The 57,671-nt window shown below is 58.0% G+C and carries 46 protein-coding genes, 1 pseudogene and 1 riboswitch (1 of these 48 only partly in view); of the genes and pseudogenes, 23 read left to right on the top strand and 24 right to left on the bottom strand.

Features of this window, described 5'->3' with window-relative positions:
* The 5 genes and pseudogenes from DMP05_RS03945 to tet(W) form a co-directional block, all read right to left on the bottom strand.
* A protein-coding gene (locus tag DMP05_RS03945) for a ParB/RepB/Spo0J family partition protein (protein WP_123219258.1) crosses the window boundary here: on the bottom strand, nucleotides 1-210 show its beginning. 747 nt of this gene lie to the left of the window's left edge; only the first 210 of its 957 coding nucleotides appear in the window; its start codon is at nucleotides 208-210; its stop codon lies beyond the left edge, outside the window.
* Nucleotides 197-961, bottom strand: coding sequence for a ParA family protein (locus DMP05_RS03940; RefSeq protein ID WP_123219257.1), 765 nt, complete (start codon nucleotides 959-961; stop codon nucleotides 197-199). The genes DMP05_RS03945 and DMP05_RS03940 overlap by 14 nt, the downstream gene beginning before the upstream one ends.
* A 204-nt stretch (nucleotides 962-1,165) precedes the next feature.
* The gene (locus DMP05_RS03935; protein WP_123219256.1) at nucleotides 1,166-1,537 is read right to left on the bottom strand and encodes a YraN family protein; all 372 of its coding nucleotides are present in this window, start codon (nucleotides 1,535-1,537) and stop codon (nucleotides 1,166-1,168) included.
* Nucleotides 1,538-2,152: 615 nt separating this feature from the next.
* Nucleotides 2,153-2,302 (bottom strand): annotated as a pseudogene (locus tag DMP05_RS03930) (DUF4368 domain-containing protein); the annotation flags it as partial.
* Between the two features lie 10 nt (nucleotides 2,303-2,312).
* Nucleotides 2,313-4,232 (bottom strand): tetracycline resistance ribosomal protection protein Tet(W), encoded by a 1,920-nt coding sequence (tet(W), locus tag DMP05_RS03925; RefSeq protein ID WP_123219255.1) that lies wholly within the window; start codon nucleotides 4,230-4,232, stop codon nucleotides 2,313-2,315.
* A gap of 670 nt (nucleotides 4,233-4,902) precedes the next feature.
* Here tet(W) and DMP05_RS03915 point away from each other — a divergent pair.
* The 8 genes from DMP05_RS03915 to DMP05_RS03880 all read left to right on the top strand — a co-directional run bounded on the left by DMP05_RS03915 (nucleotide 4,903) and on the right by DMP05_RS03880 (nucleotide 16,656).
* Complete coding sequence (locus DMP05_RS03915) at nucleotides 4,903-5,178, top strand: hypothetical protein (RefSeq protein WP_123219254.1); 276 nt, start codon at nucleotides 4,903-4,905, stop codon at nucleotides 5,176-5,178.
* Nucleotides 5,179-5,346: 168 nt separating this feature from the next.
* Nucleotides 5,347-5,559, top strand: coding sequence for a YlcI/YnfO family protein (locus DMP05_RS03910; RefSeq protein ID WP_227561562.1), 213 nt, complete (start codon nucleotides 5,347-5,349; stop codon nucleotides 5,557-5,559).
* Nucleotides 5,560-5,563: 4 nt separating this feature from the next.
* The gene (locus tag DMP05_RS03905) at nucleotides 5,564-8,797 is read left to right on the top strand and encodes a helicase-related protein (protein ID WP_123219253.1); all 3,234 of its coding nucleotides are present in this window, start codon (nucleotides 5,564-5,566) and stop codon (nucleotides 8,795-8,797) included.
* On the top strand, nucleotides 8,791-9,411 hold the full coding sequence (locus DMP05_RS03900; protein WP_123219252.1) for a DUF4391 domain-containing protein: 621 nt from the start codon (nucleotides 8,791-8,793) through the stop codon (nucleotides 9,409-9,411). Before DMP05_RS03905 ends, DMP05_RS03900 begins: the two co-directional genes overlap by 7 nt.
* Nucleotides 9,412-11,331 carry a site-specific DNA-methyltransferase gene (locus DMP05_RS03895; protein WP_123219251.1) on the top strand — a complete coding sequence of 640 codons (1,920 nt, stop codon included), beginning with the start codon at nucleotides 9,412-9,414 and terminating at the stop codon, nucleotides 11,329-11,331.
* Between the two features lie 9 nt (nucleotides 11,332-11,340).
* Complete coding sequence (locus tag DMP05_RS03890) at nucleotides 11,341-14,523, top strand: type III restriction-modification system endonuclease (protein WP_123219250.1); 3,183 nt, start codon at nucleotides 11,341-11,343, stop codon at nucleotides 14,521-14,523.
* 9 nt (nucleotides 14,524-14,532) lie between these two features.
* On the top strand, nucleotides 14,533-15,666 hold the full coding sequence (locus DMP05_RS03885) for a hypothetical protein (protein ID WP_123219249.1): 1,134 nt from the start codon (nucleotides 14,533-14,535) through the stop codon (nucleotides 15,664-15,666).
* A gap of 60 nt (nucleotides 15,667-15,726) precedes the next feature.
* Complete coding sequence (locus tag DMP05_RS03880; RefSeq protein WP_123219248.1) at nucleotides 15,727-16,656, top strand: DUF4268 domain-containing protein; 930 nt, start codon at nucleotides 15,727-15,729, stop codon at nucleotides 16,654-16,656.
* A gap of 3 nt (nucleotides 16,657-16,659) precedes the next feature.
* Here the strand turns inward: DMP05_RS03880 and DMP05_RS03875 are convergent, their stop codons facing one another.
* Genes DMP05_RS03875 through DMP05_RS03865 form a run of 3 tightly spaced genes read right to left on the bottom strand, consistent with a single transcriptional unit; the run spans nucleotide 16,660 to nucleotide 18,369 of the window.
* A complete protein-coding gene (locus DMP05_RS03875; protein ID WP_123219247.1) occupies nucleotides 16,660-17,088 on the bottom strand; it encodes a plasmid mobilization protein in 429 nt (142 codons plus the stop codon).
* A 5-nt stretch (nucleotides 17,089-17,093) separates the two neighbouring features.
* Nucleotides 17,094-18,164, bottom strand: coding sequence for a site-specific integrase (locus DMP05_RS03870; RefSeq protein WP_123219246.1), 1,071 nt, complete (start codon nucleotides 18,162-18,164; stop codon nucleotides 17,094-17,096).
* 1 nt (nucleotide 18,165) lies between these two features.
* Nucleotides 18,166-18,369, bottom strand: a complete 204-nt coding sequence (locus DMP05_RS03865) for a hypothetical protein (RefSeq protein WP_042433219.1) — start codon at nucleotides 18,367-18,369, stop codon at nucleotides 18,166-18,168.
* A gap of 107 nt (nucleotides 18,370-18,476) precedes the next feature.
* Between DMP05_RS03865 and DMP05_RS03860 the strand changes: the two genes are divergently transcribed.
* Nucleotides 18,477-18,923, top strand: a complete 447-nt coding sequence (locus DMP05_RS03860; protein WP_342210434.1) for a helix-turn-helix domain-containing protein — start codon at nucleotides 18,477-18,479, stop codon at nucleotides 18,921-18,923.
* A 617-nt stretch (nucleotides 18,924-19,540) separates the two neighbouring features.
* Here DMP05_RS03860 and guaA read toward each other — a convergent pair.
* The 8 genes from guaA to DMP05_RS03820 form a co-directional block, all read right to left on the bottom strand.
* A complete protein-coding gene (gene guaA / locus DMP05_RS03855; protein WP_123219244.1) occupies nucleotides 19,541-21,142 on the bottom strand; it encodes a glutamine-hydrolyzing GMP synthase in 1,602 nt (533 codons plus the stop codon).
* Nucleotides 21,143-21,304: 162 nt separating this feature from the next.
* Nucleotides 21,305-22,600 carry a chloride channel protein gene (locus DMP05_RS03850; protein ID WP_123219243.1) on the bottom strand — a complete coding sequence of 432 codons (1,296 nt, stop codon included), beginning with the start codon at nucleotides 22,598-22,600 and terminating at the stop codon, nucleotides 21,305-21,307.
* Between the two features lie 242 nt (nucleotides 22,601-22,842).
* On the bottom strand, nucleotides 22,843-23,685 hold the full coding sequence (locus tag DMP05_RS03845; protein ID WP_161957462.1) for a uracil-DNA glycosylase: 843 nt from the start codon (nucleotides 23,683-23,685) through the stop codon (nucleotides 22,843-22,845).
* Nucleotides 23,686-23,795: 110 nt separating this feature from the next.
* On the bottom strand, nucleotides 23,796-24,557 hold the full coding sequence (locus DMP05_RS03840; RefSeq protein ID WP_123219241.1) for a hypothetical protein: 762 nt from the start codon (nucleotides 24,555-24,557) through the stop codon (nucleotides 23,796-23,798).
* A 218-nt stretch (nucleotides 24,558-24,775) separates the two neighbouring features.
* Entirely contained in the window at nucleotides 24,776-26,188 is a 1,413-nt protein-coding gene (locus DMP05_RS03835; RefSeq protein ID WP_123219240.1) for a Na+/H+ antiporter NhaC family protein, read from the bottom strand.
* Between the two features lie 49 nt (nucleotides 26,189-26,237).
* Nucleotides 26,238-27,200: a glycyl-radical enzyme activating protein gene (locus DMP05_RS03830; protein WP_244595031.1), complete on the bottom strand. Its 963-nt coding sequence runs from the start codon at nucleotides 27,198-27,200 to the stop codon at nucleotides 26,238-26,240.
* Nucleotides 27,201-27,215: 15 nt separating this feature from the next.
* Nucleotides 27,216-29,585 (bottom strand): glycyl radical protein, encoded by a 2,370-nt coding sequence (locus DMP05_RS03825; protein ID WP_123219313.1) that lies wholly within the window; start codon nucleotides 29,583-29,585, stop codon nucleotides 27,216-27,218.
* Between the two features lie 75 nt (nucleotides 29,586-29,660).
* Nucleotides 29,661-29,832: riboswitch (Lysine riboswitch) on the bottom strand.
* A 110-nt stretch (nucleotides 29,833-29,942) separates the two neighbouring features.
* On the bottom strand, nucleotides 29,943-30,992 hold the full coding sequence (locus tag DMP05_RS03820; protein ID WP_311718872.1) for an inorganic phosphate transporter: 1,050 nt from the start codon (nucleotides 30,990-30,992) through the stop codon (nucleotides 29,943-29,945).
* 302 nt (nucleotides 30,993-31,294) lie between these two features.
* Between DMP05_RS03820 and DMP05_RS03815 the strand changes: the two genes are divergently transcribed.
* The gene (locus tag DMP05_RS03815; RefSeq protein WP_123219239.1) at nucleotides 31,295-32,008 is read left to right on the top strand and encodes a 5'-methylthioadenosine/adenosylhomocysteine nucleosidase; all 714 of its coding nucleotides are present in this window, start codon (nucleotides 31,295-31,297) and stop codon (nucleotides 32,006-32,008) included.
* 126 nt (nucleotides 32,009-32,134) lie between these two features.
* On the opposite strand, the gene DMP05_RS03810 is transcribed toward DMP05_RS03815, so the two are convergent.
* Nucleotides 32,135-34,096, bottom strand: a complete 1,962-nt coding sequence (locus DMP05_RS03810; protein WP_123219238.1) for a fructose-1,6-bisphosphatase — start codon at nucleotides 34,094-34,096, stop codon at nucleotides 32,135-32,137.
* A 415-nt stretch (nucleotides 34,097-34,511) separates the two neighbouring features.
* Here DMP05_RS03810 and DMP05_RS03805 point away from each other — a divergent pair, with 415 nt between their 5' ends.
* Nucleotides 34,512-35,207 carry a class I SAM-dependent methyltransferase gene (locus DMP05_RS03805; RefSeq protein WP_123219237.1) on the top strand — a complete coding sequence of 232 codons (696 nt, stop codon included), beginning with the start codon at nucleotides 34,512-34,514 and terminating at the stop codon, nucleotides 35,205-35,207.
* Nucleotides 35,208-35,275: 68 nt separating this feature from the next.
* Here the strand turns inward: DMP05_RS03805 and DMP05_RS03800 are convergent, their stop codons facing one another.
* Nucleotides 35,276-35,578 (bottom strand): hypothetical protein, encoded by a 303-nt coding sequence (locus DMP05_RS03800; protein ID WP_123219311.1) that lies wholly within the window; start codon nucleotides 35,576-35,578, stop codon nucleotides 35,276-35,278.
* A gap of 159 nt (nucleotides 35,579-35,737) precedes the next feature.
* On the opposite strand from DMP05_RS03800, the gene DMP05_RS03795 reads away from it, so the two are divergent.
* The 3 genes from DMP05_RS03795 to DMP05_RS03785 all read left to right on the top strand — a co-directional run bounded on the left by DMP05_RS03795 (nucleotide 35,738) and on the right by DMP05_RS03785 (nucleotide 38,622).
* Nucleotides 35,738-36,583 (top strand): pyridoxamine kinase, encoded by an 846-nt coding sequence (locus DMP05_RS03795; RefSeq protein ID WP_211326851.1) that lies wholly within the window; start codon nucleotides 35,738-35,740, stop codon nucleotides 36,581-36,583.
* Between the two features lie 191 nt (nucleotides 36,584-36,774).
* A complete protein-coding gene (locus tag DMP05_RS03790; protein ID WP_123219236.1) occupies nucleotides 36,775-37,404 on the top strand; it encodes a TatD family nuclease-associated radical SAM protein in 630 nt (209 codons plus the stop codon).
* Between the two features lie 60 nt (nucleotides 37,405-37,464).
* The gene (locus DMP05_RS03785) at nucleotides 37,465-38,622 is read left to right on the top strand and encodes an MFS transporter (protein ID WP_244595030.1); all 1,158 of its coding nucleotides are present in this window, start codon (nucleotides 37,465-37,467) and stop codon (nucleotides 38,620-38,622) included.
* A gap of 131 nt (nucleotides 38,623-38,753) precedes the next feature.
* Here DMP05_RS03785 and DMP05_RS03780 read toward each other — a convergent pair whose 3' ends face one another.
* Nucleotides 38,754-40,241 carry an MDR family MFS transporter gene (locus DMP05_RS03780; RefSeq protein ID WP_211326850.1) on the bottom strand — a complete coding sequence of 496 codons (1,488 nt, stop codon included), beginning with the start codon at nucleotides 40,239-40,241 and terminating at the stop codon, nucleotides 38,754-38,756.
* Between the two features lie 528 nt (nucleotides 40,242-40,769).
* On the opposite strand from DMP05_RS03780, the gene bsh reads away from it, so the two are divergent.
* Both bsh and DMP05_RS03770 read left to right on the top strand, forming a co-directional pair.
* A complete protein-coding gene (gene bsh, locus DMP05_RS03775; protein ID WP_123219234.1) occupies nucleotides 40,770-41,738 on the top strand; it encodes a choloylglycine hydrolase in 969 nt (322 codons plus the stop codon).
* 108 nt (nucleotides 41,739-41,846) lie between these two features.
* A complete protein-coding gene (locus DMP05_RS03770; protein WP_123219233.1) occupies nucleotides 41,847-42,272 on the top strand; it encodes a peptide deformylase in 426 nt (141 codons plus the stop codon).
* Between the two features lie 148 nt (nucleotides 42,273-42,420).
* Here the strand turns inward: DMP05_RS03770 and DMP05_RS03765 are convergent, their stop codons facing one another.
* Genes DMP05_RS03765 through DMP05_RS03755 form a run of 3 tightly spaced genes read right to left on the bottom strand, consistent with a single transcriptional unit; the run spans nucleotide 42,421 to nucleotide 44,712 of the window.
* Complete coding sequence (locus DMP05_RS03765) at nucleotides 42,421-43,278, bottom strand: universal stress protein (RefSeq protein ID WP_123219232.1); 858 nt, start codon at nucleotides 43,276-43,278, stop codon at nucleotides 42,421-42,423.
* A gap of 33 nt (nucleotides 43,279-43,311) precedes the next feature.
* On the bottom strand, nucleotides 43,312-43,536 hold the full coding sequence (locus DMP05_RS03760; RefSeq protein ID WP_123219231.1) for a hypothetical protein: 225 nt from the start codon (nucleotides 43,534-43,536) through the stop codon (nucleotides 43,312-43,314).
* A gap of 15 nt (nucleotides 43,537-43,551) precedes the next feature.
* Nucleotides 43,552-44,712 carry an inorganic phosphate transporter gene (locus DMP05_RS03755; protein ID WP_123219230.1) on the bottom strand — a complete coding sequence of 387 codons (1,161 nt, stop codon included), beginning with the start codon at nucleotides 44,710-44,712 and terminating at the stop codon, nucleotides 43,552-43,554.
* Nucleotides 44,713-45,552: 840 nt separating this feature from the next.
* Here DMP05_RS03755 and DMP05_RS09740 point away from each other — a divergent pair.
* The gene (locus DMP05_RS09740) at nucleotides 45,553-46,551 is read left to right on the top strand and encodes a PDDEXK family nuclease (RefSeq protein ID WP_148039688.1); all 999 of its coding nucleotides are present in this window, start codon (nucleotides 45,553-45,555) and stop codon (nucleotides 46,549-46,551) included.
* Nucleotides 46,552-46,994: 443 nt separating this feature from the next.
* Here the strand turns inward: DMP05_RS09740 and yddG are convergent, their stop codons facing one another.
* Nucleotides 46,995-47,885 (bottom strand): aromatic amino acid DMT transporter YddG, encoded by an 891-nt coding sequence (gene yddG / locus DMP05_RS03740; protein ID WP_211326849.1) that lies wholly within the window; start codon nucleotides 47,883-47,885, stop codon nucleotides 46,995-46,997.
* Between the two features lie 291 nt (nucleotides 47,886-48,176).
* On the opposite strand from yddG, the gene DMP05_RS03735 reads away from it, so the two are divergent.
* The 5 genes from DMP05_RS03735 (at nucleotide 48,177) to DMP05_RS03715 (ending at nucleotide 54,641) form a co-directional block, all read left to right on the top strand.
* Nucleotides 48,177-48,560, top strand: coding sequence for a NifB/NifX family molybdenum-iron cluster-binding protein (locus DMP05_RS03735; RefSeq protein ID WP_123219226.1), 384 nt, complete (start codon nucleotides 48,177-48,179; stop codon nucleotides 48,558-48,560).
* 237 nt (nucleotides 48,561-48,797) lie between these two features.
* On the top strand, nucleotides 48,798-49,910 hold the full coding sequence (locus DMP05_RS03730; protein ID WP_211326848.1) for a tyrosine-type recombinase/integrase: 1,113 nt from the start codon (nucleotides 48,798-48,800) through the stop codon (nucleotides 49,908-49,910).
* The gene (locus DMP05_RS03725; RefSeq protein ID WP_123219224.1) at nucleotides 49,894-52,602 is read left to right on the top strand and encodes a tyrosine-type recombinase/integrase; all 2,709 of its coding nucleotides are present in this window, start codon (nucleotides 49,894-49,896) and stop codon (nucleotides 52,600-52,602) included. The genes DMP05_RS03730 and DMP05_RS03725 overlap by 17 nt, the downstream gene beginning before the upstream one ends.
* The gene (locus DMP05_RS03720) at nucleotides 52,595-54,178 is read left to right on the top strand and encodes a hypothetical protein (RefSeq protein ID WP_123219223.1); all 1,584 of its coding nucleotides are present in this window, start codon (nucleotides 52,595-52,597) and stop codon (nucleotides 54,176-54,178) included. Before DMP05_RS03725 ends, DMP05_RS03720 begins: the two co-directional genes overlap by 8 nt.
* Nucleotides 54,162-54,641 (top strand): DUF6262 family protein, encoded by a 480-nt coding sequence (locus DMP05_RS03715; protein WP_123219222.1) that lies wholly within the window; start codon nucleotides 54,162-54,164, stop codon nucleotides 54,639-54,641. Before DMP05_RS03720 ends, DMP05_RS03715 begins: the two co-directional genes overlap by 17 nt.
* Before the next feature lie 15 nt (nucleotides 54,642-54,656).
* Here the strand turns inward: DMP05_RS03715 and DMP05_RS03710 are convergent, their stop codons facing one another.
* Nucleotides 54,657-55,715, bottom strand: coding sequence for a tyrosine-type recombinase/integrase (locus DMP05_RS03710; protein ID WP_123219221.1), 1,059 nt, complete (start codon nucleotides 55,713-55,715; stop codon nucleotides 54,657-54,659).
* 411 nt (nucleotides 55,716-56,126) lie between these two features.
* On the opposite strand from DMP05_RS03710, the gene DMP05_RS03705 reads away from it, so the two are divergent.
* Nucleotides 56,127-57,614 carry an ATP-binding cassette domain-containing protein gene (locus tag DMP05_RS03705; protein WP_123219220.1) on the top strand — a complete coding sequence of 496 codons (1,488 nt, stop codon included), beginning with the start codon at nucleotides 56,127-56,129 and terminating at the stop codon, nucleotides 57,612-57,614.
* Nucleotides 57,615-57,671: the final 57 nt, after the last annotated feature.

The following is a 57,671-nucleotide window of genomic DNA, read 5'->3' as shown; positions in this document are numbered from 1 at the left end:
GAGCGGCAGGTCGGTGAGGCCGTCGGCGCGTATGGACTTGGCGAGCTCGGCTATGCCCGCCGGGTCCATGGAGTACGCGGCGTTCGCTGGGTGGTCGGCGATGTCGGCCACCGCTATCTCGGACACCGGGTAGCGCCCGCGGGTGCGCGACGCGCCGTCGCGGAGCCCCGTGATGGTGAAGCCCGCGGCCACCTGGCTAGGCGAGCTCACGGGACACCTCGTCGGCGAGAGCCTCGTAGTCGCGCGCAGGGCGGCTCCCCGGCTCGAAGGCCGCCACCGGCTTCCACTGCCAGCTGCCCTCGCAGACCTTGCTGCTCGCGTGGATGACCGTCTCGAACTGCTCGTCCGGGAAGAACCCGTCGAGCACGGCCGCGCCCGTGGCCTCGGCGTTGGTCATGCGGCCGGGCACGCAGGTGCGGAGAATCTTCCAGCGGGGCGTGGGCATGCGCAGCGCGTCCGCGATGGAGCGCGTTGCCTCCACGGTGAGCGCCGTGCCGCGCATCACGGTGGAGTCGAGCTTCACGGGGATGACGACCATGCCTCCCTCCGCTGCGGCGAGGTAGGCGTTGAAGGCGAGCCTGCGCATCACAGGGCTGCAGTCGATCAGGCAGGCGTCGTAGGAGCCCGAGGCGTCGTCGAGGGCGAACTTGAGGCGCTGCTCGCACAGGAGCATCTCGTTCTGGTCGACGAGGTCGATGGTCGAGGCCACCACGTCGAAGCCCTCCCCGGCGGCGTAGGCGACCTCCTCCACGGGCGCGCCGCCGTAGAGCAGCTCGACCGAGGTGCGCCGCTCGGAGGCGGCCCGGTCGTAGAGGCCGAAGAAGTCGGTGGCCGACGCCTGCGGGTCGAGGTCGACGAGCAGGGTCCGAAGGCCCCGGGCGGCGAAGATGGCCGCCAGGTTCACGGCGGTCGTCGTCTTGCCGACGCCGCCCTTGTAGTTGGAAATGGCTATCGTGCGCATGGGTCGCGTCCTCTCTAGCGTGGGGCGCGTCTCGCCGCGTTCGGTCCGGCGCGCCCCGAGTCTCGGAGCGTCGGGACAAAACCGTACGGATTTGTCCGACAAGCGGAGTGTACCACGAAAACGTACGGATATGTACGCTTTCGTGGTACAGGGGTCGGGTTTCGGGAAAGCCCGGCCCCGGGAGCCCGGGGCCGGGCGCGCCGCCTAGGAGAGCGGCTCCATCTCGCCGAAGCAGTTGACGTGGTGGCGCAGGAGCGCTCGGTTCTCCTTGACGACCATCATCGCCACCTCGTCGAAGCGGACCGGGGTGTCGGCGTAGTCGTCGCCGTTGCCGGCGAGCCACGCCGCCGCCAGCGCCTCGCGCAGCCCGCGCGCCCTGTGGGCCTCGGGGAAGCCGTCCGTCCCGATGCGGACCGTGGCGTCGACGAACACCAGGGTCCCGTCCTCGTCCACCGCCACGAGGTCGATCCCGCCGATGCCCTCGGGCCCCTGCCAGGCCTCGTCGACGATTTCGTAGCCCTTGCGCTCGAGGAAGGCCTTGACCGCGCCCATCGCCTTTTCCTTCATGTCGTTCATGTCTTGCTCCTTAGACTCTTAAGGCCCGCCCCTGTGGCGTGCCTTGCGTCGCGTGAGTCGCATGCAGCGCGGGCGCGCCGGCAAGGGAGGAAGCGAAGTCGGGCGTGGTTGTAGAGATCTCCCGACGTCAGTTTTTCGCGTTGTTCGCGCGCGCAGCGCATGGGGCGAAGAACCCGAAAAAGTGTCGCGGCCCTTGCGGGCCGCCCGCCGGCGTGCGACCCTGCGCGTCCAAGGAGCGCCGGGGCGGGTTTCAAGTCGGAGGGGCGCAGGCGTGCGGCATGGAATCGGGCATGGGCGCCGGGGCTTCCGGGCATGGGATGCAATCTGTCGGCGGCTGCTGGGGCGCTCGCGGGGTTTTATGTCGGAACGTCGCGGCGGGGACGGAGGCGCGTTTCCGAGTCGCGGTGCCGCGCCCCTAATAGGGACGGCCCCTCCAAAGCCGCTCACGATCGATATGAGCACGGGACCGCTGGCGGCGAGGCGGCTCTCCACATGGAACGGCTACGGTGCTGCGCGACACGTCCGTTTGCTAATGTGCGATAAAGAAGTAATAGAAGTGTAAAAAATTTTGCCGTTCCTATCCGGCACTTAGGGCTGTGTCGGATAGGTCAGGCGTTAGGCTTCCGGCAAGTCTATCTTGCCGACAAAGCTGTAATAAATCTCAATGTCCTGCCTGCGGGTGCCGTTCTCGTCATAGCTGCACTCATGCACGACGATTTTCTCAATCATTTCCCGCAAGAGGGTGGGGGTCAATTCTTCAAAAGCAAGGTGCTTTCTACATTATCTTCTGAAACATATAGCGCACCTTGTCCAGGCGGCTGTTTGGACGGCGGGGCTGGATGACTGGCTTGCCGACAGCGGCCTGATACCCTTTCAGTTCTGTAAGGCATACGCTCTGCCCGTTGGTGTAAAAGGCCAGATCAGTACGGTATGCCTGTATACAGCGGGCGGGAATCTCGCCAGTAAAGACAACTTCATCCTTTTTTACCTGGACCGTTTCGATGGTGGCACAGTATTTCGGTGCATCATGATAAGCCCTGGAAAGATATTCCCGGGGCGCATAGAGGGTGAAGGAGAGATAAGGTTCCAGCAGTTGCGTCCCTGATTCCTTCAATGCCTGTTCCAATACAATCGGGGCCAATGAGCGGAAGTCCGCCGGCGTGCTGACCGGACTGTAATAAAGCCCGTATTCAAAGCAAATCTTACAGTCCGTTACGTTCCAGCCGAACAAGCCCTGCTCCAGCCCGTAACGGATACCATCCCTGACAGCGTTTTGAAAACTCTGGTTCAAGTATCCCAGCGAAACCCGGCTCTCGTATTGTACACCGGAGCCAAGCGGGAGCGGCGTAACAGACAGTCCGATGGATGCCCAAAACGGGTTGGGCGGCACCTCGATATGGATGGTGTGGCTGGCTGCTTTGAGCGGCCGCTCCATATAAATGACGGTGGGTTCCTTTACCACTGTTTCAAGCTTGTATTTTTCCGACAGCAAAGCGGAAACAACCTCCAACTGCACCCGGCCCAAAAAAGAAAGAATGATCTCATGGGTGATGGAATCCACCTCGCAGCGCAAAAGCGGGTCAGTATCCGCAAGTTGCGTAAGAGCGTCCAGCAGCCGTTCTCTTTGCGCTGCCGTTTTCGGCGCAATCGACGTCCGCAGCATGGGGAGGGGGTCCTCACGCCACCTTTTACGAGGGAGCCGGGTTGGGTCCCCTAATACATCGTTTAACCTCACGCTGTCGCTGGGAAGGATAACAATTTCACCCGGATAAGCGGTGTCTGTCCGAACAATTTCCCCTTTGGATGGAATACGCATCTCTGTGATTTTCAGCTTTTCTCTCCCGGCCAGGGCCACCGTATCCCGCAGGCGCAGCGTTCCGCTGTATAGCCGCAGATAGATGAGCCGCTGGCCACAATCTGTATACTCCACCTTGAAAACGCTGCCGCATAGGGCGGCGCTCCCCTGTTCCCCAATCGGTTGGAACAGCCCTGTCACCGCATCCATCAACGGTTGAATGCCAAGGCCCTTTTTGGCGCTGCCATGATAGACCGGGAACAGGGAGGCGTCTTGAACCCGCCGCTGTTCCTCCCGCGCAAGTTCTTCCCGGCTGATTGGTTCTCCTGCGATATACTTTTCCAATAATTTATCGTTATTTTCGATGACCGCATCCCATGCTTCTATGCCGGTATTTTCCTCCAGGACTATTTCCGGGGACAGCGACACCGTCTGCTTGATGATAATATCGGCGGAGAGCTTATCCCGAACAGACTGATACACGCCCTGCAAATCAACGCCAGCCTGGTCGATCTTGTTGATAAAGATAACGGTGGGAATGTTCATTTTCCGCAGGGCATGGAACAGAATACGGGTCTGGGCCTGCACGCCATCTTTAGCGGAGATCACCAAGATGGCCCCATCTAAAACAGCCAAAGAGCGGTACACCTCCGCCAAAAAATCCATGTGGCCGGGCGTATCCACAATGTTGACTTTACATCTGTGCCACTGGAAGGAAGTGACTGCCGCTTGAATGGTAATCCCACGCTGCCGCTCCAAAAGCATGGTGTCCGTCCTCGTTGTCCCTTTTTCGACGCTCCCCGGTTCTGAAATGGCTCCGCTGGCATATAGCAGGCTCTCCGTCAAGGTTGTCTTTCCAGCGTCTACATGGGCAAGAATCCCAATATTGATAATGTTCATGTCTATCCTCCGTACAAGGCCCAAATGGGCGCAAAAATCCCCAGCGGCTAATACTTTTACCGCTGGGGATCATGACTTCGGACACACAGAAGTATACACGGCTTACATAAGCCGCTGTCCGTCACGATATTTACTAAAAAGGCAAAAGTATTCTTAAATTGGGTGCAAAAACCAAGCCCCTACAAAAGGGACTATCATAATCCTTTGTTCCCACTATTTGATTATAGTTTTATTTAAGAATACCTTGCCGCATATTTTTTACTCCTTTTCTGAACTTGAATTATTATATCACATCAGTTTTAGGAAAACAAGTATCTAAAAGAAATTTTTCTTCCCCTTATATGTAACAATCATACCGGCTTCCTAACGTTCAGAATGGTTTCTACTGTCTGCTGCGGTGTTTGGTTGGAATTGTCCAGCCAAAAGCCGATCCGTGGTGTTGTCTGCATTTTACTAAATACAAATTCAATGTATACAGAAAGAAATATATAAGGAGTGGGAGGGATTCCGCCGTAGTCGGCATTGTAGGAAAATCCAAAAGTTTAGATTTTCTCAAAATGCTTATCTTTTGGTCTTTGGTTCGGAATAGTGTAGTGCTGGCGGTCTATCTATTGTTTTCGGTTGCTTGCTTCTTTACCGTACATGAGCATTGAGAGAAGGAGACAAGCAGATGTTGGGCTACGAAGAGAAGGTGGAGCGCCTCGAGTTGCTCGACGCGGTGGCGGATGCCGGGAGGCTGGCGAGGGGCTTGGACCAGTTGCTCGAGTCCCTGGCGCATGCCGACCAGCTGGACCCGCTTGACGTCGAGGGGATCCTGGCCCTGAGGTCGATAAGCGAGAGGTGCGCCGAGCGCATCGGCGACGCCGCGCGAATCTTGGAGGCTCAGAACGAGGTTCTCTACGCCGAGGAGCGGGCAAACGCCAAACCTCGCGAAAACGAGAGATGAGGACCCAAACGAAATCGGCCATCCAAGCCCAATCAGGGCGTCCTTCGCCGTCGGCGCTCATATAAAGCCTGGGCATCGGCTGTCCTCGCATTCCCAATGCCGCCGCGTGCCGCCGCGTTATAATGCTGCAAACGCATTTGTATTGCATTTCGAGCGATGGGAGCGCAGATGCCTGACAGCTACAAGGAGCTCATCAAGAGCAACCCCGACGAAACCGAGATCAGGAGCTTCCTGGTGGACGGTGACCAGGTCTCCGTGACCCTGCGCATCCCCGACACCCTGCGAGACGCGGCGAAGGAGGAGGCGGCGCTCCGCGGCATGAGCTTCTCGGCCTTCGTGCGCACGTGCATGATCGAAGAGCTCGCGAAGAAGGGGGCATAAACCCATGCAGCCAGACTTCTTCGACAACAGGGCACGCATCGTCAAGGACGACCTTGTCGCCAACATAGCCGACGGCGACCGCGTGGCGATAGCCGCGTCGGTGTTCTCCATGTACGCCTATCAGGAACTCGCCACCCAACTTGAAGGCATCGACGAGCTGCGCTTCGTCTTCACGTCGCAGGCGTTCACCAAGCAGCGCCCAGCGCGCGAGAAGCGCGAGTTCTACATCCCGCGCCTTTCCCGCGAGCAGGGCCTTTGCGGCACCGACTTCGAGATCAAGCTGCGCAACGAGCTCACACAGAAGGCCATCGCGACCGAGTGCGCCGACTGGATCCGCCGCAAGGCACGCTTCCGCTCCTTCGAGGGCGAGGGACGCATGAGCGGCTTCATGGATATCGACAAGACGGACGACAACGTAGCCTACATGCCCTTCGACGGCTTCACCACGCGCAAGCTCGGCTGCGACAACTCCGCGGACGCCCCCGACGTGACCATGCGCCTGGACGCCTCCCAGTCGCGCGCCCTGCTCAAGCAGTTCGACGACGCCTGGGACTCGGGCGAGCTCCACGACGTCACCGATGCCGTCATCGACGGCATCACGGCCATGTACCAGGAGAACGCGCCCGAGCTCATCTACTACATGGCGCTCTACCGCATATTCAGCGAGTTCCTCGACGACGTCTCCGAGGACGTGCTGCCCAACGAGGGGCTGGGCTTCCGCGACAGCCTGATTTGGAACAAGCTCTACGACTTCCAGAAGGACGCGGCGCTCGCCATCATCAACAAACTCGAGACCTACAACGGCTGCATACTGGCCGACTCGGTCGGCCTGGGCAAGACGTTCACCGCGCTCGCCGTGATCAAGTACTACGAGAGCCGCAACAAGGACGTGCTCGTGCTGTGCCCCAAGAAGCTGCGCGACAACTGGATCACCTACAATTCCAACGTCGTGAACAACCCCATCGCGGGCGACCGCCTGCAGTACGACGTGCTCTACCACACCGACCTCTCGCGCACGCGCGGCACGTCGGAGACGGGCCTGCCCCTCGACCGCCTGAACTGGGGCGCGTACGGGCTCGTCGTCATCGACGAGAGCCACAACTTCCGAAACGGCGGCGACTCGGCGTCGGAAGACAGGATGAACCGCTACCAGCTGCTCATGGAGAAGGTCATCAAGCAGGGCGTGAAGACCAAGGTGCTCATGCTCTCCGCCACGCCCGTGAACAACCGCTTCCGCGACCTGCGCAACCAGCTCGCCCTGGCGTACTGGGGCGACCCCACCGGCTGGTCCGAGAAGCTGCGCCTTGAGAACGACATCGAGACGGTGTTCCGCAACGCGCAGACCGTCTACGCCCGCTGGTCGAAGCTGCCCGCCAATCAGCGGACGACCCACACCCTCACCGACATGCTCGACTACGACTTCTTCGAGGTGCTCGACCAGGTGACTGTGGCGCGCAGCCGCAAGCACATCCAGCGCTACTACGACATGAGCGCCATCGGGCCCTTCCCGAAGCGCCTGCCGCCGATATCGAAGCGCCCCAAGCTCTCGACGCTGGCGAACGCGATCAACTACCGCGAGATATACGAGGAGCTTGACTCCCTCGTGCTCGCCGTGTACATGCCGAGCTCGTACGTGCACCCCAGCAAGATGGAGAAGTACGCGAAGATGGGCGGCGGCGGCAACCTCACGCTCGGAGGGCGCGAGACGGGCGTGCGCCGACTCATGACGACGAACCTGCTCAAGCGCCTGGAGAGCTCGGTGTGCTCGTTCCGCCTGACGCTCGAGCGCGTGCTGGCGGCCATGAACGCCGCCCTCAAGACCATAGACGACTACCGCAGGGGCCTCGCCTCGGGTGCCAGCGTGGCCGACGGCGACCTGCCGGGCGGGTTCGACTTCGACCCCGACGACGAGAGCGGCTTCGAGGTGGGCGGCGCCACGAAGATCCTCGTCGAGGACATGGACTGGATGAGCTGGGAGCGCGACATCGAGGCGGACGTCGCCGTCATCGAGGTCCTGATCTCGATGGTGCGCGACATCGACCCCGCCCACGACGCCAAGCTCATCGAGCTGTGCGAGCAGATCCGAGGGAAGTCGCAAGGCCCCATCAACCCGGGCAACCGCAAGGTGCTCGTGTTCACCGCGTTCTCCGACACGGCGGACTACCTCTACGAGAACGTGTCTGCCTTCGCGAAGCGCGAGCTCGGCCTCGAGTGCGCGAAGGTGACCGGTGACGGCTGCGCCTGCACGATAAAGGCCGTGCCCCCGCATATGCAGGAGGTGCTTGCCTGCTTCTCGCCCGCGTCGAAGGAGCGCGACGTGGTGGCGCCGCAGCTTTCCGGCTGCGACGTGGACATCGTTATCGCCACCGACTGCATATCGGAGGGCCAGAACCTCCAGGACTGCGACTACCTGGTGAACTACGACATCCACTGGAACCCCGTGCGCATCGTGCAGCGCTTCGGCCGCGTGGACCGCATCGGCTCGAAGAACGCCCGCATCCAGCTGGTGAACTACTGGCCCGACGTGGAGCTCGACGAGTACATCAAGCTCAAGGCGCGCGTCGAGGAGCGCATGCGCATCACCGTGATGACGTCCACCGGCGACGACGACTACATCAACGCCGACGAGACGGGGGACCTGGAGTACCGCCGCCAGCAGCTCGAGCAGATGCGCGACGAGGTCGTGGACCTTGAGGACGTCTCGGGCGGCGTGTCCATCACCGACCTGGGCCTCAACGAGTTCCGCATGGACTTGGTGGGCTACTACCGCGACAACCCCGACGTCGACCGGCTCCCGAGCGGCATCAACGCTGTGGTGGAGGGCGACGAGCCCGGCGTCGTCTTCGTGCTGCGCAACGTCAACAGCGGGATCGACCGCGACGGCGCGAACCACCTGCACCCGTTCTACGTGGTTCGCATGGGGTCCGACGGGTCCGTGATCCGCGGGCACCTGGAGCCCAAGGCGGTGCTCGACGACATGCGCCTTTTGTGCCGCGGCAAGTCCGAGCCCGACATGGCCCTGTGCCGCGCCTACAACCGCGAGACCAAGAACGGCCGCGACATGCGCCGTGAGGCTGGGCTCTTGCGCGACGCAGTGGCGTCGATCGTGGACTCCAAGGAGGAGTCCGACGTCGACAGCTTCTTCGCCGGCGGCACGACGGGCTTCTTGGAGAACGACATCGAGGGGCTCGACGACTTCGAGCTCGTGTGCTTCCTGGTGGTGAGGCCCAGATGCTAGGGCTTCCGAGCACGACCGAGGTGGGCCGCCGCATACCCAAGGAGGCCTTCTACGGCCGCCTGAAGGTGAGCGCCGCGCTGCGCCAGTCCTTCATCGACGACGTCGAGCGCTTCACAGTCGCAAACTCGATAAAGACCTCCACGACTGGTATTCCCGACGGCGAGCGCGTGCACGAGGTGCTCGTGGTAGAAGTGGCGCTCAAGGCCCGCCGCGTCCCCGAAGAGGTGCTGGCGCTTGTGGCTCAGGCGAACCCCCATAAGTTGCTGTTCGCGTGCACCTTCGACGACGAGGTTCGCCTCGCGGTGATGCTCAAGGGAATCGCTGTGGGAGAATGGCAGAGCGTCGATGATGCTTCCCTCACACTGAAAGCGACGAGCATGGACGGGGTCTGGGACTCGATCGCTTCGCAGGTAGCGTATGGCGATACGGGCAGCGAGACCGCTACCGTGGAAGAGCGCTTCGCGGCGGACGCCAGGCTCAAGACGCTTCGCGAGGAGCTTGCCAAGACCGAAGCCCGCGGTCGCAAGGAGCGGCAGCTGGCGCGAAAAAACGCGCTATTCGACCAGGTACAGGAACTCAAACGGCAGATTGCCGCCATAGAGGAAGGCAGATAGATGGAAAAGATCGAGCTAGGCACGCCCGACGGTGCCGTTGAAAACATCGAGAAGATTGCCGAGCTGTTCCCGCAGGTGGTGACCGAGGTAGAGAACACCGACGGCGAGCTTGCACGCGCCGTTGACTTCGACGCGCTGCGCGATCTTTTGGGTGATGTGGCCGAAGGCCAGCGCGAGCGTTACCAGTTCACTTGGCCCGGCAAGCGCGAGGCCAAGGCCGAGGCGCGCCGCCCTATCTACAAGACGATGATTCCCGAGCCCGGCAAGTCCAAGGATTGGGACACCACCGAGAACCTCTACATCGAGGGTGACAACCTAGACGCGTTAAAGATCCTGAAAGAGACCTACGCCGGCAAGGTGAAGCTCATATACATCGACCCGCCTTACAACACGGGCCATGATTTCGTCTACGACGATGACTTTGCCAAGACGCGCGGCGAGTACAACGCCGAGAGCGGCGACTATGACGAGGAGGGCGGCCGCCTGGTCGCCAACACCGAGGGCAACGGCCGGTTTCACTCGGACTGGTGCTCGATGATTTATCCGCGTCTCACGCTCGCGCGCGATCTGCTCGCTGCCGACGGCACCATCTTCATCAGCATTGACGAGAACGAAGCTAATAACCTTGAGAAAATCTGTGACGAGGTATTTGGGCGTGCAAATTTTCTTACACGCTTTATCTGGAGAAAAGTGGATAGTCCCAACGACAACCACGTCGTTATCACGCCTGATCACGAATACATTTTTGCCTATTGCAAAAATGCGGCAACGGTTACCTTGCGTCAGCGTAGGGCACCTGAGCTCGTTGATGCCTACAATGGGCCGGACGAAAACGGCAGATATTGGCGCGACAGGCTTCTCCGCAAGAACGGAAAAAACAGCCTTCGCGCCGACAGGCCAACCATGTATTACGCGCTTACGGCACCGGACGGCTCGGAGGTTTGGCCTATTCGGGAGGACGGGCGCGAAGGCCGCTGGGCCGCTGGGCCCAGCAGCCTCAAAGAAATCGATGCTCGCGGAGATTTGATTTGGAAGCAGAGAGACGGCAAATGGGTTCCGTATACTCGTGAATATGCTGCCGACAACCCAACGAAACCTTGGATGACGATCTGGAACGATTTGCCAGCTATGCGGCAAACAAAGGCAGGCATGAAAGACCTATTCGGCATTTCAAACGTTTTCGATACGCCCAAGCCGCCTGCCTTGATTCAGCGCTGCATGGAGCTTGGAGGAGTAAAAGAAGGCGAGATTGTTCTCGACTTCTTCTCGGGATCGGCTGCCACTGCGCATGCTGCTTTGGATTTTTATTCCAACGAGGAAGTAGCTGCCAAGTGGATTCTTGTGCAAATTCCGGAACTCCTCGATGAGGGAGCGGAAGCACGGCAATTCGGCTTCAAGTCGATTTGCGATCTTGGCGAGGAGCGCATCCGCCGTGCGGGCGAGAAAATCGCCAATGAAATCGATGAATCCAATAAGCAGCTCGAGCTCGGCGCCGAGCCAAAGCCTTATCCCGACCTGGGCTTCCGCGTGCTGCGCATCGACTCCTCGAACTTCAAGGACTTCTACCTCACGCCTGGCGAGACCTCACAGGAGAGCCTCTTCGACTTCGCTGACAACGTGAAGGAGGGGCGCTCTGAATTGGATCTGCTCTTCGAGGTGCTGCCAAAGCTCGGCATCCCGTACTCCGCGAAGATCGAGGAGCGCGTGCTCGCCGGCAAGAAGGTCTTTTTCGTTGACGGCGACAAATTGGCGGCCTGCTTCGATGCGAACGTCGGCTCCGACACCATCGAGGAGATGGCGAAGGCCAAGCCCTGGTATGCTGTCATCCGCGACTCATCCATGGCCGACGACGCCACGCACGCCAACTACGAGGAGCTGTTCCGCACCTACAGCCCCGACACCGTTCCCCAAGTGATTTAAGGCGTCGACATGAAGTTCAAGTTCAAAGTACAGCAGTACCAAACCGACGCCGCAGATGCGGTGACCTCGGTCTTCGAGGGGCAGCCCAACCAGGGCGCCTCCGTCTACCTGCGCGATCTGGGCCGCAAGCCCAAGCGCGCGCAGGGCGAGATCGACTTCGGCGACGAGAGCACCGAGGGGTATGCCAATGCCCCCGTTGCGCTTTCAGGTGCCGACATACTGGCAAACGTGCGAGCGGTGCAGCGACGCAACCAGATCCCCGAGTCGGAGGAGCTCTTCTGCGGCATGGGGGCTTGCCAGCTGGACGTCGAGATGGAGACGGGCACCGGCAAGACCTACGTCTACACCAAGACGATGCTCGAGCTCAACCGCCTGTACGGCTGGTGCAAGTTCATCGTGGTGGTGCCATCGGTCGCCATCCGCGAGGGCGTGGCCAAGAGCCTGGAGAACACCCAGGAGCACTTCTTCTCCCAATACCACAAGAAGATCAGGTTCTTCATATACGACTCGGACAACCTGACCGAGCTTGATGCGTACTCCCAATCGAGCGACGTCAACTGCATGGTCATCAACATGCAGGCGTTCAACGCGTCGATGAAGGAGGGCGCCAAGAACAAGGCGGCGCGCATCATCTTCGACGAGCGCGACGAGTTCAGCAGCCGCAGGCCAATCGACGTCATCGCTGCGAACCGCCCCATCGTCATCTGCGATGAGCCCCAGAAGATGGGAAAGAAGGGAGGCGCGACCCAGAAGGGCATCGCCCGCTTCAACCCTCTGTTCGTGCTGAACTATTCGGCAACGCACAAGGAGAAGCACGACCTGGTGTATGCCCTGGACGCCCTGGATGCCTACAACCAGAAGCTTGTGAAGCGCATCGAGGTCAAGGGCTTCTCGCTCAAGAACATGCGCGGTACCGACGGCTACCTGTACCTGCGTGACATCATCGTGAGCAAGAGCCGCGCCCCGGAGGCCGTCATCGAGTTCAAGTACATGGGCGCGGGCGGCAAGGTCCGCAAGAAGACCCAGCGGTTTTGCGAGGGCGATAGCATCTATGACGCAAGCGGGTCCACCAAGCTCGAGGCGTATCGAGGCTATACCATCGCAAGCGGCAACGATGGTGTGGTGCCACCGCAGGACGGGCGTCCCGGTTACGTCCGCTTCCTGGACAGCTCCATTGGCGACAATGGCCGCATCTATATGGGCGAGGTCTACTGCGACTCCGCGGCGGATGACATCCAGCGCATTCAGATTCGCGAGACTATTAAGAGCCACCTCCAGAAGGAGGAGGCCCTGTTCCGCCGCGGCATCAAGTGCCTGAGCCTTTTCTTCATCGACCAGGTGGCGAAGTACCGCGACCTCTCCGGCAACGGCGAAACAGTGGGCTACGGCAAGATCTTCGAGGAGGAGTACGAGGCCATCGTCTCCGACAGATTGAAGCACCCCACGCAGGACGACATCCTCGACCCCTCGTACACGCAGTACCTCGGGCGATTCGAGGCGCGCTCGGTGCACTCCGGCTACTTCTCTGTGGACAAGAAGGGCAACGCCGTCGAGTCGAAGGCCGAGAAGAAGGCGGAGCGCGAGGACGGCATCGGCATCAACGACGACGACGCGAAGCGCGCATACGACCTGATCCTGCGCGATAAGGAGCGCCTGCTCTCGTTCGATGAGCCTGTGCGCTTCATCTTCAGCCACTCGGCGCTGCGCGAGGGCTGGGACAACCCGAACATCTTCCAGATATGCACGCTCAAGGAATCGGGCTCCGAGACGAGCAAGCGCCAGGAGGTCGGCCGCGGCATGCGCCTGGCTGTCGACCAGGACGGCAACCGCCAGGACGCAGCGCTGCTGGGACCCGACGAGGTGCACCGCGTGAACTTGCTCACCGTGATCGCGTCGGAGAGCTACGAGACGTTCGTGAGGGATTTGCAGACCGACATAAGCAAGAGCCTGCGCGAGCGCCCGAGGAAGGTGGAGATGAACCTGTTCAGCGGGCGCGACGTCGTGCTCGACGGCGAGACGGTCTCCTTCACCGAGGAGGAGTCGAAGCGCATTTACAAGGCTCTTTACAAGTGCGACTTCATCGATGACGACGACAAGCCGACCGCCGAGTTCCGCAAGGCCGTCGAGGGCGGCACCTTCGTGGAGTACTTCGTCGTGAAGCTGCCTGAGGGCATCGCCGACACCGCACACGCAAAGGCCGTCGAGGCGCTGGTGAGGAGCGTCTACGACGCGCACGCGCTCGACGGCATGATCGGGCGCGCCCAGGAGAAGATCACTGAGAACACGCTGACCGACAACTTCGCCAAGCGCGAGTTCAAGGAGCTGTGGGCGCGCATCAACCGCAAGCACGCCTACACGGTGAGCTTCTCGGACGACGAGCTGAGGAGCAAGTCGATAGAGCGCATCAACGGCGATTTGCGCGTGAGCAGGCTGCAGTACACCCTGACGGTCGGCGGGCAGAAGGCGCAGGCCACGCGCGACGAGGTGCAGGGCGGCTCGTCGTTCGGCCGTACGCAGACCGAGACCCGCGACGTCGACGCTGGCACTGCGTCCGTGGGCGTGACCTACGACCTCGTGGGCGAGGTGGCGCAGGCCGCCGCCATCACGCGCAGGAGCGCCGCGGCGATCCTCGCCGGCATCGACGCCAACGTGTTCGGGCTCTACCGCGTGAACCCAGAGGAGTTCATCAAGAAGGCGGCGGCGCTCATCGTGTCGGAGAAGGCGACGATGGTGGTGGAGCACATCAGCTACCACGAGATCGACGACGTCTACGACGAGGCCATCTTCACCGAGCGCATGCCCGACAACGCGAGCAAGGCGTACGAGGCCAAGAAGAACATCCAGCGCTTCGTGTTCCCCGACTCCGACGGCGAGCGCAGGTTCGCCGAGGACATGGACGCCGCCGCCGAGGTGGCGGTCTACGCGAAGCTACCGCGCTCATTCCAGATTCCCACGCCGGTAGGCAACTATGCCCCCGACTGGGCCATCGCCTTCAAGGAGGGCAGCGTGCGCCACGTGTTCTTCATCGCGGAGACAAAGGGCACCATGGACACGCTGGAGCTCTCCGGTGTGGAGAACGCCAAGATCGCCTGCGCCAAGAAGCTCTTCAACGAGATGAGCACCGGCGACGTGCGCTACCACAACGTGGCGACGTACGAGGACCTGCTCGAGGTGATGGGCAGGATGAGCTAAGCCACGCTTATGAACCATAAGGAGAACCAGGAAAAGGCAGAGCTTTCGATTTATCAGCAGGCGTTGAAGGTCGCGAGGGCAAAAGGCGGAGAAGCGAGAAGGAACGTCGCCCGACTGTCGGGCGACGCCCGCCCATTCGATAGGCCCGATATTCTCATCACGGCCGAAGGCGGGAGAAGAATAGTCGGTTTAGAGCACTTCCGCGTTGACCACCATATCGGGAGGGGCAAGAAGGTTGAATCTAAGTCCGCGAGGTTCTCTTCGGATGCGGAGCGGTTTCGAAAGCAACACGAGGATGCAGCTCGCAGGGGCGCTCTGGCAGAAGAGGCTTACCGAGGGTTCGGCGATTTGATCAGCCGGGCGATACGGGAGCAATCGAACGCCTGCGTTGACGACATCAGGGCTTCGCTCGACGCGGGGCTGTTCGGCAAAGACGGTCGCGGGCATGCGTTCAAGCTCGATGCGTATCGCGAGAATATAGTGCAGATTGACGCCAATGCCGATATCCGCCTTGGATTCCTGATCGAGCTCCATGCGGATTTGCGCCAATGGTTCCTCAATGATGGCTTTAAGGAGACTAAGGTATCTCCAGGTCAGTTCCCAATAAGTTGCGAAGCCTATGGGCTTCTCAAGAAGGCATCGGCTCACGTTGACTGGATCGTGCTTGCGTTTTGCCCGCTTTACGGCGATGAGGTGAGAGACGCCGCGATTATCAGATGCTGCAACGGCATGTTCGAAACGAGCGCCGCTCGACAAGGCATAATCCAGACACCATATTTGGGCCTTGGAAAAGAAACGCCTTTCGGCAAACAGGATAGACAAGGAGAGGTTGAGTTCGGCGTCGGAAACGACGGCATTGATTATCTGGTCGAAAACACGTCCGAGCAGATGGACGCCATCGAGTTGTTCAACAACGCGATAAGCGGAGCCGCCGAAGCGCTCAATCTAGCGCGGAAAGGAAAACCCTTTGCCGCGACGACGTCAGTTCAGCTTGCCTACGACATAGCAAAAGACTCCTTGAAGCACAAAAACGGGAATGTTGAGCCGCAGGATGCCCTTAAGGCGATTGGCAGAATGGATCCATCAGGGATGAGCGCGCGGATGGAGAACTGGCGGAAGCAGTGGCTCATCGATAACGTATAGCTCAGTTTTCGATTGATGCGGACGAGGCGCTCTGCGCGCCAACGATTTGATAGGAATGCAATGAAATACAATCTCGACAAGCTGAAGAAAGTCGATCTGCGCGACGTATGGCCGCACGAGGCGCTTGACTTCACCAGATGGCTCTCCGAGGAGCCCAACCTTGCCATACTGAGCTCGGCAGTCGGCATCGAGCTCGAGCTTATAGAGACCGAGTCGTCAGTGGGCTCGTTCAACGTCGACATCTATGCGCAGGAAGCCGGCACCGGACGCAAGGTGATCATTGAGAACCAGCTCGAGGACACCAACCACGACCACCTAGGCAAAGTAATCACCTACGCCGCCGGCAAGGGTGCTGAGGTCGTCATATGGGTGGTGGCCCGCGCACGCGACGAGCACCGTCAGGCCATCGAGTGGCTCAACCAGCACACCGACAGCGACTTCGGGTTCTTCCTGGTCGAAATTGAGCTGTGGGCGATAGGCGACTCGCTCCCCGCGCCGCGGTTCAATGTCGTGGAGCAGCCCAACGAGTGGACGAAGGCTATCAAGCTCAGCGAGGGCCTCTCCGAGACCGAGCGCGTGAAGCTCTCGTACTGGACCAAGTACCGCGAGGTAGCTCAGGCGACTCCCGAGTTTTTGAAGGTTTTCAACCCACAGAAGCCCTCGAAAGACCACTGGACCACTTTGCGCTGCGGCACGTCCGCCTATCACATCGGCCTGCTTATAGACACGCAGCGCGGCCGCATTGGCATCGAGTTTTACGTGCCCGACGACAAGGAAATCGGCCACAAGGCCATCGACAACGCCGATTTGTTTGAAGAGCGTCTCGGTCTTGCGGCCACGCCCTTCGACGCCAAGAAGGCATCGGGGCTTCGCTTCTATAAAGACGGCTGCAAGATCAAGAACAACGAGACCGCCTGGCCGGGATTCATATCGGAGCAGCTCGAGTGGGCTCTCGCCATGAAGAAGCTAATCGCCGAACTGGGGCTTTAGGCGTCAACCGCGTCCCATTCCGAAGATGCTTGCGGTGTTGGATTCTGCATCCATGATGGTTGTCTCTGGCTCTTCTAAAGATGCGAGCTGCTGCCGCGGTTCAGAAGATATCGAATCGCCAACCCCCTCGCCGAGAGCCAGAAAGAACCTCATCACCAGCTCGATCCTCTGCTGCAGGGACTCGCTCAGCTCGCCGTAGGAGGCCGCCAGCCGGACCTCCTTGGCCAACGACGTCATCGAGCCCTTCAGCGCCTTCTGAACGCTCACGGAGGGCCTCACCTCAACTTGGGTATCGGTGAGCTTGGCGATGATGTAGTCCTGCCTGCTCATGCCGCTCCAGGCTGCCATCTCGCATATGATCTTGCGCTCCTCGGGCGTGCAGCGGAACGCCATCGTCTTGCTGCGCTTGCGGGCGCTGTTCTCGCACGGCATCCTTCTTACCCCCTCGCCCCGTCGAGCGCGGCGGCCATTTCGTCCTGCTTCGTGGGGAACAGGTGCGCGTAGCGGTAGGTGATGTCCACCGCCTCGTGGCCCATGCGCTCGGCGATGGCCAGCGCGGAGAAGCCCATCTCTATCAGCAGGCTCACATGGCTGTGGCGTATGTCGTGTATGCGGATGCGCTTCACGCCCGACGCCTTGCACCCGCGCTCCATCTCGTGGGCCAGGAAGTGCTTGGTCACGGCGAACAGGCGCTCGTCGGGGGCGACGTCGTCGCGCACCTCGATGAAGTCCGCCATCTCGTCGCGCAGGAAGGCGGGCATGACGATCGTGCGCACGGACTTGGGCGTCTTGGGGTCGGTAACGGTGTCCACGCCGTGGAGGCTCTGGTACGACTTGTTGATGCGCAGCCGCGAGCTATCCAGCATGAAGTCGGACGGCGTGAGCGCCAGGAGCTCGCCGCAGCGTATGCCCGTCCAGTACAGCAGCTCGAAGGCGTGGAACGACAGCGGCTTGTCCATGACTGCCTCGCTGAACCTCAGGTACTCGTCCTTGGTCCAGAACTGCATCTCGCCGCCCTTCTTCGAGCCGATCTTGTCGACCCTGCGCACCGGGTTGTCGGTGAGGCCGTAGTAGCGCTCGGCGTGGTTGAAGATGGCGTTCAGTTGGTTGTTCACCGTGCGCAGGTACGTCGGCGCCCAGGGCTTCCCGTCGGCGTCCCGGTGCTCGGTGAGCTCGTTTTGCCACCTGATGACGTCGATCGGCCTCACGTCGCACATGCGCATGTCCCCGAAGAACGGCACGAGCTTGTCGTTGATGATGTACTCCTTGGTGATCCACGTGTGCTCGCGTATGCGCGGCTTCACCTCTGAGGCGTACACCTCGACGAACTCGGAGAACGTCATGTCCATGGCCCCGCCGTTAAGGCTCTTGAACTGGCTTTCCCATACGGCGGCCTCCACCTCGGAGGAGAAGCCGCGCTTCGTCTTGTGGCGCTTCGAGCCGCGGGCGTCGCGGTAGTAGCACTGCACGAAGAACGTGCCGTTGCTGTCGTCCTTGTACACGGGCATGTCAGTCCACCTCCGGGAAGTACAGGGCATCGAAGACGTCGCTCCGGACGCGCCCGCGGATCACCACGCGCCCGCGCGCCTCCTGCTCGGCGTTTATCCTCCTGATCACCTCGTAGGCGCTGCCTTTCTTGATCCTCAGCAGCTCCGCGACCTCGTCGGCGTCCAGCATGTGCGGCCTCGGCGTCTTCGCCACCTTCTCGTCCATGGCTCCTCCTATCATTAGCGTACGGATACGTACGGTTTACAGATTCAGATTAAACGTACATATCTGTACTGTCAATAGAATTGCGTACATTTGCGTACGCTGGTAAGATGTGCGGGTACGTAATTCCAGGAGGAGGGCGCATGTCCGTAGGCGAGAACATAAGGCGGTACCGCAAGTCGCGCGGCATGACGCAGGCGCAGCTGGCCGAGGCCGTCGGGCTGACCGAGGGGGCCGTGCGCCACTACGAGAGCGGCATCCGCGCCGTCAAGCCCGAGCTGCTCGAGTCCATCGCCGCAGCGCTCAGCGTGTCCGTCAACGCCCTCAAGGATTACGGCGTCGAGACCGCGGGCGACCTCATGTCGCTGCTCGTGCGGCTCGAGGACTCCTTCGGCATCGTTCCCGCAGCCGACGGCTCGGGCCTCTCCCTGAACCCCAAGGCTCCACGCGCCCCCAAAGCCGCGATGGCGATTGAACTGTGGGCTGAGAAGCGCGTGCAGCTCGAGAACGGCGAGATCGACGCCGCCGAGTACGAGGACTGGAAAGCCTCGCTGTAGCTGCTCCCCGCATTTCGCAACCAGCGCAACCGAATCAGGGCGCCAGGCAAGGCGGTGAGCTCCGCTCGCACCTGAGTATGCTGAGTTTTTACTCCCCATTGCGTGCCAAGTCATTTCCGGCATGTCCGGGGAGTAAACGACGCGGTGGCTTACACGGCGGCACGCGGCGGTACGCCGCGGCATTTCCCCTGATTACTCCCGCTTTCCTTGAGACGGCGAGATTCTTTACTCCCCATTAACCACCTGGGGAAACGCCGTACGGAGACCGTAAAAATGCCCGTTGAGTTCGATTTGAGTTTCACGGGCCCCGAAACAACCCAGTTTCGCCCTCGGGGACAAAAACCGAGCGCCTACTCACTTGGGATAAATCCTTACTCCCATTCCCCCGAATACCGCCCCGTACTTTGCAATCTTGAAATATGGGGAGTAAATGGCGAAATCGCAGGTAAAAGGGAGTAAAAAGGCAAAGAAAAAGCCTCCGTTCCAACACGGGAACGGAGGCTCGATTACCGTATTTACTCACCAATGTCGCTGGCGGCTTTGCCGTGACTCTCGTACGAAACGAAACTCAGCGGCACAGTGCGGTACTCAAAAGTGCAGGTCAAAGCCCTATCGGCTTACTCCCACTCAATAGTCGCGGGCGGCTTGGACGTGATGTCATAGCACACGCGGTTGGCACCGGGAACCTCGGCGACAATGCGGCCGGAAATCTTGGCCAACACATCGTAAGGCAACTTGGCCCAGTCTGCGGTCATAGCATCGCTCGACTCGACAGCACGCAAAATAACGGGGCGCTGATACGTACGCTCGTCGCCCATAACGCCAACCGACTTAATGTCGGGCAGAACGGCGAAGTACTGCCAGCAGCTATGCTCGGAATTGCGGTCGCCCGTCTCTTCGAACAAACGCTGGTTGTATGCATCGAGCTCTTCGCGCACAATCGCGTCAGCATTCTTCAGAATCTCGAGCTTTTCCTTGTCAACGGCACCGATAATGCGAATCGCGAGACCCGGGCCCGGGAACGGCTGACGGAACACGATGTGCGCCGGCAAACCAAGCGCCAGGCCAAGCGCGCGAACCTCGTCCTTAAAGAAGTGGTCGAGCGGCTCGATCAAGTCGAAATGCACGCCATCGGGGAACGGAATCAGGTTGTGATGGCTCTTAATAGTAGCGGTCTTGCCGCCCGTCTTGCGAGCACCCGACTCGATAATGTCGGGATAAATGGTGCCCTGCGCCAGATACTTGACCGGCTTGCCATCGGTCTCGAGCTGCTGAGCCACAGCGAAGAATTCTTTCCAGAACTGCGTGCCAATAATGCGACGCTTCTCTTCAGGCTCAACCACGCCGGCCAAAAGCTCGGCATAACGGTCTTCGGCATGCACATGAATGAAATCGACATCGAGCTGTTTGGTGAAGACCTCTTCAACCTGCTCGGGCTCGCCCTTGCGCAGCAGGCCGTGATTAATAAACACGCAGGTCATCTGCTTACCGATGGCACGCGCGCCAAGAGCGGCAACCACAGAAGAATCAACGCCGCCGGAAAGCGCCAGAATAACGCGGTCCTCGCCCACCGTCTCGCGGAAATCGGCCGTCATGCTCTCGACCAGGTTATCCATAGTCCAGTTCTTCTCAAGGCCGCAGATATTAAACAGGAAGTTCGAAAGGATCCGCTGGCCATACTCGGTGTGCTTCACCTCGGGGTGGAACTGCGTGGTGAAAATCTTCTTCTCGGCGTTCTCCATCGCAGCCACGGGGCACACGTCGGTCGAGGCGACAACGGTAAAGCCCTCGGGCACATCGCTCACGGCATCGAAGTGGCTCATCCACACCGTTTGATCGGCGGGAGTGCCCTCGAAAAGCGCACCGCCATTAACATGCAGTTCAGCCGCGCCATACTCGCCCACCTCAGGATGGAAAACGCTGCCGCCAAGCGTGACAGCCGTAATCTGGTGGCCGTAGCAGAAACCGAGCACAGGCACGCCAAGCTCGTAAATCGCAGGATCGACACGCGGCGCATCCTCAGCGTTCACAGACGCGGGGCCGCCCGAGAGAATGATGGCGGAAGGCGCCATTTCGCGAACCTCATCGGCCGTGATATCGCACGGCACGATTTCGGAATACACGTTCAAATCGCGCACGCGGCGAGCGATAAGCTGCCCGTACTGTGCGCCGAAATCGAATACGAGTACTTTCTGGCTAGAAGACGTTGCCTGAGTCACGGCTTGCTCCTTCGTGTGATCTGTCAACCGCGCACGGCACAGGCTTACAACCTTTCCGCAACGCGTTTTTACATGTCTAACTGGCTATCTTACACGAAACATCGCGCGCACGCGCGAACGCATTTTCAAACGCGCAATGCCCACACGACGAAACGAGCGAACTCACCGCAGCGCACGCGGGAGGGGTATCGCCGAGCCAATCGCAGCCGCAGCGAGCATGCACACCACGCCAGATGGCGGGAAGCACATGAACAGCAGCAACACGACCATCACGGGTTGGCGCATGACCGCGCCCATGAGCGACGCGATGCATACCGCCGCGCAGAAAACCGCATCGACGCCCGCAATGAGCGAGAAACCATAGCCCAAGCACACCCCCGAAAAAATAACGGGAAAGAAATGTCCGCCGCGCCACCCGAAATGAATGCATGCTGGCGTGAGCGCCGCCTTCACAAACGCAGTTGCAATAAGCGTCGCAGCCCCGAGCGCCGCATAGGAATCCATAACCATCTGTGTCTGCGATTCGCCCGCAAACAGGGAAAACGGCAAAACCGTTCCGCATATAGAAAGCAAGAGCCCCGCAAGCAATGCCTTAATCACGGGGCGATCGCCCATCGCGCGAGACGCAGCAGCGCTTGCTTTGTCGCTTGCACAAAACGCCCATCCACACGCGACGCCCGCTGCCGCAAGCGGAATAAACCAAGCAAGCTCCGCCCCGCCAACAACGGCTGCTTCAAAACGAGGCATGCCCATACCCCCTCCAAAAAGCGAGCCCAAGCCAAGGAATGCACCGAGTGCGCCCACAATAGCGCACGCATACACAAACGCCTTCTGCGCTTTAGGAACCTCGATCGCCATCGTATCGGAGCTGCCATCGCCACGCTTCCCTTCGCTCGAAAGAGAAGCTGCAAAACCGTATAGAGGGGCCGTGAACAGCGCCGTGAGCGCCGCTTGACAGCCTAAAACCGTTAACTCGCGAAAATCTGAGCCAAAACGCCTCATACGGTCGCCAACCCAGGTGCACAAGCCCGCAATCACCCCGGTCAAGCCCGCTTCCGGGCCCACGCTGCCGCCGAAAAGCAGCGGCAATAGCGCGGCGATGGACAATTTGCCCAAATGGTCGTATTCATATCGGCCAGTGCTTTTCACCTTGCCCATAACGTCCGGAAGATCTTCGGCAGCAATGCCGGTCTTCTTCTCGTAAAGACCAATCACCACACCACCGAGCATGCAAATAAGGAAGGGGAACAAGGCCACGCCAAAGGGACCTCGAGAAAGCACCGGCGCGACGCTATTGAGCCAACTGGAAAGCGCGAGGCGGCCATCGTTCCACAAAAAGCCGAGCCCTGCATCCATCAAAAAGAAGAACGCCCAGACGAAAGCACCTGCAAGAGCGCCCGTCAACACCACGCACGCGACAAAGAGAGCGCGATTCGCAGGCTTTACCAGCTTTGTCATGTCGGCCCCTTTTCATTCACCCAGGACACATTGCCTGATTCAAACGTCAATACCCGAATATGCCTTCATATGCAGTGTAGCAACACGTCCAGCCAGAAACAGGAGTGGCACATTCCCCAAATGCGACCGCCATATAAAGCGATACGCGAAGAAAGCACTGGCATATCGTCGTGATACAACGTGCCCCGCCCGTTCGCCTGGGCGAAAACGGCGATTCTCGCAATCCGAAAACCGCGACGGCCCTAAGCCAAACTCGCCCAATCAATCGCCGCGCCGCCTGCCCCAAGAAGCAAGGCATTAGTTTTTGAGAACGGACGCGACCCCAAAAATGCCGGCATGCCGCCCGCGGCACGCGATGCGGAAAGGGGCGACGGATGGGTCGAGGCGAGCACGAACTTGTTGCTTCCATAAACAGACACGCCGCATAACGCTGAGTTACAACCTGCTTCAAAATCGTCAAACAAGCAAAGCTCGCCTGACGCAAGGTTGCCCAGAGGGCCATCCGCAGCGCACAGTGCGACTTCCGCAGCAAAATCTTGATTTACGCCCGCAGAAGCGGCGGCTTTTTCGATGAGTTGCTGGGCATGGCGGCCCCATGCAAGGAACACAACGGGCTGAGGCAACTCAAAGCATGCCTTCACCACATGGCTCGTAAGCACTTGCCAGCCGAGCTTCGCATGGCTGGCCGCCTCATGCTCGCGAACGGTGAGTGTAGTGTTCAGCAGCAGCACGCCCTGGTTCGCCCACGGCGTAAGGTCTCCCGATTTAGGCATTCCGCATCCCAAATCGGACACCATCTCCTTATATATGTTGCGCAAACTCGGCGGCAGCTTCTCCCCCGCAGGCACCGAAAACGACAAACCCATAGCTTGCCCGGGTCCATGGTAGGGGTCTTGCCCCAAAATCACCGCTCGAACCTCGCTTGGAGCACAAGACGCAAGTGCATTCAGAACGTCATCTTGTGGCGGGTAAATCACCTGGTTGATGCGCATTTCTTCAACGCTCGCAAGTAGCTCTTCCGACTTTTGCACAACATGGCTCGGCAGCACCGAGCGCCATTCGTCGATTCCATCCCCGCTTTTCACATGCAACCCTTCCGCTTATTCGCAAACGAAACGCATTGTATCGAAACCGCGTTCCAATAACGATGGCAAACCCGCGCGAAAGCCCAAAGCGCAAACGAACCCTCGCACGCCTACGCTGAGACATCCTGGCGTGCTACCACTTTAGCGCGTCTCTCGGCTCGCCGGCGCAGCTTCAGCGCTACATAAGCGACGCCAATCGCAGCATAGGCCAACGCGTTCACCATATAGCCCACAAATCCATCGCCACCAGGTTGCGCATATACGGCATGGCCAATCGAAAGCAAAATGCCCTGAAGCACCATAAGCGCCATAAACGGATAGGCGAGCCTTTGCACCTTTTTCCACGTCGAGTGCTCCATAATGCCACGCACCGTGCGAAACGAAGTAATCCACGGCACAAAGAAGCACACCGTAAGCGGCACCCCCACGACGCTCGCAGCAATGAACATGATGATTGACGTAAGACCACCACCCCACGCCTTATCCCAAATAGGAGTGAAAGAAAGCGGAACCATAATGAGCACTTGAATGACGTGCGCGAAAATAACGAAACCGCCAATAATAGACATCTCAGTGCGAACGGAAAGCAGCCGCTTAGTAAACCACCACTTTTTCGGAAATGCTCCGGCGAACATCACGAGCAAATAAAACGCCACGCCCGTATAACAACTCGCGAAAGCCTGCACAACATAATACAGCCACGGAATCCAGCGAACGATATCGACGAATGTGGCCATGCAAGCGGCGATCCACACTGCATAAAACGCGACAGGGCATTTGCGCAGCGCTGGCGCAAAAGCCATCACGAACGCAACGACAATCACGAGCGCAACAACGATATTGGGCACAACGTCTGGAATATACGGCAGCATAAGCTTCCTTTCTTCATGGATACGGCGATTCAGTATAGCCGCCCACAACGTAATTGCTACCATTTATGGCACATATAAGTCGTATTGCGTACACACCTTCGCACAAAACAAGGGGCGCCCGTATGGACACCCCTTGATACGCGACACCATGACGCGCCGATACGCAGCGTTATCGAGCATTGCCACCGTCTCGGCACCGCCCAATGAGGAAATAACGTTTAGACAGCCAGAATAAAGCCCGCGCCCAAGAACAGCACGCAGGTCACGCCGGCGACAATGCCAATGTATGGCAGCTGCGCCACAGCGTAATCGACGTTATTGATTTTGCACGCTGATGCGCTCATGAGCGTGACGTCGGAATAGAAGCATGCCTGCGCACCGAAGCACGCCGCCGAAATAATGGCGCCAAGCGTCAACGGAATGGAAGCGCCGCATGCCGCAGCAAGCGGCAAAATGATCGGCGTGCACACGGCGGGAATGCTCCAAATGTTCGCGGTGGCGAAGCACACCAAACCAACCAGCACGAACGTAATCACGGGCAACCACGCGGCACTCATGAACGGCGTAGCAACCGAAATAAGATAATCGGGCAGGCCAATCAGATTGATAGCATTGCGGAAGAACAGCGACGCAATGAGCACGGCGGCGATGAACAGCATGTCCTCAAGGCCCTTGTAGCACGCGTCACAGAACTTGCCCAGGCTCATAATCTTCGTTGGCACATACAGCACGAAACACACCACGATGGCGCAAATCACGCCATATAGAATGTCGTCCATCAAAATAGTCACCGCAATAACCACAGCCATCGGCACGAGGAATGCCCACAAATGCGGCGTTGCTTCCTTCTCATCTTTCGTGGAACCGTCGCTGATGGCGCCAAGCACCTCACCCATTTCGTCCTGGTTCATCACGTCGGAAGAATCGGGCCACAGCTTGCCGGTTTTCTCGACGCGCTCGTACGCCTTCTTGATGCCACCCATTTTCGGCACAATGCCAAAAATCACGAGCAGCACGAACAGCACGCACAAAAACGGGTAGAAGAAGTACGGCATGATGGAATAGTAAATACCCATGGCCGAGTCGCCCAACACGGCAGCTTCAGGCTGCTCAGCGAAGATGCCGCTGAAAAACACGACCCATGCGGAAATGGGGATGATCAGGCACACGGGCGCAGACGTGGTGTTGATGATGTAGCACAGCATCTCACGCGGCGTTTTCTTTTCATCGGCGATCGGCAAAATAGTGTTCGCCGTAACCAGAATGGACAGGTAATCGTCGATGAAGATGATCACGCCGCACAGCCACGTGAGGAACAGCACCTGGCGCTCGCTTTTGACGTATTTACGCGCCCAGTTCGCCATGGCCGTAGCGCCGTTGCTTTGACGCAACAACTGCACGAAGCACCCGAACAGCAAGCAGATGATTACGATGTAGTTGTTGTCGGCGTCGCACGCCGCATCGAGCAACGCCTGTATCGTAGGCTCGAAGAAGTCGGCCCCGTAGTAGAACAAGAAGCCCAAAATGCCCGAAAGCAGAATGCTGAAAACGCATCGGCGCGTGATGAACGCGAACACGAAGAAGCTCAGCATGGGAATCAACGTGATGATTCCTAGATTGCCACCATCCACTGTTTTCCTCCTAAGTATTGATGGTTGGTTCTATCATTCAAAGAAAACCTTAGAGTTTCCCGAGCACTTCCGTCCTCGCTCCGACGTCATCTTCGAAATACCGTTTGATTTCGGCGACCCTCTCGTCGCTCGGCGCAGTGAATTCTTGCTGCTGCGAACCAATATTGCGAGCTTTAGCGATGCCGAGCTCGTGGTAAGGCAAAAGTGTGATGCGACGAATGCCGCATTCGCGAACTATATCGCCCGCCGCTCGAATGGCAGCTTCACCGTCGTTCACTCCAGCGATAAGCGGCATGCGCACCGTAATCTTTGGAAGAATCGCCTCATCGGCCGAAAGCAACCGCACGTTCGCGAGAATCGGCTCAACCGAAACGCCCACGAATTCGCGATGAACCTCGTCATCGACGGCCTTGATGTCGAACAGCACATCGGTCACGCCAGGACGAGAGACAAGTTCGAGCAAAGCCCGCGACGAGCCAAAGCCCGACGTGTCCACGCAGCTTGAAATGCCTCGAGCCGCAGCGGCGTCAATGAGCGCGCCGGCGAATTCCGCATGAGCGAGCACTTCCCCACCGCTCACCGTGAGACCGCCGCCCGTATTGTCGTAGAATCCCTTGTCTTTCTCGACCTCGGCAAGCACCTCGCCAACCGTCATGAGCCGCGCAACGGGGCGCAGCGCATTTGCAAAACAGCCATCGGCACAAGCCAAACACACCGTGCATCGTGAGCGGTCGATTGAAACGCCGGCATCGCCGAAAGAAATGGCATGGGCCGAACACACTTCGACGCAATGTCCACAGCCGATGCAATTCGAGGGGCTCACGATGAGCTGCTGCTCATTCTTGATGAGCTCAGGATTGTGGCACCACGCGCACTTCAGCGGACAGCCCTTCAAAAACACCGTCGTGCGAATACCCGGCCCATCTTCGGTCGAAAACTTTTGAATGCTGCCGACAAGAGCCGAAGGCTCCCCTTCCGTATTCAATTCCACATCGAAATCGTCGAAACCCACGAGCCAGCCTTCGTCTTATGCTGACAGGTGTGCAGTGCGCGCGATAATCGCATCTTGCGCAGAGCGGTCGAGCTCAGTGAAATACGCCATGTATCCAGCGACGCGCACCATAAGGCCGCGATAGTGCTCCGGGTTTTCCTGAGCTGCGAGCAATGTTTTATTATCGACGACGTTGATTTGAATATGCTCGCCACCATGCTGGAAGAACGTACGAATCACGCCTTCGATAATGCGGCGGCCGCCTTCGCCCTGCACGCCCTTGGGGTCGAAGCGCAGGTTGAACAGCGCGCCTTCCTGCAAATCGGGCTGGTCAATCGCGGCAACCGACTTCACCGTGGCCGTAGGTCCGCAAATATCGCGGCCCATCATGGGGCTCGACGCATCGCAGAAAGCCTCACCCGCCAGGCGGCCATCGGGCAACGCGCCAGTCACTTCGCCATGTGGGATGTTCATCGTTTGCGAGTCAATGCCAAACGCATAATGGCCACCACGTGCATCGGGCCAGCTTTGAACCTCGTCGGCCACATAGTGCATCATTTCGCGATAAATGCCATCGACATGGGGCGAATCGTTGCCGTATTTCTCAGGCTTGTTGAGCAGCAGCTGGCGCAGGCGCTCGTAGCCTTCGAAATTCGCGTCGCAGGCGGCGATGAGCTCATCCATCGTCACGTCGCCGTCTTCAAAAACACACTTCTCAACGGCGGCAATGCAGTCGGCCAAATTCGCCGCGCCCGTCACATACATGCCGCAGGTCGAAACGCGTGCTCCGCCCTGCTGCACCGACTTGCCGCTTTCCACGCAGCCCGCCGTGACCATACTCGCAAAAATCACCGGGTAGCGATTCATATGGATAGATTGCATCAGGTTGTAGCCAATGCGAATTTGATCATACGCATGAATGATTTGCTTCTTCAGAGCGTCTTTAAACTGCTCGATATTGGTGAATTCGCGCGGATCGCCCGTGCGCAAGCCCATGAGCTTGCCCGTGCGCGGGTCGATGCCATTGTGCAGCACAAACTCGACCATCTTGCCCATGTTCACGTATCCCGCATCAGGGCTGCCATCGGTTCCGCCGCCGCCAGGGCCCGCCTGAATGCAGCCGACAATGGTCCAATCGCGCGCATCTTCGAGCGTACCGCCTTTGCCAAGCGCCATCTTCATAGCGGTTTCGTCGTTGAAGAAACCAGGGTTGGCCTGGCCTTCTTGAATCATTTTGCATCCGAAGTCGATGAGCTCGTGCGGCGTGGTGTCACATACGCGCAACGCCATGACGGGCTGCGTGGTTTGCAAATCGTCGGCTGCCTGCAGGCACAGAAGCGACAAATCGTTGCTCGCATCGCTTCCGTCGCGCTTCATGCCGCCCACCACAAGAATCTGCCACATGGGATAGCCCGCGAATGCCGTAGCGTACCACGTATCGCGCACCTCATACACCTCGCACGCCTTCAGATACAGGCATTCGACGAGCTCGAGCGCCTCATCGCGCGTAAGAATATCTTCATCGATGACGTCTTTTTTATAGAAAGGCCACATATACTGGTCGAAGCGGCCAAAACCGCATGCCGTCGTGCACACCTCAATATGGAACATCACGTGCACGAACCACACCATTTGCACCGCCTGGGCAAAGGTTTGCGGTGGGTTTTCAGGAACGACGCGGCAATTCTCGGCGATACGGCGCAGCTCGGCAGCGCGCACCTCGTTGGAGCATGCCGCAGCCTGACGCTCCGCCTCGTCGGCCATGCGATGAGCATACGTCACAAGGCCCTGCGCCTGAATAATGCATGCGCGCCAGAAATCGACCTTCGCAGCGTCTTCCTGGGTTTGCGGAACGCACGAATCAATGTTGCGCTGGCATTCCTCGATATATCCGCGCATACCCACACGCAGCACTTTTTCATGGTCGCACGTCGTCTCTCCCGACACGCCATTCTCCAAGCCAACGCACAAAATATCGTCGGCCTCGAGCTGCTGAATATATTCAGGCATCGCGGCATCGGAAATATCTTCCATCGATTTGCCCTGCCAATACGGCAGAGTTTCCAGAATGGTCGCCTTGTCTTCAGGCGAAATACGATAAGGGTCCTTTGGACGTGTGCTGAATTCATCGATATCGCGCACGTACCAGCTGCTGCTTTGGAAATCGGGATGCAGATTCGCACCGCGATAGGCATTCGTTGGCGTACCCACAATAAGCTCGTCATCGAAAATCATGCAGCTCATGTGTTCAAGAATATGATTGACGACCTTCGCGCGGAAAACGGGCACCGCATCGCCCGCAAACTGCTTGTAAGCCTGCGTTTGCAGTACCAAATGTTCGGCCGTAATACACGGCGTCGTGCTGAAATGGCGTTCCCTCATGCGATCGATACGTGGCGTACGCATTGCATTCCTCCATATAACGAAAAAGGCGGCCTCGGGCGAAATGCCGCAAGCCGCCGATCGCGCACGCGAAACGTCAGCTTCGATAGCACTCCGCGTTCCCGCGACAGTGCGACGGGTATTCCCCGCCGCCCCAAGGCGCCGCACACGAACCCATGCGGTCCCTTCGGCTTTCGGCCTTCACCATCACGGCAAGCTGGTTCGGCTTACCACCGTGACTGAATGCTCAAAAGCGGCCTCTATCAAAGCGATAAAATTGCAGATGTCAGGGTAACGCACTTGCTAAAGCTTTCGTTTCAAAAACGTTAACAAATTCGTTTTTTCATATTGAACGCCGGACAAGAGCCCCTGTAGCTGAAACTAGGCGAACATCATGAAGATTTTCGCAAGCAAAAATCCAATAAAGCCGCATGCCGGAAACGTGATGATCCACGCCATGAGCATGTTTTTTGCAATGGACCAATTCACGCGCTTGAGCGATTTCGCGGCGCCCACGCCCATAATGGCAGACGTGTTGCAGTGGCCCGTCGACACCGGCATGCCAGTAAGGCTCGCGACCAAAAGCGTAAACGTCGTGGAGAAGTTCGCCGCACAGCCCTGATATTTCTCGAGCTTCACCATATCCATGCCGACCGACTTGATGATGCGCTTGCCGCCCAAAATTGTGCCGAGCGAAATGGCGGCGGAACAAATAACCATAATCCACAGCGGAAAGCCGCTCGAATCGGGCGTGGAGCTGCCGAACGAAAGCGCGATGCCCAGCATGGCGATAGACATGAATTTCTGACCATCTTGAGCGCCGTGCAAGAAGGAAAGCGCCACCGCTGCAATGTCTTGAATGATGGTGAAAAGCTTATTGGCCGCCTGGCGTTGCACGAATTTGAAAATCCACTCGATGAGGCGCGTGAAAAGCCAGCCAAGCACGAAACCAGCGACCAAGGAGAAAACCATACCGTAAATGACCTTCGCCCATTCGGTGGGAACGACGCCTGCCCAGCCGTTCATGGCAATGGCGCCACCGGTAATGCCGGCGATCAACGAATGTGATTTCGAGCACGGAATGCCGAAATACCAACACGCGATGCCCCACAAAATGGCGCCTATCATAGCCGCAACCAGAGCGTATAACGCTGAATTAGTATCACCTGAAAAGTCGACCATGCCAAACATGGTTTTCGCCACAGCGGTAGAGATGTAGGTCATGCCCACAAGGCCCACGAAATTAAACACAGCGGCAAGCGCAATAGCGCCATTCGGGGAAAGACAACGAGTAGAAACGACCGTCGCGATAGCGTTTGGGGCATCAGTAGCGCCAGAAACTGCAGTTACGCCAATGACCAGAATCAAAATGACGAACAAAATGGGCTGAGCCATTGCGTGCGACAAAAAATCAAAAAACGTGAGAGCCACGAAGCACCTCGTATGTAAAAGCGGCCAAATGCATGACGCGGTTTATTGTACCGAAGTTTTACCTATGTTTTACGAACACGCACAATCTGGGGAAAAGTCACGAATGCGGCACAACTTCCATCTTGGCACGACTCACTAAAAAGTTGCTAGGCCTACATATGGCATTTCAGCGGTTCTGGGTCTCGCTTTTTGACACGAACGCATCGTTGCACGCCTGCGGCAACATTAATGCGATACGATGCAACCAAAACAAGAAACGAACCAAGGCTCGATCTTTGATACGACGAGATGGAAGGAATGGAATGGCATCTCAATCTACCATCGGCATTATTGGCGCAATGGATGTCGAGGTCGCACTCCTCAAGAAGCAAATGCAGAAATGCGGCGAAGTGCATACGACCGCGTTTTCCGGCATGGAATTCATCGAAGGCGTCATTGGCCAGACGAGCGTCGTCGTTGTGAAGTGCGGCGTGGGCATGGTTAACGCAGCCACCTGCACGCAAATCCTCATAGACCGTTTCGGCGTGGGAGCAGTGCTCAACACCGGCATCGCCGGCTCGCTCGACGCGGCCATTGAAATCGGCGATGTGGTTGTGGCGACCGATGCCGTGAACCACATCATGGACGTAAGCAACCTGGGTTACGCCGTGGGCCAAACGCCGGGCGCCGACACGCTCGCCTTCCCCATGGATGAAAAACTCAGCTGCGCCGTCGTCGACGCTGCAGCCAAAATTGGCGTGACGACGCATAGGGGCCGCGTCGCATCGGGCGACCGTTTCGTATGCAGCGATTCCGAAAAGCAGCGCATCACAAAAGCCTTCGACGCCAAATGCTGTGAGATGGAAGGCGCCGCCATCGCGAACGTGTGCCACCTTGCAAACACTCCCTGCGCAATCGTGCGCGCAATTTCCGACAAGGCCGACGGGTCATCGAGCGTCGACTATCCCACCTTCGAAGTCCAAGCAGCACATCATTGCGCCGAACTTGTGATCCACGCAATCTCGAGCCTCGCATAAAAAGGGTTCGCTATACCAAGAAGGCCGGACGAGCATTAAGCGCGTCCGGCCTTTTCGTTCGCAACCTGGGTTCCCTCACGCCCGCTGCATCAATAAAGGGCGAAGCCTGGATGGGAGAAAACGATTCTACGATTTTTTCCGCTCGGGAATATCGCCATGGCGATACGCTTCAAGCAAACGCTCCAAATCGGCAACGTGCGCCTTGAGCTTCGCGCCCGTATCGGTATCGGCAACAAGCGTGCGCACGCCTACGCGTTCCACTACACGACGCGAAGAATGAATATCAAGCTCACGCTCAACGGCGGCTTGGGCCGATTCGAGGGGCTCGTGCGCGGCGAGCACAAAACCGTGCGAATTCGAGATAAGCGTATAGCCCGCAATGCCCGTTGTAGGCTGATACGCTTTCGAGAAACCACCGTCGATCATGATGACCTTGCCATTGCATTTCACCGGGTCTTCGCCATCTTTCACTTTCACGGGTACATGGCCGCAAATGATATGAGACGTTTCAGGGTCAAGGCCAAAATCACGGAAGATACCCGCAAACACGTCCTCGTTGTCGAGAAGCGTATAGAAGGGGTTCTTCACCTCTTTGCGCGCTGCCTTATCGGCAATAAGATAGAGCTCGAAAGTTGCCATCTTGCTCTTCGCAAACAAGGGAGACCCCTCGCCCAGCCACAAATACCACAGCATATCGGCGCCGCGCTTGCGCATTTCAGCATCCTCGTCGAAAAACGCGATGCGCACCCATCGCTCCATTTCGTCATAGAGTGCGCGGCCTTTAAGCTTCTTACCGAAAACATCGACTTCTTTCAAACTGCCATCAGCATTCAAGGGAACGCATGCATGGAACAGCAGGTTACCGTTGTCGATTTTATAAAGGCTACCCGTTTTCAGGAAGAAACGCATATGGCGCTGCAGCTTTTCGCACCCCGTGAACGCAGAAACCAAGCGATCCATGACGTCCTGCTCGCCAGGCGTGAGCTTATATGGGTCGCAAGGATCGATGGTCGGGAACATCTTGTCGGTCAGTTCGTATTCCACGCCGTCGCACACCACAGTGCCGCGTTCGTAATCGATCTTATCGAGCAGCTTGCGACTCTGGAGGCCGAATGCCGGGTTCTCATCGATAAGCGCACCTTCGACCTTGAATTGAATGATGGCCATCGCCTTTTGGATTTTCACGTTCATCAGAATCTCGGCTTCTGACATGGTGTCAGGGTGGCCCTTCAGAGCGAAGCCGACGCAGGGGTCGTCTTTATACGCATCAAGCGCGAAACGAGCCAAAGGCAAAATATTGATTCCGTAGGCATCTTCGAGAATCGAAAGGTTTCCGTAACGCGCGCAGTTTCGCACGACATGAGCAATACAGCCGCGCTGGCCGAGCGAAGCGCCCATCCACACGATGTCATGATTGCCCCACTGAATATCGACCGAATGGTGATCGATAAGGGTCTCCATGATCGCATCAGGATGAGGGCCGCGATCGTAAATATCGCCAATAATATGCAATCGCTCAATGGCCAAACGTTGAATCAGCCCACACAACGCTTCAACAAATGCAGGCCCCCTGCCAGTTCTTACAACGGCATCGACGATGGCAGCGTAATACGCTTCTTTATCGAAGTTGCGCGTATCGGCATACATAAGCTCTTCGATGATGTAAGCGAAGTCTTCGGGCAAGGCTTTGCGAACACGAGAACGGGTGTATTTACGCGCGGCACGTTTGCATACGGCAATCAGACGCGGCAGCATTTTTCCGTACCACGCAGCCACATCCGAAACCTTCGAAAGCTCCAAACGAGATTTCTCCCGGGGGTAATAAATCAGCGTTGCGAGCGTGCGCTTTTCTTCCTTCGAGAGTTCGTCGCCAAACACATCATCGATCTTCAGGCGAATCGAGCCCGAGCCATTTCGAAGGATATGCGAGAACGCCTCGTATTCGCCATGAATATCGGAAGCGAAGAACTCCGTGCCCTTCGGCAAATTAAGAATCGCGCTCAGGTTTATAACTTCGGCGGACGCTTTTGCGACCGTAGGAAACGAGCGTGAAAGAAGTTCGAGATAGCGCTTTTCAGCAGCATCCATACACGGGCCTCCTTGACCAATCGCCTGCAACAGCAGCTCGATTTTCAAACAGTTGGATTTATGGTACCGCGAGAAAAGAAGTCGTGCCCCCAAGGAATATCAAACGGTGCATTTCATCGACGAAAAGGCGAAGGAACGCATGGGGCATATGGCCATACCTGTTCGGAATACATGCGAAAACCGTCATTCGGCGCATTAGTGTTACAAAGAATAGGTTTAGTATCATACCTAACGGCAGCGTAAAGTAGTTGATATGTTTACGCTTTATCATTATCAATTTACCTTGTAAAGCTCCCCTGTTTGCGCATTGTTCTTTTCCACAGGGGACAATTCAAAGCAAATACGCTTTTCCTAAACGAACCGCCTGGAATTGTCCGATTCAGGTACGCTGTCACTATGAAAGAAATCGGCAATCATGCATGAGGGAGAAGACATGGCACCGAAATCGGTCGAGCTACGCGAAACAGATGCGGGACTAACCCTCGTAGGCGACAACATGGAACTACGTTGCGATTTCGAAGAGATGCTTCCCCGTATAAAACCTGGACGGCTTCAGCAAGAGTTGCTTGTAAAGGCGGCGAAAGTCAAAGGGGCACAATCCCCTACCGCCATCGACTGCACTGCCGGCCTTGGCCAAGATTCCTTTTTGCTCGCCGCAGCAGGCTTCACGGTGCGCATGTTCGAGCGCGACGAAACCATCGCGGCGCTTCTGGAAGATGGCCTTTCGAGGGCTGGTAATAACCCGGTGGTATCTGGCATAGCGAAAAGAATGTCGCTCGAACGTGGCGACAGCCTTCGGTACCTCGCGGCACTCGTGAAATCGGACGATATACCTCCCGACGTGATTTACCTTGATCCAATGTTTCCCGCACGCCAAAAAAGCGCTGCGGTGAAGAAGAAGTTCCAGCTCCTGCATGTGCTCGAAAACCCCTGCGATGAAGCGGAAGAAGAAACGCTTATCCGCGCTGCGTTCGCAGCCGGTCCCCGCAAGGTCGTTATTAAACGCCCCGTGAAGGGGGGACACCTTGCCGGGATAAAGCCAAGTTATTCGATTACGGGCAAGGCGGTACGTTACGACGTGCTGGTTCCGCCAAGCACGAAGCTCCAATAAAAAAGCGATGCGCTCTATGTCGCGCATCGCTTTTCAAACGATATAAAACCAAAGCAATAAAGGACGCGTTATTCATCCCAGGGATGCGACGTGAGATGCCAACCATCGCAGTAGGGACACTGGTAAACAGACAAGCCGCGCTTGCCATTATGCTCACACCACGCAAGATTTTCTTCGGCCTCCGCACGCGAAGCATAACGGTTCTTCGACTCGCATGCCTTGCGACGACGCGCCGCCTCATGATCGGCGCTGGCCCTTTCCCGATGCGCCTCTTCGCGGGCGAATATATCATCCATGCCGGAAAAATCATCCAGTCCAGCAGCAAACTCCGCTTTCTGCTTCGACCATGACGAACGTTTTTTGCTGCCCATAGCGCCCTCCTCGAATGCGACCAATAATTCCTATCGACCATCTTCCATAACACGCGAAACGTTCTATATTTCCGACGCAATACCACGCACAGCGCTTTCCGCGATTCAACCTACCACTATAATAGCTAACCGCTCTGAAATAGCGACAGAAAGACTACCGTGCAAAGCATCGCCCCAAACCACAATAACCAAAAGAAGATTGCCCTCATCAACGACATCACCGGCTTCGGCAGGTGTTCCGTCGCTGTGCAATTGCCCATTATTTCCCAGCTGGGCGTGCAGTGCTGCGTGCTGCCGACGTCAATCCTGAGCAATCACACGGGCTTTCCGAGCTACAGTTTCCAAGATTTCACGCCCCATATGCACGAGCATATTGATGAGTGGCGCAAACTCAACCTGCAATTCCGTGGCATTTGCACCGGGTTTCTCGGTTCAGCCGAGCAAATTTCAATCGTGCGCGATTTCATCGACGAATTTGGTGGTGACGACTGCGTAACGCTCGTCGATCCGGTCATGGGCGACGAGGGAAAGGCCTACGGCACCTATACGCCTGAAATGTGCGGGCGCATGGCCGAACTCGTTGCCCATGCCGACATCATCACGCCCAACATCACCGAGGCATGCATCCTCGCAAACGTCGATTACGACCCACATATGAGCTTCGACGATGCCTTCTCGCTCGCCCAAAAGCTGTGCGATATGGGCCCGTCTAAAGTCGTTGTGACAGGTGTCGAACACGGTTCGACCATGTCGAATGCATGCCTTGAACGAGGGAGGGAGCCTTTCACCGTAACAGGCGAGAAGCTCGGCGAGCAGCGTTCGGGAACGGGCGACGTTTTCTCGGCAATCATCGCAGCCGATGCCGTAAACGAAGTTCCGTTCAGAAAGTCAATCGAAAAAGCAACGAGGTTTGCCCATGACTGCGTTCAGGCAAGCATCGATTTGGGCATTCCGCGCACCGATGGCCTCGCGTTCGAAGAGAAGCTGCACACGCTCACCCAATAGCGCTACGCAAGCATGGCCAAGGAAGCGTAGAGTAGTTTCCATTGGGGCGACCCGATGGAAACGGTCACCCCCGCGTTCTTCCAAAACGAGAACCGAAACGGCTGCATACCACGCGAAGCGAACGGCAACCTCGCGCACATCTCCATCAGGTCGCTCCAATAGAAACCCCACTAGGTTGAAAGAAGTTCAGAATGCAAAAAGCCGAAACCATCGTCTATCCCGTCCACAACGGACTCTACGTCAACCTCACGAATCGCTGCAGCTGCGCGTGCACGTTCTGCATTCGCCAAACTGCAACGGGCGTCGGCAAAAACGGCGAAGGCGCCGACAACGTGCTGTGGCTTGAGCATGAGCCTTCCTTCGAAGAAGTCATAGAAGCTTTCAACAAACAAGACATGAGCGCTTACGAAGAAGTCGTTTTCTGCGGATTCGGCGAGCCAACATGCGCGTTCGAAACCCTCAAACAGGTCGCAGCCGAAGTGAAACGCCGCTACGATAAGCCGGTTCGCGTAAACACCAACGGACAAGGCAGCCTCATCAACGGCCGTGATATCGCCCCTGAATTCAAAGGCATCGTCGATACCGTTTCCATTTCGCTCAACACGCCCAACGCTGACGAATACCACGAACTCGTTCGCAGCCAATTCGGCGACGCCGCATTCCAAGGCATGCTCGATTTCGCGCGCGAAGTTCGTAAATACGTGCCGAACGTAATCATGACGACCGTCGAAACCACCATTTCGCACGAGGACGAAGCGAAATGCCAGGCCATCTGCGATGAACTCGGCGTGCACTATCGCATTCGCGCCTGGGTCGATTAGCCCGAGCGTCGCTATGCCGCGACCGGCGCAACCCAATTCATCAAGTATGAAAGCATGTCGATGATTGCAGCTCGAAAAGAAGACAAACTCGTCAACTACCTTTGCATGACCGGGCACATTTGCGCCGATATCAACCAAGGCGCGCTTTCGGCAACGCTTCCGTTTTTGGTGATGTACGACGGATATTCCTATACTGCGGTCGCCGGGCTTGTATTCGCCGCGAATATCGCATCGGCGGTTATCCAGCCGCTCTTCGGCGCCATCGGCGACCACAGGGCATGCCCCTGGTTCATGGCGCTCGGCGTTTTCCTCGCAGGGCTCGGCATGTGCGGCATCGGTTTTTTCGATGCCTATTGGACGGTGCTTGCCTCAGCCATGGTATCGGGCATTGGCGTGGCGATGTTCCACCCTGAAGGCGGACGCCTGTCAAACCTCGCCGCGGGCGCGCGCAAAGCAAACGGCATGTCTATTTTCGCCGTTGGCGGCAACATCGGCTTTTTCGTAGGGCCGCTTATGGCTGCCGTCTTCCTTACCGCCTTTGGCATGCACGGAACGCTCGCTTTCCTCTTCCCCACGACCATCTGTGCAATTGTCCTGCTCGCATTCAATAAGCGCTTCCTTTCGCTGGGAATCGCCAAGAATTCAACTACGCAGAAAGACGCAAAACCCGAGCGCTGGGGAAATTTCGCCCTCGCAATGGGCGTGCTTTCATGCCGATCGATCGTCGAATACGGACTTATGGCATTTATTCCGTTGTTCTTCGTGAGCGTGCTCGGCCAAGGCGAAACGTTCGGCTCGCTCATGCTTTCGGTATTCGCTATTGCGGGAGCCGTTGCAACGGCGATATCGGGCCGCATCACCGAACGCGCGGGCGTGTTCAGAATCGCCTATCTCTGTTTCGGAATTCTCGCTTTATGCCTGGTCGCGTTCGCATTCAACCGCTCACTCGTCTCGGCCGTGGTACTCGTGTGCTTGCTCACCTGCGCGGCCAACCTGTTCTACCCTTCTTTCGTCGCCTTGGGCATGAGCTACGTGCCCCGTCATCTGGGAACCGCATCGGGTATATCGTACGGCGTCGTTATTTGTGTTGGCGGCATTGTGGAGCCGCTTTTAGGAATGGCGGGAGATGCCTACGGCCTTCCGCTGGTAATGCTCATTATCGCGGGCGTTACCGCGATCGGGCTTGGCATGGTTGCAACCGTGAAACGCCACAACTAGCAAAAGCGACAGGAAATACCACCCCAGATAAAGAAGGGGGCGCCCTTCAATCAGACGCCCCCTTCTCGCGCATCGCGACGCGGCCACATGCCACATCAACGGTTCTGCATTTTTGAGTCCAACCGTTGGCGCTATCGCTCACCGGCAGGCCGCGCAGGCGCGCACGCTTTCATTTCGTGCAGCTCCATCTCTGGAACAACGTCGGTCTTTTCCGCACGTTGCTTCAGCATGAGCGCCACGAGCAAACCACACACAGCCAAAACAAACGTGAACGCGAAGCCCCAATGCGATCCGGCCGTGAAGGCCTCTGCCGCAGATGTGCCGCCAGCAGCGTAATAACTCGCCTGGCCCAAGCCCAAAAGGCTCGTCGCAACTGCGGTCGCGATTGCACCAAGCACCTGCTGCATCGTATTCAACGCAGTGGAGCCATCGGCGGAAAGCTGCGGGGGCAACGAATTTAAGGCACTCGTCTGGCACGGAGACATAGCGAGCGGCACGCCGATCATGAGCACGATATGCGCGACAATCACGTACGCGATCGTGCTCGACTCCATCGCAAGCAGCAACATAATCGAACCCGCAATCGAAAGCGCGAAACCAATACGCGCGGGAATGCGAGCGCCCACGCGGTCGTACAAGCGACCAGCAAGCATTGATACAATGGCGTTCACGATGCCACCCGGAAGCATGATAATGCCCGTCATGGCAACAGCGACACCCATTGCATTCTGAATGAACTGCGGCAACAAGAACATCGCCGAAAGCGTGATGCCGAAGTTGATCATCATGGCAGCACTGCCTAAAACGAAACCGCGAATGCCAAAGATGCGCACATTGATAATGGGCACATCGATCATCAGCTGACGGCGCGCGTACCATACAAGCGCAACAATGCCGCACGCGAGAGGCACAAGAACCTGAGCGCTCGCCCAACCGTACGAGCTCGCGAGGCCGACGCCAAGAACAAGTCCGCCGAAGCCGATGCATGAAAGCACACACGAAAGAGCATCGACGCTCGGTCGCGTCAATTCATAGGGGTCCACGAGGAATTTCGAAGCAAAGGCGACACCAACCACAAGCACGACAACGAACGAGAAGAAAATCGCGCGCCAGGAAAAGATACCCAAAAGAATGCCCGAAAGCGTGGGACCAATGGCAGGAGCGAACATAATAATGAGTGCTGTCACGCCCATTGCCGCACCAATTTTGCAAGGAGGAAACACCTCGAGCACCATAGAGAACATCATGGGAAGAACCAGTCCCGTGCCGATGCCTTGCACCAGTCGCCCAAACAACAGCACCTCGAACGTGGGGGCACAGCCGCTCACGAGCGAACCGGCGATAAACGCGCCAAGCGAAAACAGCGTGAGCTTGCGCACGGAAAACCACTTCATAAGAATGCTCGCAAAAGGCATGACAAGGCCGATTACCAGCATGTATCCAATGACGAGCCATTGCGTGATGGCAGTATCGACGCCAAATGCCACGCCAAGCTGAGGCAAGGCGATATTCAAGCACGTCTCGCTGAACATGCCGGTAAAACCACCCAGATACAAGCCCATCATTGTGAGATAGGGGTGCGCAACCTTCACGCGCGCTTCATTAAAACCATGAGACATAAATGTGCGACCAATTCCTTTCAATAGAAGCCAATAAACATGGCGGTCGGGCGATAACGAAGCTCAGCAAAAGTCGTCGCATACCTTCCCGAGACAACAAAAAAAGAGCCCCGCAAGGACGATAAGCTTTCATCCTTGCGGGGCTCTTGAGCCCGTGACTACCACTAATTGATTCATTTATAACAGAAAAGCACGCCGTTTCGTAAGCGTTGAAATTGTGAATTTACATTTGTCTTGGCGCAGGAGCGAGATATGCGATTATGAACGAATTTCATTCGCTCATCTGGGATAATGTCGATTTCCTTCCCAAGAGAAAGCAGAATGCGTGCAGCTTAATACGCGTCGGCCACTTTCATGTTGGCAGAGACGGCCCGAATTCAAAAGGAAACCCCACGCATAACATCACAAGCACTCAGCACCATTCAACGAGCGCGTAACGGGCGCCGAACAATATCCCAATCACACTTGTGTAGACAAAAGGGCCGTCGCATGATGGACACAACGAAAAGAGCGGGAAAGGAGATTCACATGTGCACAGCAGTTCGTTTTTCAAATGAAGAAGGATCCGTCTTCCTTGGCCGCAACCTCGATTGGAGCTGCGGATACGGCGAGAACGTTCGCATTATGCCAAAAGGGTTCATGATTCCTTGGGCGTTTGACGAATCGACCCCGGCAAAACATGCCGTCATCGGCATGTGCGTCGAATTCCAGAACTATCCCCTGTTCTTCGACTGCGGAAGCGACGCGGGGCTTGCCGTGGCCGGCCTGAACCACCCGGGATGCGCTGAATACGCGCCGAATCCCATCGAGGGCAAAACCAACATCGCGGCATACGAATTCCCTACCTGGGTAGCAGCCAATTTCGAAACCGTCGATGAAGTCGAAGCTGCGCTCGCAAATTCGCTCATCATCGAAAAGCCCTTTAACGAGCACTTCCCCGTTTCATATCTTCATTGGATTATTGGCGACGCCACGCGCTCAATTGTTGTTGAGTCGCGTGCCGATGGCCTGCACGTGTTCGACAATCCCGTCGATGTGCTGGCGAATCATCCGAACTTCGAATGGCACCTCACGAACCTTCGCACATACATCACCGCAACGCCCGATATGCCCGCACCTGCCACATGGGGTCGCGCCGAGCTTGCACCCTTCGGCGCGGGCGCCGGAATGAGGGGCATCCCTGGCGACGTGTACTCTCCCTCGCGCTTCGTGAAAGTCGCCTACCTCAACGCCAACTACCCCACAAAATCGGGCGAGAGCGACAATGTGGTGCGAATGTTCCACACGCTGAGTAACGTTTCGATGCCCGAGGGAGCATCGGCGATGTCGAACGGCGAATTTGAGAAAACCGTCTACACCAGTTGCTTCTCTGGCGCAACGGGTCGGTACTATTTCAATACCTACGACGATTTTGCCATTCGCTACGCAAGTCTCGGAGATGCCATGCACGCCGATGGCAATACGCTTATCGAATGTGAGCTGAAGAGATTCGAGTAAATGCGCACTCACGATGGGCGTGTTCGCAACCAGCACGGAAACCGCACTCACGAATCGCATCGCAACCTGGTAGAATGCAAGGGTTGAAACCAATCCGAAAGGCATATCATGATTAAAGAGCTCGTTTTTGACGATGCCATTCTGAGCACGCCCTGCGAAGCAGCCACCGCCGAAGACGCCTCCGTGGCACAAGATCTCATCGATACGCTCGCATCTATCGAAGGCGCGGCCTGCCTAGCTGCGAACCAAATCGGCGTGACCAAAGCGCTGTGCGTTTACCTGGACGAATCCGACAAGCCCCATGCGATTTACAATCCCAAAATCATGCTTGGCCTTGCCGCGTTCAAAACCGAAGAAGGCTGCCTCACGCGCCCCGAAGACCAGCTGAGCAAGGTCACCCGCTACGACCACATGAAGCTCGCTTTTGATGAACTCGTCAATGGCGAACTCAAGCATCGCAAGCGCGACTTCGCAGGGTGGGAAGCACAAATGATCCAGCATATGGTCGATCACTGCAAGGGCAAGCTCGTATAAGCGGTCCAAACGGGTAATATGCATGAGTCGGTGCTTGAAGCGCCTGTCGTAATTCCCGTGCGCAAGCAAGCAGAAATCGGAACGCACCGTTCTCAAAAGAAAAGGCCCGTCGCATGACGGGCCTTTTTCTGTTAGAGGCGCCATTTCGCTAGTCTTGCGGAACAATCACGGTCGGAATCGTGAGGTTCAACAACGTCGAATGCGTTACCGACCCGAAGAGCGCACGGCCAAGCGCCGCACGCGAACGCGTCCCTAAGACAAGCACGCCGCGAGTTTTCGCATATCCCTGCAGAACACGCGTAGGAGACGAGCCTTCCACAGCATGTCCACGAACGTTAAGACCCTCATATTCCTCACGAAGAGCCGCCGCAAGCGAATCGAGGCGAACCTGATATTGTTCGCCAACCGGTCCAAGGCCGCCGCCCATCGCTTCTGCGGGCTTCGAAATCCAGGCAGGCAAGCCCCAGCCCGTTATTAAACGAAGCGGCTGCTCGGTGGCAATTGCTTCAGCGATCGAGAAATCAAGCGCCTGATTCGTTGATCCATCAGGGTCGATTCCGACTACGACGCCTTCACCGTCGTAGTCCTCCGCCCAGTCGGCCGGAATAACCGCCGTGGGAACAGCCGCTGAAACAGCAACACGCAAAGGCTTCGCACCGCCGATGGTGTCGCCAACGCTTATGCCATGGTGCGAACCAAGCACGATAAGGTCGCAGCCAACAGAGGCGTCGACAATATTCTCGACAACCTCGCCTTCCGCAATGCGCATCTCAACCTGCACGTTGGGATAACGCTTGGCAACGAAATTGCGCGCCTTATCCAAGTTCGCCTCAACCGCCTCTTGAACGTCTTCGATTGAAGCACCCGCTTCTTTCACTTTCCTCGAATCGACAACCGAGAGCAGCTCAAGGTTGGCGCCCTCGCGGCTCGCGCGACGCGCCGCCCAGTGGAGGGCTCTCGCGCCGCGCGCGCTTCCATCAATTCCGACAAGAATCTTTTTCATCATTTGGCCTCTCAAAAAGCGAATTACGCGAATTGTCTAGTGGAAAATTGGAATCATGAGCCACAGAGCGAACAGCACGATAAACACGCAGCCAGAGAAGCAAATCACCGACCCCACGCGCGGCATAATGCGCGCATAGCCTTCGCGGTCGAGGCCCCCAGCTGCCCATAGGCGCAGGCCCGATGCGTACAACGTCGATATCATGCCGGCCACGCACACGGCGACCACGAGCACGGTTGCGAAATTAATAAACTCTTGCATCTTCGCATCCTTTCTTTAAGCAGCGGTCGCGACTTTGGTCGAAGCGGAAGGCTTGATTTTTACTTCGGAGGCTTCATTGACATTACCTGAGTTCACAGGATTGCGCTTTGACAGGCGGAAGATGACCAATGCAGCGACCACCGCGATGAAGGCGACGGCAATCGTTCCGCCAAGGCCGGTTTTCGCGAGTGCGCACGCCGCAGCGCCCACAAGGCCGGCAGCCGGGAAGGTAACGAGCCATGCGACAAGCATACGAGCCGCAACGCCCCAGTTCACCTTGTTGCCAGGCTTGCCAAGACCGGTACCGATGATGGAGCCGGAGCACACCTGCGTGGTAGAAAGCGCGAAGCCCATGTGAGAAGAAACGAGGATCGTGGTTGCTGAAGCAGCCTCGGCGGCGAAGCCCTGCGGAGTGGAAATCTCGGTAAGGCCCTTGCCAAGAGTACGAATGACGCGCCAACCGCCCATGTACGTACCCGCCGCAATCGCCAAGCCGCATACGGCTACAACCCACAGCTGGGGACCAGTGCCTGCACCCTGCGCACCAACGGCGATAAGAGTCAGCGTGATAATACCCATGGTTTTCTGAGCATCGTTCGTACCGTGAGAAAGTGCCACCAAGCACGCCGTAACCGTCTGGCCATGACGGAAGCCATTGACGATTTGGTCTTCGCTCATCTTCTTCACAATAAAATATATGAGTTTTACCGCGACGAACGCCGCCAAACCGGCAACGATCGGCGAAACAAGCGCAGGAATGAGCACCTTGGCAAGCACCGCACCGAAGTTCACGCCTTCGATGCCCGCACCGATAATGACGGCGCCCACAAGGCCGCCGAACAACGCATGCGACGAGCTCGACGGAAGGCCGACGAGCCACGTGAGCAGGTTCCAAATGATTGCGCCAACGAGACCCGCGAAAATAAATTCAGGTCCGATTGTCACTGCCTGCTCATTGATGATGCCGCCAGAAATGGTTTTCGCCACCTCGGTCGAAAGAAATGCGCCAACCAGGTTCAACGTACCGGCAGCAATAACCGCAGTTTTCGGCTTAAGCGCTCCGGTTGCGATCGACGTAGCCATAGCGTTGGCCGTGTCGTGAAAGCCGTTCGTGAAGTCAAACGTGAGCGCCGTTATAATCACGAGCCCTACAACGACCAAAGTTGCGATGTCCATAGACAGCTGATTCCTCCTCAAAATCCTTCGCGAGCTTCGCTTACCACATAAACTCACATCCTGAAGAAACAAGATAGAAATCAGCTGCACAAACCATGTCAGGCGTATGTCAAATCAAAGTAAAGCTGGCACGGGCGAGGCGTGTCATAGGCCAGGTCGAAACGAGTTGTGTGCCAAGCGCAGCGTAGGCGCAGCGGGTCATCTTGCATGCACGCAAACGAAGGCAGAAAGTCCTCATCACGCACCTCAGTCGGCCAGAAACCCACTTCCGTAACCCTCCGATCATCAGTTCTGCTCAAAAACGACCTCGAATGTGGCGAAATAAAGCACGCGATCAGCCTTCATGTTCAAGCTGATTTTCAATCGACATTTTGACCTGGGGATATAAAACCTGAAGAAGCCAGGTCGTCTCAACGAGAGGGTGAATAGCGGTATTTTTGCCACATTCGAGGCCATTTTTGAACACGTCCGAGATTTGCCGTTGCGCCCGTCTTGAGTCGAGCTCTCCTTTTGTGAATGTCATATAAGAGATGCGCTTTCAGCATATGGCACGCTGTACGATTTCGGATCGATAAGGAAGCACACGCGCACTTTGTAAAGATTAGTAGAGGTTCATGCAGATTTTGACCAGACTTAAGAAAGCCCTGATCATGGTTCACGCAGAATCCAATCAAGACTCGTGCACATCTCAATCAAAACTCGATCGAAATTCGAAAAATGATCGATCGGAATTCGAACTGAGCTCTTGCAGAATTCGAGTGGCGTTACGCAAGATTTCGAAGGGATTCAAGCGGGTTTTAGACAAGGTTTGGGCAAGATTTTCACCGTAAAATGTCGCCCATGACCATATGTCTCTCACATATTTCTGCTTTACAAGCCCTTCGCGAAGCAAGGTCGAAGGGTTGTCGCCCCAAGGAAGCTGGAAAGCGCATCCCCAAGTCAACATCAATACGAGAAGTCGAGGCATTCGTAGCCAAGGCGGGTTTCCTTCGACCCCTGCCGCCAGAAGAAAAGGTATCCATACTGGTTTCATCACAATCGAGCCGAAGCAAATCAACGAAAACGATTACACATGTATGCGCGAATAGCGCAGTCGCAGCAATTGCCCTCGCGAAACCTCGTGGCGTCTTTATACCAAATCTAGGATTCCTTTTCGTTCAGCTTGCTCAATGCGCTCCTTTCCTCACGCTCATCGAAATTGGGTATGAATTATGCGGCAGCTACACCCTCCTGCCAGATGAGAGTACATTTGTTCAATGCGAGCCAGCCACCAACCACAACCATCTTGCGAAAGAAATCAGGGCTTTCCGAGGAATGCGAGGACGAGAAATCGCAACGAGAGCCTTGCAATTCGTTGCGGACAATTCCGCATCCCCCATGGAAACCAAACTCACCATGTTCCTTTGCCTTAAAAGAACAATGGGCGGGTACGGTCTACCGTTTCCTAAACTCAATTTTCCTATCGAGCCCACCTCTGCCGCGCGGAAGGCGGCCCACAAACAACGCTACGTCCTCGACCTTTACTGGCCAAAACGCAAAATCGATGTCGAATACGACAGCGACAGCTACCACGCCTCTTCCGAGGGAATCGCCTCAGACGCACAGCGTAGGAACGCTCTGCAACTCATGGGCGTAACAGTAATAACGGTAACGCGAGGACAACTCTACAATGCGGCTTCTTTCGACCGCACCGCAAGGATCATCGCAGCATCAATCGGAGTAAGATTGCCGAAAACAAGCCAACGCTGGATCAGCCAAAACCAGATGCTTCGTTACGTCCTATTGAAAAACGAAACAAAACCGAGCGAAAAGGGAATTCGACATAATGCGACCGACTAGCCGAAAAGCAAGGTCATGCAAATCGCAGAAAAGACAGCAGTTCTGCGTTGCAGAAAAAGGGAACTGGATGAAGCACCGACGCGAACACGAAACCGCCCACCATGTATGTGTTCGTTTGCTCAAAAAAGGTGTCGAATGTGGTAATTCCAAGGCACCTCAGCCGAAAGAAGCATCCGCAGCGAAAGAACCCTCACAAGAAACACCAGGTCATAACGCCCTCAGAAATATAAGGAATAGTTACTCGCTCGTCAAACACCACATTCGAGGCCCATTCTGAACAAAACCGTCCAGGTTCTCCTTGCCGCAATATGTTCCAGGTAGTTCGCCTTGCCGTAGCATGCATCAGCCAAATCACCTTACCGCAGCATACATCGGCTAGCCCGCCCAGCCATGGCATGCGCCATCCGGTTCACCTAGCCATCGTATACGCCAGTCAGTTCGCCCTAACGTCGCATGCGCCAATTAATGAGGGAGCCGACCACTACGGCGAAAGTGCCACACCAGAACAGCGGCGTGAGACTTACGCCGAGAATGATGGTGCTCGCCACAACCGAAAGCAAGGGAGCGGCATAGGACCCGATGCCCATTTTCGCCATGTCGCCCTTGAACATGCCATGCCCCCAGCAAGCATAGCCCGAAGCAATGCAGCCGGCAGCGCCCGCAAGGGCGAAAAACGCTTGCGAGCCTGGCGCCACCGCAGGAGCGGGCGCGCCCTCGAAGAGGAAGATTGTCCACAAGACCGCAGCAACACCCACCATGAAAAAGGCGGTCGCATCGCAGCCTTGCGAAAACCTGCTTGAATACACCGAATACACCGCCCAAGCAGCTGCGGCGGCAAAGGTAAGCGCAAAAGGAAGCGGGTTGGACGAAACGTCGGCAACAACCGCGCCCCAATCAAGATTATTGTTGCCACCAACCGCAAGCACAACGCCCGTAGTCGCGACCACAGCGCCGGGCAAGGCGCGAACGAGGGAGGCACGCGAACCCGAGTCGAAGGCAGAAAGCAGAACGAGCATCGTAGGCCAAAGGTAATTCACGAGGCTCAATTCGAGCGTTTGCGCGGAACTCGCCGCCAAACCGATCGAGATGGTGATCGCCGTTTCGTAGAACACGAATAAACCGCCCGAAAACAAAACGTATTTCAAGGGCAAACGACGCAATGGCGTAGGGCGATACCCAATATACGTAAACACGGCAGCGCATGAATAAATGAGCGCCGAACCCAAAGCGGGGCCAAAAGATTGCGTAGTCAAGCGGACGAAGCCGAACATCATCGACCACAGCACAACAGCGCACAAGCCAATCGCTGTTGCCCTCTTCGTTGAATCGCCCACAGTCTTCCTTTCATGCAAACCCATAATAACGATTATTCCGCTGTCGAAAATTTTCGCACAAGCATGCCTTCATGCAATAACAAGTTCCCAAAACGAAGCATGACCGAGCAACACCGGTCGCGGCGAAATGAGCGTTCGCGAGAAAACAAGTATTGCTATTCGCGCAATAGCATATACCCTATAACGATAAGGGAATAAGGGTTGAAATGAATCGGAGACATATGCTGCGCCCTTACGAAAAGAACGCTCCACGTGCCCCATTTCAACCGGAAAACAGACAAGGAGCGCACTATGAAAATCGCAGCCACCTACGCCAACGGAGAAATCTTCCAGCATTTCGGCCACACGCAACAATTCAAAGTCTACGAAGTCGAAGACGGAAAAATCGTCGCATCGAAAATCATCGACAGCAACGGCGCCGGCCACGGCGCACTTGCCGGACTGCTTTCGCAAGGCGGCATTGACGTGCTCATTTGTGGCGGCATCGGCGGGGGCGCAATCAACGCGCTCGGCCAAGCAGGCATCGAGGTGTATGCAGGCGCCGCAGGCTCTCCCGACGCTGCGGTTGAGGCCCTGCTTGCAGGAGCTCTTCCCAAGGTCGGCGAAGCAACCTGCCACAGCAATCACTCCCATTCGCACAGCTGCGCCAACCACGGCGGCACCTGCCATCAATAACGCGAACCCACCTGGCAAATGCTTCAACCAGTTGGATGCACCCGTTAAATGCTCGTAGCGTTTAACGGGTGTGATTTTTATTATGTATAATAAGTACTTAACTTAGTTTAACCATGTTAATGAACTGAGAGCTTATTATTCCGTTAGACTAAGCGTTGTCCGATGAATTGATGTTTGGTCAGGTGAGAAATGTTTGCCGTTGAGAGATGCCTCTACCCGAGAGCAGACGGGGACACGATGGACGGCTGGATCATCAACCATACGGACGCCTACCCCTTCTGGGCCAACAAGTTCCTACACAAGATGAGCATGGGCTCGCCCCAGACAGCGAGGCAGTACGCCTACAAGCTGTGCAAGTACCTCAACTACCTGCAGGACTGCTGGCACATCGGCTACGCCGACGCGACCGCCAAGCACCTCACCAGCTTCTTGCGCTTCCTGCAGTTCGGAAACGTCATCCCGTTCGTCGGCGCAGTGGAGGGAAAGAGGTCCGGCTTCACCGTCAGGGGCTACTACACGGTCGTGGCCAGCTTCTACACCTTCCTGCGCTCCCAGGGCAGGGAGGTCAAGATGGAGGTCGCAGAGGAGAAGAGCGGGGAGAACCCGCACTCCTTCCTCTACGGCCAGGGAATCGCGACCACGTCGCCGCGCTATGTCGCCGAGACGTCCTTTGTCAGCGGCAAGCCGCCTGTGGACTACGAGAAGTGGTACACGGACGAGCAGGTCGACGCCATCCTCAGCAACCTCCGCACCTACCGCGACAAGGCAGTCTTCTCCCTCTCGCTCGACGGCCTTCGCATCGACGAGATCCTCTCCGCCCAGATCGACCTCTACCGCGCAGACGAGGGCACATTGAAGCTGTTCCGCAGCAAGGGAAGGCGCGAGGGCGAGGGGCGCGTCTGCGTCTTGTCGGAGCGCTCGCGGCGCCTGCTGGAGGAGTACCTCTACAACGAGCGCAGCGCCGTCGAGGGGAAGCTGATCGATTCCGGGTCGCTCGTACCGACCGAGATCTTCCTCAACCTGCGCGAGCGCGAGGGCAGCTTCGGCAAGCCGATGGCCTACCACAACGCGCTCGAGATCATCAAGCGCGCCGCCAAGCACGCCGGCCTCGACCCCGCCAAGGTGCGCACCCACTCCGGCAGGAGCACGAAGATGGAGGAGCTTCTCAGGCAGCAGGCCCTAGACCCCGCCTCCCTTACCGACAACCAGATCCTGGACATCATGGGCTGGAAGAGCATGGGGTCTGCCGAGCCCTACAAGAACAGGCAGGACAGGGTGACCGCCGTCGAGAACTGGAAGAGGCTCGAGGCCGCCAAGGAGCAAAGGCACGCCGATGATCAGACAACCTGAGGAGGCGCTCGAGCACATCAGGGAAAGCGCCAGGAGCGGGAAGCGCAACAACCTTCGCACCCATGTCGCCAGAGCAGCCACGGCATGCGACCTCGCCTCCTTGGCCGCTTGCATCGAGTCGCGCTCGCTGCTGTCTCTCTGCAGCGACCTGAGGGAGTCGATGAGTCCGCAATCCTTTCCGACCTTTTGCGCGGTCGCGCTGACCGCCATGTTCTCGGAAGAGGAGCTGGGCGACTACTTCTTCGACGTGCTCGTCTCCATGCACGAGGACGAGGCGGCCTGGGTGAGGCGCGACATGAAGAGGCTCTACAGGGAGATAACGGGGTCGGTTTACTGTCTCAATCACATGACGACCAACCCCTTGCCCCGTATCTATCACGACGCGTACAGGAGGCGCTTCTACCTGCGCTATCGCTTCCCGGTTCAGATCAGGGACCGCGCCGTCGAGGCCATCGAGCGCCGGGAGCCCCTCGCAGCTGTCTGCAGGGAGTTCGAGGAGAAGTACCACGGGAGCTTCCATGACTCCTTTTTGATGTGGCTCGACAACGCGGTTGTCGAGGAGGTGGGCGAGGAGGCGTTCGCGGCGTACGTGCGCGACATGGTGGAGCAATACGCCTCGGGGTTGCCCGGGCGCTGCTATCTCCACTTCAGCTACGAGCGCCTGACCACGTACATCTTCGGGTACTCCAGGCTTCCTGTCTCGGAGTTCCGCAAGTACAAGGCGATAAGGCCCCACTCCGGCTGCGACAGCTACCGCAGGCTGCACGAGATACTCGCCAGGGAGATGCTGCCCTACACGTACGCCGTGACTCAGAACCGCACCGCCGTCTACGACTTCTTGGATCTCAGCGCTGAAGAGCGGGCCTGCTACGACGAGAAGGCTGTCAAGGTCGACAGGAGCTTCGTCCCCGCCGGCCTTCTTGCCGCAGGCGACTCCCAGTTGGCGGTGCCGGAGCTGCCGGGGGGCGTCAGCTTCGAGGAGCTCCTCGGCGCATGCGACGCCTTCTTTGCCGGCAAATACCTGGCACCAGACTCTCCGAGGGGGCCGATCTTGCCCCTCCACAGATTCCGTCGCGACTTCAAGGAGCACTTGGCAGCCGAGGACGCGAGGATGTGCGCGGCATTCAGGATGACGAGGCGGACCCCCGCCCTCGCCAGCGCCTTCGACGAGCATCTCGAGGGCAAGATCGCCGGCCTGCGCAGGCTAATGTTCGACGGCAACGCCGACGATGTGGCCAGCGACAAGGCGGAGGTGTGGATCTACATCCCCAAGGGGGAGACGTTCACAGGAAGGTCGGTCGACTTCTCCTCGCTGGGAAGCGCGGGCGCCTTCCAGCAAGACGCGAGGGAGTTCCTGAGGTCTCTCTACCGGAGGGCAGCCTCGGCTGACAACCCCCGCGCATTGGGGCGGATCCCGGAGGCGATGGGCGACCTGCTGCGCGTGCTCGCGATCCTCGGCGGCGAGTACGGCATCGCCCGCCCGGAGGACGTGGGTGAGCTGCATATCCTTGCCGTGCTCTCGCATCTGAGCAAGGAGGGCCTTGCACCGAGCACGCTCAGCGGGTACCTGTGCAGCTGCAGGGCCTTCTTCCAGCACCTCGTCGCCTGTGGGCGCCTGGTACTGGACCCGACCGCGAACCTTGCGGTCAAGAGAGGTTTCGACTGCTCCAAGTTGACCCCGGAGATCCCCGAGGACATCCTCGCCTTCCTTGAGGGGCACATCGACGAGCTGGGGTCGAGCGCCTGCAGGCTGATGTTCAAGCTCGCGATGGAGACCGGCTGGCGCATCTCCGACATCAGGTGCATCCGCGTCGAGGACATCACGGCCGAGGACCCCGCCAGCGGCATGCCGCAGGTGAGGGCGAGATCCCCCAAGACCGCGGCATCCAGGATAAAGCGGCGCCTCGGCGACAAGATCTTCGCCGTCATCTCGCCAGGGCTCCACAGCGAGATCGAGGCCTACATCGAGGAGACCTCCGCCCTCAGGGAGATGTATGGGGTCGAGACGCTCTTCTTCTCGATCGACAACGGGGTGAGGGGCGAGTTTTCCGCAACGACCTTCAACAACGCTGTCAACCGGCTCCTCGAGAGGTACGGCATGCAGTCGATCGTCGAGGGCTGGGAGGCGTTCACCTCCAGGCAGACCCGCAAGACGGTCGCCGTCGAGCTCGTCAGCTCCGGCGCGCCCCTCACTGCCGTCCAAAAGCAGCTCGGTCACGTTGGCCAGGGCACTACCGAGCGCATCTACGCCGAGGTGAGGATGAAGAGGATCGCAGAGCTGAACAGCGAGTTCTTCCAGCAGAGGTTCAACCTCCTGATCGAGAGCGGCAGGCTCGACCTGTACACGGAGGAGGAGCGCCGCTGGCTCTACGTCGACTTCTGCACCAACCGCCGCAACGTGGAGCTGGGCGTGTGCTCAAAGCACCCCTCGGAGGGCAGGTGCGCCGACCTCGGCAACATCAGCTGCGCGTCCTGCCCCAAGCTGTGCACGGGAAGGGCCTTCCAAGCACGCTGGCAGGAGCTCTACGAGGACTCGTCGAGGCTGCTGGCGCAGTTCGAGGCCAAGTACGCGGAGCTGGACATCCCGATGGACGAGTACGAGGGCTACACCGAGTACGCGCAGGAGAGAACCCTGAACGAGCGCTACAGGGCGGTGCTCGACGCCATAGAGGAGGGAGTCACCCATGCCTGACAGCCCTCTCTTCCCCACATCCGGGTCCGCGGCCCTCGAGCCAGTCGTCCTCTCCAACACCGTGTCCGTCACCGACGAGCAGGCAGCCAAGATGCTCGCAGACTACTGCTCTGCCTCGAGCTTCAGCGACGACGTCTGGCAAGCCGACAAGGTGAAGCCCGACAAGAACGTCAAACCGAGCTCGCGCAACATATATTTCACGGGTATCTCGAACGAACACCTCAAGAAGGAGGCCAAGAGATGGGCGCTGACGAGGCTTGTGAAGGGCCGGGCCCCCTCCACCATCGACAAAGACATCAACGGCGCCATCGGCCGCTACGCGGGCTTCATCCCGAGCAGCTGCGAGAGCTTCGCAGAGGCGCCGCCAGACGCGCTCGTCGCCTTCCACACCTGCCTCTTCTCGGGCGAGCAGAGCGTCTCCCTGGACAACCGCCTGCACCGCTGGAACACCCTCAAGGCATTCGCGAGGGAATCTGGCTTCACCGACATCAGCTCCGCCATGCAGAGGTTCGTGCTGGAGAGGGCCCCTGCCCACGTCAAGAAGGAGGACAAGTACATCCCCGACGAGGTGGCCGACCAGCTCGACGTCATCTTCATGCGAGACGGCATCCCGCTGGTCTACAGGTGCGTCTACTGGATGCTGCGCCTGATCCCCAACCGCATCACGGAGGTCCTCAGCATGACGGTCAGGTGCCTGAAGCAGCTCAGCGCAGACACCTACACCCTGACGATCCCGTCCTTCAAGCAGTCGGGGCCCTACGTGCCGAGCGACATCAAGCTGATCGAGGTCAGGTACGAGGGAATGGGGAAGCTCCTCGTCGACCTGGTGGCGGCCCAGAGGGACGAGGTGGTGTCGCATCTCGGCAGCGACGCCGAGCTCCTCTTCACCTCGAGGACCTACAGGCTCATGAGAGACCCGAAGACCGGTGGGAGGCGCTACAAGCCGCACGGGTCGGCGTTCAAGCCGAAGAAACAGGGAAGCTGCAACCGCTTCTTCGCCCGACTTTGCGAGTACAGGGGCCTTCTCGACGAGCACGGCGAGCCCTACTCACCGACAACGCATCAGTTCCGCCACAACGCCATCAGCGACCGCATGAACTCGGGCCTCTTCCGTGCCATCGACCTGCTGCCGCTCACCGCCCACCACAACACCAAGATGATCGAGCAGAGCTACACCCACACCTCCGTCAAGGACCTGCGCAAGGACGACCCCGTCGTGTTCAGGGGCAGGATCGTCAACACAGATGACCCCGCGCGCTTCGACAGGATCCTGTCGAAGCCCTTCGCCAAGAGGGTGCACAGGATCGGGCTGTGCTCGGACGCAAGGGGCTGCAGCGCCGACAGGTCGAGGTGCCTCCGCTGCAGCTACCTCGTCCCCGACGCCGACGACCTCGACTACTATCAAAGCGAGCTCGACGACTGGCGCAGCAAGCAGGAGAAGGCCCTGAGTTGCGGCAACGATGTCTTCGCGGAGCTCTGCGGTGCTTGGATAGACGCATACAAGACGCTGACCCAGCGCGTGCTGAGCGCTATCAGCGGCGAGGACCTGGAGGTCTCTGATGAAGCAGCCCAGTGAGAACATGCAGAGGATGTACGCGGCGAAGCGCGAGAAGACGCTGGCCCTCATCCAGGGGGCCATCGACGAGATCGAAGAGGACCACCGCATCGTCACCAAGAAGGAGCTCATGGCGCTAACGGGGCTGAGCTCGGGGACGTTCAGCCAGCAGCATGTCAAGGAGCTCCTGGCGAAGAACCGGGTCTGTCAGTTCAAGCCGACGGGCAAGGTGAGCCAAGAGGGCAGGCGCGAGCTGAACAAGGACGCCGAGATAACCAGGCTGTCAAGGGAGCTCCAGAGGGCGCAGTCGCGCCTGCAGGACCTCGACATCGCCCTCGACAAGAGCAGGAAGCAATCGAGGAAGCTGAAGGAGGAGAACGCGGAGCTCCAGCAACAGCTCCTGCTGCTCCGGGGCAAGTACCAGCAGCTGCTGGAGTACCTGGAGGTGCTGGGGAGCGACCTCTCGGGCATTCCCCTCGCATGACGCGGCCCCGGCCTCCTAGTCGTCGAGGAGGCCGTCGACAAAACGCTCCGGAGCTTGGCTCACGCGGTCGACGTTGTGGGCATAGACCATCGTGGTCGTCAGGTTCGTGTGCCTTGCGAGCGCCTGGGCCTGCTGCAGGCTGGCGCCCCCCAGCAACGCGAACGTCACCGCGCTGTGCCGGAAGCTGTGGGTCGTGAGCCTCTCGCTGTCGAGCCCCGCCGCGCGCAGGGCCTCCTTCGCAATCTGCCGTATGCTGCGCGTGGACAGCGGCTTCCCATATGTTTTGTTGGAGAGGCTGGCGAACAGCGGCGAGTCCCCCCCGACGACCTCGCGCCCCTCGCACCTGCGCGCTGCCAGGTAGTCGTAAATGGGTCCTAGAGTCGCATCGGTCAGCACCACGAGCGCGTCCTTCTCGACCCTGCCCTTGCCCTGGACGAGCAGAATCGTCTGATCGCCCCTGTTGCGCAAATCACCCAGACGGCCTCGCGTGACCTCCACCGAGCGTAAGCCGACTCTGATGAGCAGGTTCACCAGCGCGAAGTCGCGCTTGGCCTGCAGCGTGTCGCCCTTCAGCACCTGGAGCACGCGCTTGGCCTGCGCCGGCGTCAGCGCGTCCTTGCGGTGGATGTTGCCCACTAGCTTGACCGTCTTTATGTCCGCGGCCACGTTCGGGTAGGCTCTCACGGACTCGAGCCATTTGAACAGGCTCTTGACCGCGGTGAGGTACGTGCTCGCCGTCGAGGGCCGCACCCTCGCCAGCATGTCCTGCTTGTAGGCGAGGATGTGCGACCTGTCGAGGTCTGCGATTTCTCGCTCCTCCTTCCACGCGAAGAAGCCCCTCAGGGTCCTGCGGTAGGTCTCCTTCGTGGTCTCGGCCAGCTCGGCCTCGACTAAAAAGCGCTCGAGCAGCATCTCGACGTCTGCGCTCAGGGCCACGGGACTCGAGGGCTGCTGCGTCGCTGTTATGAGTTGGTTCTGTGTTTCGTTTCCGTTCCCGGGTATGTTCTGCACATCGTGCACCACCTTCTTAATTATCTTCAATAAAGATAACACGGGAGGAGGCTGCAGTGCCAACCGCCGCCTTCGGCCATGCTCTGGCGGGTTGCGGGAAGGGCAGGCGTTTCTGTGTGATGCTTTCCAGCATCAGGCGCCAGCTAGAGGGAGCAGTGCCACGCAGTCTCTCCGCTCTCAGCACCAATCAGCACTTGGGTGAAGCGACGAGCCAAGGGCGCGCCGGCGAGTTGCCACCTGATTACCATGCTATAATCCTAGATATCAATCATCCAGCGGGGCCTTTGGCAAGCGCCGCTTCGAGTTAGGTCAGGTTAGATGAAGAACTAGCGATGCCCGTTTCGGGTACCCCATACAACCATTCTGTACATCCGGTCGCGCTTCAGGGTGCCGCATCGCTTCAGTGCCTTCTCGTTCCAAATCCATACATCGCGTGCCTGACCCCTGCGCGACCTCCTCTCAAAGGAGCTCGCCATGCAACTGAATCTCACCCACATCAGCTATACCTACCCCGGTACGGCATCGCCTGCCATCGAAGACGTCAGCGCCACGTTCCCATCGGGATGGACGGGCATCATCGGCGACAACGGATGCGGGAAGACCACGCTCGCCCGTATCGCCGCCCGCGCTATTACGCCCGATTCCGGGGCGGTGAGCCCGAATCTGTTCGCGTCGTATTGCGAGCAAGACTCGACCCAAGAGCCAGACAAGCTCTTCGATCTCGCATCGGATTGGGGCAAGGAGGCGCAACGGGCAAGGGCGCTGCTCCGCATCGAAGACGACTGGTTCTGGCGCTACGACACGCTCTCGGGCGGTCAGCAGAAGCGGCTCCAGATCGCGTGCGCCCTCTATGCACAGCCAGATGTCCTCATCATGGACGAGCCGACCAACGACCTCGATGCCGCCACGCGCGACATCGTGAAGGAGGCGCTGGCCTCCTTCAGCGGCATCGGCATCCTCATCTCGCACGATAGAGACCTGCTCGATGGCCTTGTGGGCCAGAGCCTCATGTGCGAGGGCGCACGTTGGACCATGCGCCCCGGCGGGTACTCGAAGGCAAGCGACCAGGCGGCGAGCGAACGCGCCTCTGCGATGAGGGATCGCGAGCAAGCCTCTCGTGAAGCGAAGCGCCTGAAGGCAGAAGCCCAGCGCAGGAGCGAAGAGGCGGCACGTCAGAAGGGCAAGCGAAGCAAGCGCGGTTTGAGCAAAAAAGACAGCGACGCTCGCGAGAAGATCGGACGCGCCATAGTCTCTGGCAAGGACGGCGTTGCAGGGAGGCTCTCGTCCAAAATGAGCGGACGGCTCGCAAAGGCCGAGGCAGAGCTTTCCAAGAAAACCGTCTCGAAAAGATACGACCATCGTATCGGCGAGTTCGGCGTCACTGCACGCTCAAGTTGCGTGGCGCACTTGGAGGCATCGCGACTGTCTGCTGGCGAGTTCTCGATAGATGTGCCGGAGCTCTGGATCTCACCAACGGATCACGTGGTGCTGACCGGTGCGAACGGAACGGGAAAGAGCCTGGTGGTACGAAGCATCATCGAATCTGTTCCTGATAATGTCAAAGTTGCGTACGTTCCCCAGGACGTCGGGCCAGAGGAACGCGAGCGAGCCCTGAGGCATCTCCGAGACCAGGACCAGGAGACGAAAGGTCGCATCCTCTCCATCGTGGCGCGGTTGAACTCCGACCCTGACAGACTGCTCGATGGCGACGATTTGAGTCCTGGCGAACTCCGCAAACTCATGCTTGCTGAACAGCTTGTTACGAATCCCAACTTCCTCGTACTCGACGAGCCTACGAATCATCTTGATGTGGGCTCTATTGAGGCGCTGCAGGAAATGCTGAGCGGTTTCTCTGGCGCGTTACTGTTGGTTACGCATGATAGACAGCTGTCGGAGGCAGTCACGCAGATTGGCTGGGAAACTATTCAAGGTGAGAGCCTGATGAGATTGCTGGTCGTCTAAACAATGGGTTTTATAAAAGAGCCTTGTCGGGCGGATTTGCAGCTTCAGTTTGCAATT

Origin of the sequence: Slackia isoflavoniconvertens (assembly GCF_003725955.1) — a bacterium.
Classification (GTDB): domain Bacteria; phylum Actinomycetota; class Coriobacteriia; order Coriobacteriales; family Eggerthellaceae; genus Slackia; species Slackia isoflavoniconvertens.
Note: the sequence above shows the minus strand (reverse complement) of the source record. Positions and strands in the feature narration are given on the sequence as shown.

What these genes read in the sequence shown, in the direction of transcription:
- DMP05_RS03940 (WP_123219257.1), bottom strand. Translation starts at nt 961, where the DNA reads ATGCGCACGATAGCCATTTCCAACTACAAGGGCGGCGTCGGCAAGACG.
- DMP05_RS03935 (WP_123219256.1), bottom strand. Translation starts at nt 1,537, where the DNA reads ATGAACGACATGAAGGAAAAGGCGATGGGCGCGGTCAAGGCCTTCCTC.
- DMP05_RS03915 (WP_123219254.1), top strand. Translation starts at nt 4,903, where the DNA reads ATGTTGGGCTACGAAGAGAAGGTGGAGCGCCTCGAGTTGCTCGACGCG.
- DMP05_RS03910 (WP_227561562.1), top strand. Translation starts at nt 5,347, where the DNA reads ATGCCTGACAGCTACAAGGAGCTCATCAAGAGCAACCCCGACGAAACC.
- DMP05_RS03905 (WP_123219253.1), top strand. Translation starts at nt 5,564, where the DNA reads ATGCAGCCAGACTTCTTCGACAACAGGGCACGCATCGTCAAGGACGAC.
- DMP05_RS03900 (WP_123219252.1), top strand. Translation starts at nt 8,791, where the DNA reads ATGCTAGGGCTTCCGAGCACGACCGAGGTGGGCCGCCGCATACCCAAG.
- DMP05_RS03895 (WP_123219251.1), top strand. Translation starts at nt 9,412, where the DNA reads ATGGAAAAGATCGAGCTAGGCACGCCCGACGGTGCCGTTGAAAACATC.
- DMP05_RS03890 (WP_123219250.1), top strand. Translation starts at nt 11,341, where the DNA reads ATGAAGTTCAAGTTCAAAGTACAGCAGTACCAAACCGACGCCGCAGAT.
- DMP05_RS03885 (WP_123219249.1), top strand. Translation starts at nt 14,533, where the DNA reads ATGAACCATAAGGAGAACCAGGAAAAGGCAGAGCTTTCGATTTATCAG.
- DMP05_RS03880 (WP_123219248.1), top strand. Translation starts at nt 15,727, where the DNA reads ATGAAATACAATCTCGACAAGCTGAAGAAAGTCGATCTGCGCGACGTA.
- DMP05_RS03875 (WP_123219247.1), bottom strand. Translation starts at nt 17,088, where the DNA reads ATGCCGTGCGAGAACAGCGCCCGCAAGCGCAGCAAGACGATGGCGTTC.
- DMP05_RS03870 (WP_123219246.1), bottom strand. Translation starts at nt 18,164, where the DNA reads ATGCCCGTGTACAAGGACGACAGCAACGGCACGTTCTTCGTGCAGTGC.
- DMP05_RS03865 (WP_042433219.1), bottom strand. Translation starts at nt 18,369, where the DNA reads ATGGACGAGAAGGTGGCGAAGACGCCGAGGCCGCACATGCTGGACGCC.
- DMP05_RS03860 (WP_342210434.1), top strand. Translation starts at nt 18,477, where the DNA reads ATGTGCGGGTACGTAATTCCAGGAGGAGGGCGCATGTCCGTAGGCGAG.
- DMP05_RS03850 (WP_123219243.1), bottom strand. Translation starts at nt 22,600, where the DNA reads ATGACAAAGCTGGTAAAGCCTGCGAATCGCGCTCTCTTTGTCGCGTGC.
- DMP05_RS03840 (WP_123219241.1), bottom strand. Translation starts at nt 24,557, where the DNA reads ATGCTGCCGTATATTCCAGACGTTGTGCCCAATATCGTTGTTGCGCTC.
- DMP05_RS03825 (WP_123219313.1), bottom strand. Translation starts at nt 29,585, where the DNA reads ATGCGTACGCCACGTATCGATCGCATGAGGGAACGCCATTTCAGCACG.
- DMP05_RS03815 (WP_123219239.1), top strand. Translation starts at nt 31,295, where the DNA reads ATGGCATCTCAATCTACCATCGGCATTATTGGCGCAATGGATGTCGAG.
- DMP05_RS03810 (WP_123219238.1), bottom strand. Translation starts at nt 34,096, where the DNA reads ATGGATGCTGCTGAAAAGCGCTATCTCGAACTTCTTTCACGCTCGTTT.
- DMP05_RS03805 (WP_123219237.1), top strand. Translation starts at nt 34,512, where the DNA reads ATGCATGAGGGAGAAGACATGGCACCGAAATCGGTCGAGCTACGCGAA.
- DMP05_RS03800 (WP_123219311.1), bottom strand. Translation starts at nt 35,578, where the DNA reads ATGGGCAGCAAAAAACGTTCGTCATGGTCGAAGCAGAAAGCGGAGTTT.
- DMP05_RS03790 (WP_123219236.1), top strand. Translation starts at nt 36,775, where the DNA reads ATGCAAAAAGCCGAAACCATCGTCTATCCCGTCCACAACGGACTCTAC.
- DMP05_RS03785 (WP_244595030.1), top strand. Translation starts at nt 37,465, where the DNA reads ATGATTGCAGCTCGAAAAGAAGACAAACTCGTCAACTACCTTTGCATG.
- DMP05_RS03780 (WP_211326850.1), bottom strand. Translation starts at nt 40,241, where the DNA reads ATGTCTCATGGTTTTAATGAAGCGCGCGTGAAGGTTGCGCACCCCTAT.
- bsh (WP_123219234.1), top strand. Translation starts at nt 40,770, where the DNA reads ATGTGCACAGCAGTTCGTTTTTCAAATGAAGAAGGATCCGTCTTCCTT.
- DMP05_RS03770 (WP_123219233.1), top strand. Translation starts at nt 41,847, where the DNA reads ATGATTAAAGAGCTCGTTTTTGACGATGCCATTCTGAGCACGCCCTGC.
- DMP05_RS03765 (WP_123219232.1), bottom strand. Translation starts at nt 43,278, where the DNA reads ATGATGAAAAAGATTCTTGTCGGAATTGATGGAAGCGCGCGCGGCGCG.
- DMP05_RS03760 (WP_123219231.1), bottom strand. Translation starts at nt 43,536, where the DNA reads ATGCAAGAGTTTATTAATTTCGCAACCGTGCTCGTGGTCGCCGTGTGC.
- DMP05_RS03755 (WP_123219230.1), bottom strand. Translation starts at nt 44,712, where the DNA reads ATGGACATCGCAACTTTGGTCGTTGTAGGGCTCGTGATTATAACGGCG.
- DMP05_RS09740 (WP_148039688.1), top strand. Translation starts at nt 45,553, where the DNA reads ATGACCATATGTCTCTCACATATTTCTGCTTTACAAGCCCTTCGCGAA.
- DMP05_RS03735 (WP_123219226.1), top strand. Translation starts at nt 48,177, where the DNA reads ATGAAAATCGCAGCCACCTACGCCAACGGAGAAATCTTCCAGCATTTC.
- DMP05_RS03730 (WP_211326848.1), top strand. Translation starts at nt 48,798, where the DNA reads ATGGACGGCTGGATCATCAACCATACGGACGCCTACCCCTTCTGGGCC.
- DMP05_RS03725 (WP_123219224.1), top strand. Translation starts at nt 49,894, where the DNA reads ATGATCAGACAACCTGAGGAGGCGCTCGAGCACATCAGGGAAAGCGCC.
- DMP05_RS03720 (WP_123219223.1), top strand. Translation starts at nt 52,595, where the DNA reads ATGCCTGACAGCCCTCTCTTCCCCACATCCGGGTCCGCGGCCCTCGAG.
- DMP05_RS03715 (WP_123219222.1), top strand. Translation starts at nt 54,162, where the DNA reads ATGAAGCAGCCCAGTGAGAACATGCAGAGGATGTACGCGGCGAAGCGC.
- DMP05_RS03705 (WP_123219220.1), top strand. Translation starts at nt 56,127, where the DNA reads ATGCAACTGAATCTCACCCACATCAGCTATACCTACCCCGGTACGGCA.